This is a genomic window from Rhizobium sp. Root1203 (genome assembly GCF_001424945.1).
Taxonomy (GTDB): Bacteria; Pseudomonadota; Alphaproteobacteria; order Rhizobiales; family Rhizobiaceae; genus Rhizobium.
Map to the genome: position 1 here is coordinate 1 of NZ_LMCW01000008.1, position 56,715 is coordinate 56,715.

General features: G+C 57.9%; 53 protein-coding genes and 4 pseudogenes (1 of these 57 only partly in view). 35 read left to right on the forward strand and 22 right to left on the reverse strand.

All coding sequences use genetic code 11. From position 1 onward, the window contains the following. A partial coding sequence (gene traA, locus ASC97_RS07945) for a Ti-type conjugative transfer relaxase TraA (RefSeq protein ID WP_162246682.1) occupies positions 1-2,988 on the reverse strand: 2,988 nt, incomplete at both ends. Position 2,989: 1 nt separating this feature from the next. Next, a pseudogene (locus ASC97_RS36185) lies at positions 2,990-3,222 on the reverse strand (MobA/MobL family protein); the annotation flags it as partial. A gap of 416 nt (positions 3,223-3,638) precedes the next feature. Between ASC97_RS36185 and traC the strand changes: the two are divergent. From traC to ASC97_RS07970, 4 genes and pseudogenes are all read left to right on the forward strand, one after another. Next, positions 3,639-3,932, forward strand: coding sequence for a conjugal transfer protein TraC (gene traC, locus ASC97_RS07955; protein ID WP_057467823.1), 294 nt, complete (start codon positions 3,639-3,641; stop codon positions 3,930-3,932). 4 nt (positions 3,933-3,936) lie between these two features. Then, positions 3,937-4,152, forward strand: a complete 216-nt coding sequence (gene traD / locus ASC97_RS07960) for a conjugal transfer protein TraD (protein ID WP_057467824.1) — start codon at positions 3,937-3,939, stop codon at positions 4,150-4,152. Next, positions 4,142-6,130 carry a Ti-type conjugative transfer system protein TraG gene (gene traG, locus ASC97_RS07965; RefSeq protein WP_057467825.1) on the forward strand — a complete coding sequence of 663 codons (1,989 nt, stop codon included), beginning with the start codon at positions 4,142-4,144 and terminating at the stop codon, positions 6,128-6,130. The genes traD and traG overlap by 11 nt, the downstream gene beginning before the upstream one ends. A 291-nt stretch (positions 6,131-6,421) precedes the next feature. After that, a pseudogene (locus tag ASC97_RS07970) lies at positions 6,422-6,652 on the forward strand (WGR domain-containing protein); the annotation flags it as partial. 129 nt (positions 6,653-6,781) lie between these two features. Here the strand turns inward: ASC97_RS07970 and ASC97_RS07975 are convergent. Continuing rightward, positions 6,782-7,087 carry a DUF736 domain-containing protein gene (locus ASC97_RS07975; RefSeq protein WP_057467827.1) on the reverse strand — a complete coding sequence of 102 codons (306 nt, stop codon included), beginning with the start codon at positions 7,085-7,087 and terminating at the stop codon, positions 6,782-6,784. A gap of 706 nt (positions 7,088-7,793) precedes the next feature. On the opposite strand from ASC97_RS07975, the gene ASC97_RS07985 reads away from it, so the two are divergent. Then, complete coding sequence (locus ASC97_RS07985) at positions 7,794-10,049, forward strand: CDC48 family AAA ATPase (protein ID WP_057467829.1); 2,256 nt, start codon at positions 7,794-7,796, stop codon at positions 10,047-10,049. Between the two features lie 488 nt (positions 10,050-10,537). Continuing rightward, positions 10,538-11,383: a GlxA family transcriptional regulator gene (locus tag ASC97_RS07990; protein WP_338012515.1), complete on the forward strand. Its 846-nt coding sequence runs from the start codon at positions 10,538-10,540 to the stop codon at positions 11,381-11,383. A gap of 9 nt (positions 11,384-11,392) precedes the next feature. Here ASC97_RS07990 and ASC97_RS07995 read toward each other — a convergent pair whose 3' ends face one another. Then, positions 11,393-12,043, reverse strand: coding sequence for an HD domain-containing protein (locus tag ASC97_RS07995; RefSeq protein ID WP_057467830.1), 651 nt, complete (start codon positions 12,041-12,043; stop codon positions 11,393-11,395). A 269-nt stretch (positions 12,044-12,312) separates the two neighbouring features. Here ASC97_RS07995 and ASC97_RS08000 point away from each other — a divergent pair, with 269 nt between their 5' ends. Continuing rightward, the gene (locus ASC97_RS08000; protein WP_338012516.1) at positions 12,313-13,182 is read left to right on the forward strand and encodes an HD domain-containing protein; all 870 of its coding nucleotides are present in this window, start codon (positions 12,313-12,315) and stop codon (positions 13,180-13,182) included. Between the two features lie 100 nt (positions 13,183-13,282). Further along, entirely contained in the window at positions 13,283-14,209 is a 927-nt protein-coding gene (locus tag ASC97_RS08005) for an NADP-dependent oxidoreductase (protein ID WP_057467831.1), read from the forward strand. A 34-nt stretch (positions 14,210-14,243) separates the two neighbouring features. On the opposite strand, the gene pdxR is transcribed toward ASC97_RS08005, so the two are convergent. Next, on the reverse strand, positions 14,244-15,671 hold the full coding sequence (pdxR, locus tag ASC97_RS08010) for a MocR-like pyridoxine biosynthesis transcription factor PdxR (RefSeq protein ID WP_057467832.1): 1,428 nt from the start codon (positions 15,669-15,671) through the stop codon (positions 14,244-14,246). 88 nt (positions 15,672-15,759) lie between these two features. Between pdxR and ASC97_RS08015 the strand changes: the two genes are divergently transcribed. Together ASC97_RS08015 and ASC97_RS08020 are read left to right on the forward strand one after the other, a co-directional pair. Beyond that, on the forward strand, positions 15,760-16,179 hold the full coding sequence (locus tag ASC97_RS08015; protein ID WP_057467833.1) for a cupin domain-containing protein: 420 nt from the start codon (positions 15,760-15,762) through the stop codon (positions 16,177-16,179). A gap of 151 nt (positions 16,180-16,330) precedes the next feature. Next, positions 16,331-16,975 (forward strand): HD domain-containing protein, encoded by a 645-nt coding sequence (locus ASC97_RS08020; protein WP_057467834.1) that lies wholly within the window; start codon positions 16,331-16,333, stop codon positions 16,973-16,975. A 319-nt stretch (positions 16,976-17,294) separates the two neighbouring features. On the opposite strand, the gene ASC97_RS08025 is transcribed toward ASC97_RS08020, so the two are convergent. Beyond that, positions 17,295-18,221: a LysR family transcriptional regulator gene (locus ASC97_RS08025; protein ID WP_057467835.1), complete on the reverse strand. Its 927-nt coding sequence runs from the start codon at positions 18,219-18,221 to the stop codon at positions 17,295-17,297. 218 nt (positions 18,222-18,439) lie between these two features. Here ASC97_RS08025 and ASC97_RS08030 point away from each other — a divergent pair, with 218 nt between their 5' ends. The 4 genes from ASC97_RS08030 (at position 18,440) to ASC97_RS08045 (ending at position 23,272) form a co-directional block, all read left to right on the forward strand. Continuing rightward, on the forward strand, positions 18,440-19,174 hold the full coding sequence (locus ASC97_RS08030) for an SDR family NAD(P)-dependent oxidoreductase (RefSeq protein WP_057467990.1): 735 nt from the start codon (positions 18,440-18,442) through the stop codon (positions 19,172-19,174). A gap of 76 nt (positions 19,175-19,250) precedes the next feature. Next, positions 19,251-19,850, forward strand: coding sequence for an NADPH-dependent F420 reductase (locus ASC97_RS08035; protein ID WP_057467836.1), 600 nt, complete (start codon positions 19,251-19,253; stop codon positions 19,848-19,850). Between the two features lie 882 nt (positions 19,851-20,732). Then, complete coding sequence (locus tag ASC97_RS08040) at positions 20,733-22,175, forward strand: ATPase domain-containing protein (protein WP_057467837.1); 1,443 nt, start codon at positions 20,733-20,735, stop codon at positions 22,173-22,175. Next, positions 22,172-23,272 (forward strand): sensor histidine kinase, encoded by a 1,101-nt coding sequence (locus ASC97_RS08045; RefSeq protein ID WP_057467838.1) that lies wholly within the window; start codon positions 22,172-22,174, stop codon positions 23,270-23,272. Before ASC97_RS08040 ends, ASC97_RS08045 begins: the two co-directional genes overlap by 4 nt. A 138-nt stretch (positions 23,273-23,410) precedes the next feature. On the opposite strand, the gene ASC97_RS08050 is transcribed toward ASC97_RS08045, so the two are convergent. Then, complete coding sequence (locus tag ASC97_RS08050; RefSeq protein WP_057467839.1) at positions 23,411-25,357, reverse strand: putative bifunctional diguanylate cyclase/phosphodiesterase; 1,947 nt, start codon at positions 25,355-25,357, stop codon at positions 23,411-23,413. A 231-nt stretch (positions 25,358-25,588) separates the two neighbouring features. Here ASC97_RS08050 and ASC97_RS08055 point away from each other — a divergent pair, with 231 nt between their 5' ends. The 7 genes from ASC97_RS08055 to ASC97_RS08085 all read left to right on the forward strand — a co-directional run bounded on the left by ASC97_RS08055 (position 25,589) and on the right by ASC97_RS08085 (position 32,204). Next, positions 25,589-26,626 carry a class I SAM-dependent methyltransferase gene (locus tag ASC97_RS08055; protein WP_057467840.1) on the forward strand — a complete coding sequence of 346 codons (1,038 nt, stop codon included), beginning with the start codon at positions 25,589-25,591 and terminating at the stop codon, positions 26,624-26,626. A gap of 370 nt (positions 26,627-26,996) precedes the next feature. Further along, on the forward strand, positions 26,997-27,305 hold the full coding sequence (locus tag ASC97_RS08060) for a hypothetical protein (RefSeq protein ID WP_057467841.1): 309 nt from the start codon (positions 26,997-26,999) through the stop codon (positions 27,303-27,305). A gap of 41 nt (positions 27,306-27,346) precedes the next feature. Further along, complete coding sequence (gene ligD / locus ASC97_RS08065) at positions 27,347-29,983, forward strand: DNA ligase D (RefSeq protein ID WP_057467842.1); 2,637 nt, start codon at positions 27,347-27,349, stop codon at positions 29,981-29,983. Positions 29,984-30,010: 27 nt separating this feature from the next. Further along, a complete protein-coding gene (locus ASC97_RS08070; protein ID WP_057467843.1) occupies positions 30,011-30,925 on the forward strand; it encodes a hypothetical protein in 915 nt (304 codons plus the stop codon). 185 nt (positions 30,926-31,110) lie between these two features. Continuing rightward, the gene (locus ASC97_RS08075; protein ID WP_057467844.1) at positions 31,111-31,392 is read left to right on the forward strand and encodes a hypothetical protein; all 282 of its coding nucleotides are present in this window, start codon (positions 31,111-31,113) and stop codon (positions 31,390-31,392) included. An 87-nt stretch (positions 31,393-31,479) separates the two neighbouring features. Beyond that, entirely contained in the window at positions 31,480-31,893 is a 414-nt protein-coding gene (locus tag ASC97_RS08080; RefSeq protein WP_057467845.1) for a hypothetical protein, read from the forward strand. A 65-nt stretch (positions 31,894-31,958) separates the two neighbouring features. Next, entirely contained in the window at positions 31,959-32,204 is a 246-nt protein-coding gene (locus ASC97_RS08085; protein ID WP_057467846.1) for a hypothetical protein, read from the forward strand. A gap of 267 nt (positions 32,205-32,471) precedes the next feature. Here ASC97_RS08085 and ASC97_RS08090 read toward each other — a convergent pair whose 3' ends face one another. Together ASC97_RS08090 and ASC97_RS08095 are read right to left on the reverse strand one after the other, a co-directional pair. Continuing rightward, positions 32,472-32,693, reverse strand: a complete 222-nt coding sequence (locus ASC97_RS08090; protein ID WP_057467847.1) for a hypothetical protein — start codon at positions 32,691-32,693, stop codon at positions 32,472-32,474. Between the two features lie 148 nt (positions 32,694-32,841). Next, complete coding sequence (locus tag ASC97_RS08095; protein WP_244481409.1) at positions 32,842-32,994, reverse strand: hypothetical protein; 153 nt, start codon at positions 32,992-32,994, stop codon at positions 32,842-32,844. A 536-nt stretch (positions 32,995-33,530) separates the two neighbouring features. Between ASC97_RS08095 and ASC97_RS08100 the strand changes: the two genes are divergently transcribed. The 3 genes from ASC97_RS08100 to ASC97_RS08110 all read left to right on the forward strand — a co-directional run bounded on the left by ASC97_RS08100 (position 33,531) and on the right by ASC97_RS08110 (position 36,833). Further along, a complete protein-coding gene (locus ASC97_RS08100) occupies positions 33,531-34,031 on the forward strand; it encodes a YciE/YciF ferroxidase family protein (protein WP_057467848.1) in 501 nt (166 codons plus the stop codon). An 84-nt stretch (positions 34,032-34,115) separates the two neighbouring features. Then, entirely contained in the window at positions 34,116-36,254 is a 2,139-nt protein-coding gene (gene catE, locus ASC97_RS08105; RefSeq protein WP_057467849.1) for a catalase C, read from the forward strand. A 60-nt stretch (positions 36,255-36,314) separates the two neighbouring features. Beyond that, positions 36,315-36,833 (forward strand): hypothetical protein, encoded by a 519-nt coding sequence (locus ASC97_RS08110; protein ID WP_057467850.1) that lies wholly within the window; start codon positions 36,315-36,317, stop codon positions 36,831-36,833. Between the two features lie 130 nt (positions 36,834-36,963). Here ASC97_RS08110 and ASC97_RS08115 read toward each other — a convergent pair whose 3' ends face one another. Continuing rightward, the gene (locus ASC97_RS08115) at positions 36,964-37,533 is read right to left on the reverse strand and encodes a TetR/AcrR family transcriptional regulator (RefSeq protein WP_057467851.1); all 570 of its coding nucleotides are present in this window, start codon (positions 37,531-37,533) and stop codon (positions 36,964-36,966) included. 129 nt (positions 37,534-37,662) lie between these two features. Between ASC97_RS08115 and ASC97_RS08120 the strand changes: the two genes are divergently transcribed. Further along, positions 37,663-38,700, forward strand: a complete 1,038-nt coding sequence (locus tag ASC97_RS08120; protein ID WP_057467991.1) for an aldo/keto reductase — start codon at positions 37,663-37,665, stop codon at positions 38,698-38,700. A 429-nt stretch (positions 38,701-39,129) separates the two neighbouring features. Here ASC97_RS08120 and ASC97_RS08125 read toward each other — a convergent pair whose 3' ends face one another. Next, positions 39,130-39,900: an SOS response-associated peptidase family protein gene (locus ASC97_RS08125; protein ID WP_082529906.1), complete on the reverse strand. Its 771-nt coding sequence runs from the start codon at positions 39,898-39,900 to the stop codon at positions 39,130-39,132. Between the two features lie 753 nt (positions 39,901-40,653). Here ASC97_RS08125 and ASC97_RS08135 point away from each other — a divergent pair. After that, the gene (locus ASC97_RS08135; protein ID WP_057467854.1) at positions 40,654-40,893 is read left to right on the forward strand and encodes a DUF6894 family protein; all 240 of its coding nucleotides are present in this window, start codon (positions 40,654-40,656) and stop codon (positions 40,891-40,893) included. Between the two features lie 572 nt (positions 40,894-41,465). On the opposite strand, the pseudogene ASC97_RS08140 reads toward ASC97_RS08135, so the two are convergent. Next, positions 41,466-41,923 (reverse strand): annotated as a pseudogene (locus ASC97_RS08140) (glutathione-dependent formaldehyde dehydrogenase); the annotation flags it as partial. Positions 41,924-42,053: 130 nt separating this feature from the next. Here ASC97_RS08140 and ASC97_RS08145 point away from each other — a divergent pair. Then, entirely contained in the window at positions 42,054-42,848 is a 795-nt protein-coding gene (locus ASC97_RS08145; protein WP_057467855.1) for an alpha/beta fold hydrolase, read from the forward strand. Further along, positions 42,849-43,982 (forward strand): PAS domain-containing sensor histidine kinase, encoded by a 1,134-nt coding sequence (locus tag ASC97_RS08150; RefSeq protein WP_057467856.1) that lies wholly within the window; start codon positions 42,849-42,851, stop codon positions 43,980-43,982. A gap of 10 nt (positions 43,983-43,992) precedes the next feature. Here the strand turns inward: ASC97_RS08150 and ASC97_RS08155 are convergent, their stop codons facing one another. From ASC97_RS08155 to ASC97_RS33795, 3 genes are all read right to left on the reverse strand, one after another. Beyond that, a complete protein-coding gene (locus ASC97_RS08155) occupies positions 43,993-44,307 on the reverse strand; it encodes a hypothetical protein (protein WP_244481411.1) in 315 nt (104 codons plus the stop codon). Positions 44,308-44,439: 132 nt separating this feature from the next. Next, positions 44,440-44,832 (reverse strand): YkvA family protein, encoded by a 393-nt coding sequence (locus tag ASC97_RS08160; protein ID WP_057467992.1) that lies wholly within the window; start codon positions 44,830-44,832, stop codon positions 44,440-44,442. A 65-nt stretch (positions 44,833-44,897) separates the two neighbouring features. Next, a complete protein-coding gene (locus ASC97_RS33795) occupies positions 44,898-45,107 on the reverse strand; it encodes a hypothetical protein (RefSeq protein WP_156390317.1) in 210 nt (69 codons plus the stop codon). A gap of 372 nt (positions 45,108-45,479) precedes the next feature. Here ASC97_RS33795 and ASC97_RS08165 point away from each other — a divergent pair, with 372 nt between their 5' ends. Then, on the forward strand, positions 45,480-46,565 hold the full coding sequence (locus tag ASC97_RS08165; RefSeq protein ID WP_057467858.1) for an extracellular catalytic domain type 1 short-chain-length polyhydroxyalkanoate depolymerase: 1,086 nt from the start codon (positions 45,480-45,482) through the stop codon (positions 46,563-46,565). A gap of 75 nt (positions 46,566-46,640) precedes the next feature. On the opposite strand, the pseudogene ASC97_RS35080 reads toward ASC97_RS08165, so the two are convergent. After that, positions 46,641-46,894: pseudogene (locus ASC97_RS35080) on the reverse strand (Hint domain-containing protein); the annotation flags it as partial. 377 nt (positions 46,895-47,271) lie between these two features. Between ASC97_RS35080 and ASC97_RS08170 the strand changes: the two are divergent. Then, entirely contained in the window at positions 47,272-47,682 is a 411-nt protein-coding gene (locus ASC97_RS08170; RefSeq protein ID WP_057467859.1) for an ester cyclase, read from the forward strand. 9 nt (positions 47,683-47,691) lie between these two features. Here the strand turns inward: ASC97_RS08170 and ASC97_RS08175 are convergent, their stop codons facing one another. The 4 genes from ASC97_RS08175 to ASC97_RS33800 all read right to left on the reverse strand — a co-directional run bounded on the left by ASC97_RS08175 (position 47,692) and on the right by ASC97_RS33800 (position 50,010). Continuing rightward, entirely contained in the window at positions 47,692-48,135 is a 444-nt protein-coding gene (locus ASC97_RS08175; RefSeq protein ID WP_057467860.1) for a MarR family transcriptional regulator, read from the reverse strand. Positions 48,136-48,308: 173 nt separating this feature from the next. Next, the gene (locus tag ASC97_RS08180; RefSeq protein ID WP_057467861.1) at positions 48,309-48,737 is read right to left on the reverse strand and encodes a lysozyme inhibitor LprI family protein; all 429 of its coding nucleotides are present in this window, start codon (positions 48,735-48,737) and stop codon (positions 48,309-48,311) included. Positions 48,738-48,794: 57 nt separating this feature from the next. Further along, on the reverse strand, positions 48,795-49,397 hold the full coding sequence (locus tag ASC97_RS08185; RefSeq protein ID WP_156390318.1) for a hypothetical protein: 603 nt from the start codon (positions 49,395-49,397) through the stop codon (positions 48,795-48,797). A 139-nt stretch (positions 49,398-49,536) separates the two neighbouring features. Next, positions 49,537-50,010, reverse strand: coding sequence for a hypothetical protein (locus ASC97_RS33800; protein ID WP_057467863.1), 474 nt, complete (start codon positions 50,008-50,010; stop codon positions 49,537-49,539). A 406-nt stretch (positions 50,011-50,416) separates the two neighbouring features. Between ASC97_RS33800 and ASC97_RS33805 the strand changes: the two genes are divergently transcribed. Then, the gene (locus ASC97_RS33805) at positions 50,417-50,758 is read left to right on the forward strand and encodes a hypothetical protein (protein ID WP_156390320.1); all 342 of its coding nucleotides are present in this window, start codon (positions 50,417-50,419) and stop codon (positions 50,756-50,758) included. Between the two features lie 79 nt (positions 50,759-50,837). On the opposite strand, the gene ASC97_RS08195 is transcribed toward ASC97_RS33805, so the two are convergent. Beyond that, the gene (locus tag ASC97_RS08195) at positions 50,838-51,257 is read right to left on the reverse strand and encodes a GNAT family N-acetyltransferase (RefSeq protein ID WP_057467864.1); all 420 of its coding nucleotides are present in this window, start codon (positions 51,255-51,257) and stop codon (positions 50,838-50,840) included. A gap of 249 nt (positions 51,258-51,506) precedes the next feature. Between ASC97_RS08195 and ASC97_RS08200 the strand changes: the two genes are divergently transcribed. From ASC97_RS08200 to ASC97_RS08215, 3 genes are all read left to right on the forward strand, one after another. Next, positions 51,507-51,971 carry a hypothetical protein gene (locus ASC97_RS08200; protein WP_057467865.1) on the forward strand — a complete coding sequence of 155 codons (465 nt, stop codon included), beginning with the start codon at positions 51,507-51,509 and terminating at the stop codon, positions 51,969-51,971. 880 nt (positions 51,972-52,851) lie between these two features. Beyond that, complete coding sequence (locus ASC97_RS08210) at positions 52,852-54,357, forward strand: mechanosensitive ion channel family protein (RefSeq protein ID WP_057467867.1); 1,506 nt, start codon at positions 52,852-52,854, stop codon at positions 54,355-54,357. Positions 54,358-54,454: 97 nt separating this feature from the next. Then, the gene (locus ASC97_RS08215; RefSeq protein WP_057467868.1) at positions 54,455-55,144 is read left to right on the forward strand and encodes a hypothetical protein; all 690 of its coding nucleotides are present in this window, start codon (positions 54,455-54,457) and stop codon (positions 55,142-55,144) included. Positions 55,145-55,441: 297 nt separating this feature from the next. On the opposite strand, the gene ASC97_RS08220 is transcribed toward ASC97_RS08215, so the two are convergent. Then, positions 55,442-55,807 carry a hypothetical protein gene (locus ASC97_RS08220; RefSeq protein WP_057467869.1) on the reverse strand — a complete coding sequence of 122 codons (366 nt, stop codon included), beginning with the start codon at positions 55,805-55,807 and terminating at the stop codon, positions 55,442-55,444. 338 nt (positions 55,808-56,145) lie between these two features. Here ASC97_RS08220 and ASC97_RS08225 point away from each other — a divergent pair, with 338 nt between their 5' ends. Next, positions 56,146-56,715, forward strand: partial view of a putative bifunctional diguanylate cyclase/phosphodiesterase gene (locus ASC97_RS08225; protein ID WP_057467870.1) — the beginning only. The gene runs 1,596 nt beyond the window's last position; 570 of the gene's 2,166 nt are visible here — the first part of the coding sequence; it begins with the start codon at positions 56,146-56,148; the stop codon falls past the right edge of the window.

Below are 56,715 nucleotides of genomic sequence, written 5' to 3' on the forward strand. Positions count from 1 at the left end.
TCCGTTCTCCAAAGCGCTCGGATACCGCCTTGGCAAAGCCTTCGAGCTCGGCTTTTACCATTTTGTCCGCCCGCGCATATTCCAGCACTGCCGGATCATCGTGGCGATCGATTGCGTCGCGCACGCGTTCGAGCAYATCTCTCGCAACGGCAGACAGGGCAGGGATCTCCAACGCAGCGCGCTTTCGGAAAGCCAGTTCATCGGCGTAGTAACGCCGTTGTGCTTGGCTTCGCTGGCGCAAATAACCGCTGATGCTATCGGCGAGCGGCGCGACGTTTTGAACGGCGCGCTCCCGATCCGACTTATCGACACGGCTCGCGAAGAAACCGGTCGCGCCCTTGAGCGCCCCAAACGAACCGGGTTCTGCGGCAATCCTGGCGACCATGTCCTTCGCCGACGTCTTACCTAGAAGCACTGCGTCGATATCAACCGAGCTAAATGCGACCTCAGGCTGAGCGTAAACGTAATGGAAGCGCATCGACACCTCCTCCCATTGCTCCTTGAGCGATGGATCTGCCGCAAGCCTKTCCTCGACGGCCTGATTGATCGATTTAGGGAAGGTGGTAATTCCGGCCACCATCGGCTTTGCCGCCTTGGTTGCAAGGGGAATTGGTCTCTCGGTGATGCCGATCCTGGCRCTGAAGACGACGAGACGGTCCACGAGGTCGACGAGCTTCTGTTTCTGGCGGACGGTCCATTCGAGCCGGTCACGGGCGACTGTTCTGGCCACGTTGACGATATGAAGTCCGCGCCTCTCGGCGAAGCGAAGCGCCTGCCGATAGAAGCGGCCATCTGCATAATCGAGCGTCGTTTCCTTGGAATTCTTCCGCGACAGGATCGCAACCAGTCCGCCGGCCTTGGCGAAGGGGTGATGGCCGTAATAGACGCAGAGATCCTCGCGGTGGCGCGTCATCGCCACATAGGTCAGATGCCGGTCGAGCGAGAGGGATGCCAGCACCTTCACGCGGTCGACGGTCGCGCCCTGGCTCTTGTGGATGGTTGTGGCATAGCCATGGTCGACATGGTTGTAGAAGCGCTGCTCGACCGTGACCTGTCGTCGATGCTCGGCCTCGCCGATCTCTGCGACGATCCGGCCGGCATCTGCCTCGACCACCTTGGCGAGCATGCCATTCTTGACGCCGAGCGAGCCTTCGTTCTTAAGAAACACGATCTGGTCGCCGGCGGCGAAATGGCGATCGCCGTCGGCCGTTTTAAAGAGAGTACCGCCCTCGATGATGCCACGCTCGACCAGCACTTTTCGCGCCCGTTCGTTCAGCATCCGGACATCGCGGCGCAAATGCGCGAGAATGAGCGATGTCTTCGACGGATCATAGTCGCAGCTCCAGTCGGAGATCAGATTGGCGGCCGCTTGCGCCTTGAGCTGCGAGCCCATCATCCTGCCGTTGGCGCGATAGGTATCGACCGCCCTGCCAATATTGCCGCGGGCGAGATCGAGCGAGGCGTCCCGCATCCATTGCTCACGCTGGCGATAGATGGTCTCGAGCTCGGCATAGCCGATGCGATCGACAATGGCGCGAAACGCTGCGCCTGCTTCGATTGGCTGCAGTTGTCCAGGATCGCCGACCAGAACGAGCTTCGCACCGGCTTTCACCGTGGCTTCGACAAAAAGCGCCATTTGCCGGGACGACACCATGCCGGCCTCATCAAGAACGAAAATCATCTTGTCATCCAAGAGATCGCGCCCCTGGCTCCAGCGCAGTTCCCAGGCGGAAAGCGTGCGCGAGACGATGCCCGCTTCTCTTTCCAGGCCCTCGGCCGCCTTGCCGGCGAGAGCGCCGCCGACGACACGGTATCCGGCCGCTTCCCATGCTTGCCGGGCCGCCTTCATCATCGTGGTCTTGCCGGCACCAGCAAGGCCGACGACGGCAGCGATGCGCTCGCTTCCTGCGACATGCTCGATCGCCGTTCTCTGTTCGACGGAAAGACGATCATGGCGTACGAACGTCGCTTCAAGTGTGGCTTGCCGGACGCCATGCGAGGAACGCTGCGACAACCAGATTGCACGATTGGCCATCTCGGCTTCGAGCTGGATCAGCTCACGCACCGTGAGCTTGGCGGGCAATCGCTGGCCGGTCGCAAAGTCGATCCTCTCGCGATCGAGGCGCAGCACCTGCGGACTTTGCAGGATCCTTGCCATTAAGTTTTGGAAGAGGTCGGCATCGTCGATATAGCGGTGCAGGAGTTTGGCGACATCCTGGATGTCGAAGACGCTCTTTTCGCGGGTGATCTGATCGAGCACGATTTCCGGGTTGCGCTGGATCCGCCGCCCATTCTCCGCTCGACGTTCTTCCTGCATGCCGAGCCGCTCCAGTGAAACCTTTTCGCCCGCTCCGTCGGCTTTCCGTTCGATCGCTTTGACGCCGACGCCCAGATGAATGGTTGGCGTCAGGTCGATACCCTGCTTTTCGAAGGAACGGCCGTCGATGCGGATGTCGAGGCCCGCGAGACCAAGATGTCGGTTCAGATGGGMAAACCAGCCGTCACGCAGGCGATTGAAATCCTCAATGCCGCCGGCCCATAGCTCATAGACAATTTTGCCGGCATCATTGCGGATCGGCTTSCCGTCCGGCCCGAGCACCGCGATCTTCTTGGCGCCAAAGCCCTCTTCTGTGAGCGGCCGCAAGGTCGTCATCAGGTGCACATGCGGATTGCCCGGAGCATCGTGGAAGACCCAATCGGCGATCATTCCYCGGGACGCGATGTGCGAGGCTACGAAATCCCGCATCAGTGCGATATTCTGATCGGCGCACAGCTCGATCGGCAGGGCGATCGTGATGTCCTTGGCAAGCTGSGCATCCGATCGCCTCTCGAACAGCTCGACCTTATTCCAGAAGGCTTCCGACGCGTCGGACACCAAGCGATCGGCGATCATTGTCCGCAGCCAGTTCGGGGCATCGGTCGGAATGATGAACTCCTCATGCAGCAGGCCTTGCTTGCGCGTGTACCTCCACGCAAGCCCCTGGACCGNGCTTCCGACGCGTCGGACACCAAGCGATCGGCGATCATTGTCCGCAGCCAGTTCGGGGCATCGGTCGGAATGATGAACTCCTCATGCAGCAGGCCTTGCTTGCGCGTGTAGTCGATCGTCCGGGCTTCGCGCTGGTACTCCATCTTGGCGCAGTGCCGGTAAGCCGCCGACAGCAGGGCGCTGCGGCCGGAGCCRCGGGCGACGATGCTGACTGAAAAATGCGGCACGGCCACGGGATAAACGCCTCCTTCGATCAAATAATTTCAACGGGTTCGTCGGAGGCGCTGCTGGGCCCAAAAGCAGGGCGTCGCGACAGCGACGTATAATTGCGCCCTTCAGATCCGCTCCTTCGGAACGGCGGGATCATTTCCCAAAGCATCGCCCTTGGCGATTGTAAGATTCACAGGAGTGCGTTCCGCACTGCCGTCGGGAAAACTNCTTTCTCAGGAAGTCCTCGAAGGGCCCAAAAGCAGGGCGTCGCGTCAGCGACGTATAATTGCGCCCTTCARATCCGCTCCTTCGGAACGGCGGGATCATTTCCCAAAGCATCGCCCTTGGCGATTGTAAGATTCACAGGAGTGCGTTCCGCACTGCCGTCGGGAAAACTGGCTTCGAAAGACAAGCGTTCTCAGCCAGGGAGATTATCGAAATGAAGAAACCATCTTCAAAGATCCGAGACGAAATCGCCAAACTGCAGGAACGGCTCAAGGTCGCCGAGACAAAGGAAGCCGAGCGGCTCGGCAGACTTGCCCTCAAGGCCGGCCTCGGCGACATCGAGATCGAGGACGGGGAATTGCAGGCCGCGTTCGAGGATCTTGCGAAGCGGTTTCGCGGGGGCAAAGTCGGTTCGACCGGAAGGAAACAGGCAGCGGCTGGSGGCGCAAGCGCCGAGACCCCGCCCATCACGCCTGGTGCGGCTCAAGGCATCCGTAGCGAGGCTTGAGCGGATGCAACGGACCACGACAAAGAACGCGCGCAAGACGGACACACGGGAGAAAATCGCGCTCGGCGGTCTGATCGTGAAGGCCGGCCTCCGGTTCGAAAAACGGGCGCTTCTGCTCGGAGCCATGATCGAGCTCGCCCGGCGGCTGAACTCGGATGCAGGCGAACGAGAACGACTGACGGCGATCGGTGCGGAGGCATTCAAAAGTGATGTTGAATAGGGTCGCGCTGTTTGCCGTTCCGCTGATATTGATGATCGCTATCGCGATCGGCCTGACCGGGAGTGCCTCTTGGCTTGCCGGGTTCGGCAAGACCGAAACAGCTCGGCTCACGCTCGGACGCGTCGGTGTCGCCCTGCCTTACGTCGGCGCCGCAATCCTTGGCATGAGCTTTCTGTTTGCGTCCGCAGGATCAGCCAGCATCAAGTCTGGTGGCTGGAGCGTCGTCGCCGGCAGCGTCGCGACGATTTCCATTGCCGCTCTGCGGGAAACGACGCGACTGGTGGGTCTCGCAGGCCAGCTAGCCTCCACCAAAACCGTCATTACTTATCTTGACCCGGCGACGGCTATCGGAGCGTTCGCCGCGCTTCTCGCCGGGTGCTTTGCGCTACGCGTCGCACTCAAGGGCAATGCGGCGTTTGCGCGCCGGGAACCGAAACGCATCGGCGGCAAGCGTGCCCTGCACGGAGAGGCCGCCTGGATGACGTTGCGAGATGCGCAAAAGCTTTTTGGCCACGCCGGCGGCATCGTCATTGGCGAGTGCTACCGCGTCGATCATGACAGCGAGGCCGCGCGAGCATTTCGGGCCGATAGTCACGAGACCTGGGGGGCCGGAGGCAAGTCTCCGCTTCTTTGCTTTGACGGCTCATTCGGCTCGTCGCACGGTATCGTATTTGCGGGATCCGGTGGTTTTAAGACGACGTCGGTCACGATCCCGACAGCTCTTAAGTGGGGCGGCACGCTCGTCGTGCTCGATCCGTCGCATGAAGTGGCGCCGATGGTCGCAAGGCATCGCGAACAGGCAGGACGGCGGATCCGGACACTCGACCCGAGGCGTCCCCAAAGCGGCTTCAACGCGCTGGACTGGATCGGCCGGTTCGGCGGAACGAAGGAAGAAGACATTGCCGCGGTCGCCTCGTGGATCATGAGCGAGAGCGGGCGCGCAAGCGGCGTACGTGACGACTTCTTCCGTGCATCCGGATTGCAGCTCTTGATCGCAATCATCGCCGACGTCTGCCTGTCAGGACACACAGAGAAAGAACACCAGACGCTACGGCGGGTTCGCGCCAATCTGTCCGAGCCGGAGCCGAAACTGCGTCAACGGCTACAGGACATCTATGACAACTCGGATTCGGACTTCGTGAAGGAAAACGTTGCCGCCTTCGTCAACATGACTCCTGAGACTTTCAGCGGTGTTTACGCCAATGCGATCAAGGAGACGCATTGGCTCTCTTATCCCAACTACGCGGCTCTCGTCTCCGGCTCCAGCTTCTCGACGGACGACATCGCGTCGGGAAGGACCGACGTCTTCATCAACATTGACTTGAAGACTCTGGAGACTCACGCCGGCCTGACGCGCGTCATTGTCGGCTCTTTCCTGAACGCTATCTACAATCGCGATGGCGCCATGAATGGTCGCGCACTCTTCCTCCTCGATGAAGTTGCGAGGCTAGGGTATATGCGGATCCTGGAAACGGCGCGTGATGCCGGCCGCAAGTACGGGATCATGCTGACAATGATCTACCAGTCGCTCGGCCAGTTGCGAGAAACCTACGGCGGCCGAGACGCCTCGAGCAAATGGTTCGAAAGCGCGAGCTGGATCTCGTTTGCGGCGGTCAATGATCCGGAGACGGCCGAATATATCTCTCGCCGATGCGGAACGACTACGGTCGAGATCGAGCAGGTCAGCCGCAGCTCCCAGGCGCGGGGATCGTCGCAAACGCGCTCGAAGCAGCTTGCGGCGCGACTGCTCATTCAGCCGCATGAAGTCCTGCTCATGCGCGCGGACGAGCAGATCGTCTTCACGGCGGGCAATGCACCGCTGCGATGCGGCCGCGCAATGTGGTTTCGACGCGACGATATGAAGGCATGCGTCGGCCAGAATAGATTTCATTCAGAGGCCGGCAGCACGACGGTGGAGCTTGCTTCCGTGGATTCCGCAAACATCGATGAAGCCGCACGTGAAGAGGGGCAAGGCTGATCGTCTGACAGCTCGCAACGACGATGGTGCCGGGGCCGAGTCTCCTCATTCGGCGGCTATGGGGCACCACGGCATTGCGTCTCGCTGCAGGATCGTCACCTAAGGACGAAACCCGTCAGGTTTGGTGAGGCAGCGGCTGCGAATAAAGCCATCCGCCACAGGCGGCCCGCCCGGAAAAGCTAACCTTCCTGCATCACCGAAATGAATCGATGAGGTGGAACCGATTCAAAACTGTCGTTGGACGTTGAACCCTGAAAACGGGATGCTGACGGCATGATCGCACAACCCTAAGATCCGAGCCGCAACATGGCCCGGTTCTACGCGATGTCGATCGATCCGACACTGTTCGGCGACGCCTGCCTGACGCGAAGGTGGGGTCGTATCGGAGCGAAAGGCCAGATTAAGACCCATCTCTTCGAGCGAGAGCAGGATGCTGTAGAACTGTTCCTGGACTTGATCCGCCAGAAGCGGGGCCGCGGCTATGCCACCGTCACCCCTGATCGGCGCTCCGCCGTCCCCTAAAAATCTCCCAAGTGCTTTCAGGGCTATTGCGAGACGGATGAAACCTGGGGTTACGCTCGTTTTGGTCAGGCTTAGGCTTTCCATGGCACGGGAAGAGAGGCCCCGCCGGCAGGCGGAGCCTCGATATCCTTACTCCCGGTTTTGCCGGGACCAGATCAGCTGGTAGCCATCCTCGACTTCGGCAAGCGTCGCGTAGATCGGAGCCGGGAAGCTCGGATCGTCGAGCTTGACCGAGAGGTAGTCGCGGTCGCTCTCGCTGGAACGCTTTTGCCAAGCAGCGCCAAGCTCGACGGCACCCGCGTAAATCCGGTACTGCGGGCCCTTGTCGGTCGGATTTTCGACGCGGGCGATGCGCACCTTGACGTTGAGGGCGAGGGTACGGATGGCGCCGTTGAAGCCGTTCTCGGTGGAGCTGAAGATGCCGATGGTAGCCATTGTCGTGTTCCTTTCGGTGTTCGGGCCGCTCCATTGCGGCCTCGATGGCAGTCGCAAAGACCGGAGACGATCGGACCGCACCTCATTAGGCCGGAATGCAACGCAGGGCGGCAAGTTGTAGAATTCTCAGAGGGAGAGGAGGGTGGCGCAGCCACCCGGGGGGATAAATCTACAAACGGCCGTTGCGGGAGAACGATCGAGGCAAAGCCGCTCTCCGGTCAGACGAGTCCGCAGATGGAGCACCGGAGATTGCGATTGAAGAGGACAAACGCGTTTTTCAGCGACCAATCCTGGATCGCGGCCGGTCTTCGGCGGTCTGGTCGCACAGGCCATCTGCGTGAGTGGCGATATCACCAGCAAAAGAACCGAGGCGTCAAGCCAACAGCTGACCGTATGAAACCCGCGCTATCGTTCGCGATACAGTCATCGGCAGGAGGATCAATGCGCCAACAAAGCAAGCCTTCCTTCCAGCAGGGAATCGCCCTCCTGCGGACGCGACCCGGCACAAAGGCTTGGTGGATCTGCATGAAGGCTGCGTCGCGCCCGACAATGGCGAGTAAACTTTCAATTCTCGTAGGTGATGTCATGTACCTTTGTACAATTCGTTTTGCTACGCTTTTGTCCCATCATGCAGTTCTGGCGACCAGGGTCTTGCATTTCGATGCACAGCCCTAGCTACCGTTGGATGGTTGAAGAGGGATTGAACATGTCTGTTTCCGACGATCAGGTTTTCACATTGCAAGTCGCCAACATGAGACCTCAGGATGCGGGTGCGAGTATCGCGCGTCTTTCTACCAGTGCAATGGCAAAGCTCGGAATACGAGAAGGCGACCTTGTGGAGCTCGTTGGGAAGCGGCACACGGCCGCCGTCGCGGTAAGACCCTATCCTGACGATGACGGACTGAATATAATTCGCCTCGATGGTCTTCAGCGCGTTAACGCCGGGATATCAAGTGGCGACCACATTGAAGTTCGCAAAGCCGACGCCCGCCCGGCCATCAAGGTAATCCTTGCGCCTGCACAGAAGAACATGATGTTGCAGGGTTCCGGCGACGCTTTGCAGCGTACGTTCCTGCATAGACCGATGACGTCGGGCGACGTTGTGTCCACGTCAGTTCAGCAGCGGATACAGGACCCGCGTGTCGCCAACTTCCCGGCTTACGGCCTTCAGGAAATTCGCCTTGTTGTCGTTTCGACACAGCCCCGCGGTATTGTCCAGGTGACGGCAGAAACCACAGTCGAACTTCGTCCTCAATTCGAAGAACCCAAGGAAGCACGGCGGGCTGACGTCACATACGACGACATTGGCGGACTAGGTTCGTCGGTCGATCAGGTCAGGGAGATGGTCGAATTGCCGCTTCGCCATCCAGAGCTCTTTCAGCGACTGGGGATCGATCCTCCAAAGGGCGTCCTCCTGTACGGTCCACCGGGAACGGGCAAAACGCTTCTTGCGCGCGCGGTTGCCAACGAAACCGAGGCAAATTTCTTCCACATAGCGGGTCCCGAAATCATGGGTAGCCGCTACGGTGAATCCGAAGAGCGCTTGAGACAAGTGTTCCAGGAGGCCGCACAAAATGCACCGTCCATCATCTTTATCGATGAGATCGACTCGATCGCCCCGAAACGTGAGCAGGTAACCGGCGAGGTCGAGCGCCGTATCGTTGCGCAGCTTTTGACGTTGATGGATGGACTAGAACCACGCCAGAACATCGTAGTGATCGGTGCGACGAACAGGCGTGACGCCATCGATGAGGCGCTCAGAAGGCCGGGCCGGTTCGACCGAGAAATTGTAATAGGCGTTCCTGATCAGAGGGGCAGACGCGAAGTGCTGGCGATCCACACAAGAGGCATGCCGCTCGCCGAGGGAACCGACCTCGACGAGATTGCGAGAACGACCTACGGCTTTGTCGGCGCGGACCTTGGTGCGCTGGTGCGGGAAGCCGCCATGGATGCGCTTCGCCGAGTGTTGCCCGACATCAATCTCAGAGAAGGCATTCCGGCAGAGGTGCTGGAAAATTTGATGGTTTCCCAGGAAGACTTCGCGACGGCGATGAAGCGTATCCAGCCATCCGCGCTCCGCGAAATTATGATTCAGGCTCCGAATGTGCGGTGGGACGACGTCGGCGGTCTGGACGAGGCGCAGTCGAGGCTCAGGGAGGGCGTAGAGCTGCCCCTCCGCTCGCCGCAGTCTTTCAAACGAATGGGTATTCGACCCGCAAAGGGTTTCCTGCTGTTTGGCCCACCCGGCACAGGCAAGACTTTGCTGGCAAAGGCCGTCGCCCGCGAGGCAGAGGCGAATTTCGTTGCCACGAAGTCTTCCGATCTTCTCTCGAAGTGGTACGGGGAGTCGGAGCAGCAGGTATCGAGGCTGTTCGAGCGGGCCAGACAGGTCGCCCCGACAGTGATCTTCATCGACGAGATTGACTCTTTGGCCCCCGCCCGAGGCGGCGGACTAGGAGAGCCAGCCGTGACGGAGCGCGTCGTCAATACGTTGCTGGCGGAAATGGATGGCCTCGAAGACATGCAGGGCGTCGTCGTCATGGCTGCGACAAACCGCCCTAATCTTCTCGATCCGGCGTTGCTTAGACCTGGCCGGTTCGACGAACTTGTCTATGTTCCCGTGCCGGATTTCGGCGGCAGGCTGAAAATCCTTGGTATTCATACGAAGAAGATGCCGTTGTCCGATAACGTCGACCTGGATGATCTTGCTCAGAAGACCGCACGATTTACCGGCGCGGACCTGGAAGACCTGACGCGGCGTGCTGGTCTGATCGCGCTCAGACAATCCATCGACGCGACGACTGTGACGGACGAACATTTCGCCAAAGCTCTCGAAGAGGTAAGGCCATCGGTAACGCCAGAGATGGAGAGGGATTACGAAGAAATGCTGCGGACCCTTCGCCAGGAAAGTCCGCAACGAACACAGATTGGATTCACACCGCTGCGCCAAGCGGCCGAATAGGCTATCCGACCTCGTCCGCCGACTAAGGTGGCAACGCGAGCCGCAGGAGGCTGTCGCATCATCGCGAACTCGTCGACCGGCTACATCTTCCTCTACGACTCCGATGCAAGAACCAAGCGTCGGTCCAGTTCCCGCGCAGACCGGTCACGGAGATGCTTGTGAGGACGGCGTTGCTTTGAAGGTTTAATGCGCCGCCGGGTGGCCTATTGCTATTCGGTCTTTCGGCGAGGCGGTGCGCGCTTAAAATAGGATTGAAGATCATGCAGTGGTTGCGAATGTGGGCCGACATCAATGTTTAGAGTTGCGCATAGTCGAGATAGGCGGCAGGTCGAAGCTGGCGCAAACGAAATCCAGTTTGGTGAATGGTAGGGCGAGATGAAAACGATAGGCGTGCTGGTCTTTGAGGGCGTTCAGTCCTTGGACGTTTGCGGGCCGCTGGATGTTTTCGCTGAGACCAATGCCGTCGTTGGACCGACAAAGGTTACCACGTGACATTGATCGGGCCGGGACGAGCGCCTTTTGCAGCTTCAAACCGAATGTTGCTTGCCGCCGACGCCGACTATTCCGAAGCAATCGGTCCGTTTGACCTCTTCCTCGTCGCCGGTGGCCCTGAACTTCCAACCAGGGACACCTCACGTGAACTAATCGAATGTATCGTGCGCCTATCGAATTCAAGCGTTGTCTACGGTTCAATTTGCACCGGTGCGTTTATGCTTGGCGCCGCTGGACTACTGGACGGCCGTAGGGTCACAACCCACTGGCAGAATGCCAAACAACTCGCGGCGCGCTTCCCGGCTGCCGACGTGGACTTCGACAAGATCTTCCTGAGGGATGGTCGCCTGATCACCTCGGCCGGCGTAACCGCCGGGATCGATCTAGCGCTGGCTCTCGTGCGCGAGGACCATGGCCCCGCGATATCGCTCGCAGTTGCAAAGCGCCTGGTGGTCGTCGCGCAGCGACTTGGAGGTCAATCGCAATTCAGCCCCTATGTTGAGATGGGGACAGATGCCGCGTCGCCGATTTCGAGCATTGCAACCTATGTGATGGAAAATCTCAACCATGCCCTCTCAGTGGCAGAATTAGCGGCGACCGTTGCCATGAGCGAGAGGACGTTCGCGCGCGCTTTCGCGTCGGCAACCGGATCGACGCCTGCACAGTTCGTGGAGCGAGCGCGCGTCGACGCGGCGCGCGCTCTTCTGGAGGGAACCCACAAGCCCTTGAAGGTGATCTCGCACGAGTGCGGGTTCAAAAACCCGAAGCGCATGCGCGAGGTTTTTCTCAAGCGGCTGGGGGTACTACCCACACAGTATCGTGACCAGTTTTTGATCCGCTGATGGTAGCGCTCAGCTTTCCCACTTCGAGCTCAGTATGATGTCGACGAAGTTTTCGCGCTTGTAGGTGGGGTCCATATAGCTCAGCAGGTCCGCCTTGACGTTGCCGAACGTCGTTTGAGGCTTTTTGATCGTGCCGAGGCAGAAGGACGATAGGATGCCGTGCTTGAACCTGAGCCCACGGGGGTGACAACTGCAAATCTCCTCGCGCTCGGTGTCGGTGAAGTCATCGTAAGCGATGCCTAGCACATCCATTTCGACGCCGGCAGTGACGAGCGCGACCGTCGGGCGCTTGTGCTGCGGGATACCAGGTGTTGTGTGGAGTGCAATCGAGTCCCAGACGTCGTCGACGTCGCGTTCTGACAGGTCGTAGGCCGAGAGAAACTCGCGGGCGGCGTTTGCACCGTCAACCTCGAAACGCTCGGTGTCGCTGGCATACCGATCCATGATGCCCATGTCGTGAAACATGGCCCCGATGTAGAGAAGTTCAGGATCGTAGTCTAGATTCTTACGCTCCCCGGTTAATGCACCGAACAGGAAAACGCGACGGGAGTGGTGAAAAAGCAGCTCCGTTTCGGTGTCGCGGACAAGTTCAGTGGCAGCTTTTGCCATCGCGCTGTCAGGAATTTTTATGCCGGCAACTACCTTCGCTTCGTCAATCATAATACGACCTCAAGGATTCGAAGAGAACGGCATCTCGGTGCCGGAGCGGTCGCTTAATCGCCGCTCGGCTCAACTTGCCACTTCCAGCGGGACGTTCAATTGGTTTAGGAGGCGGGTTTCTGCCAACAAGCGCCGTAAACCTGCCACGCTACCAAAACCCCTACCAAAGGATCTGCGGCAATCGCATCCTCCAGCAATCCGTTGAAGCCTGTGGGAACGGCTGGACGCGACGCGACCGCTTTCAGTTTCGGCGGTAAGCTCAAGGAACGTTGGAAGGCAGTGATACGACCCGGCATTCTCGACTGGTTCATCATTATTCGAAATTCTTGGTCCTACTTCTTGGTCAAGCAGACAATTACATCCGGCTTGCGACAAGGAGAAATACCATGAACATCCGAACCATCGTCGTAGCCACCTGCGCCACCCTTGCAGCGTTTGCTGGCCTGACTGGACTTTCGCAAGAAGGCCAAGCGGATCCGCTCCAGACGAATGTCAACGCGAGCAGCCCTGGTGCAGATATACCCGACACCGAATTGACACGCGAGGCGACGCGCCTCGTTCGGGAGGCGGAGGGCACCTTGCTGTTTGAGCACTCTGTCCGCGTCTATCAGTGGGCCGCCCTGGCGGGCAGACGCAAGGGCCTCACCTTTGATCCCGAGCTACTGTATGTAGCGGCCTTGTTTCATGACTTTGGTCTGACCAGCAGGTACGGTCATAGTCATCTGCGTTTCGAGGTGGACGGCGCAAACGCCGCACGCGATTTCTTGCGCAGCCATGGCGTGTCTGCGGATTCCAGCGAGAATATCTGGCTTGCGATTGCGCTGCATACAACCAACGGCATTTCTGTCAATCTTTCCCCAACCGCGGCGCTGGTTGCCGAAGGCGCCAATATGGATCTTGTCGGGGCAGGCTACGATGACTTCACGAGCGCCGAGCGCAATGCCGTCGAGGCGGCTCATTCACACCCACCGCAGTTTGCGGATGCCTTCATGCAAATTCTCTACAACAGCCTTGAGCATCGGCCAGAGACGACACAAGGCACCGGGCTTGCCGATATCATGGCTTATAAAGATCCTGCCTTTCGCCGCAGGGACTTCAGCAATCTGATGCGGAACTCGAAATGGGCTGTCGGCGAGTAAGCCAACAGAGAGAAATAGCGCTTCCAGGAAAATCAAACTCACGGAGTTGATCATGACATTCGACACCACTAATCCGGATCCAGACCAAGGAGATGCGTCCATGATGGCCTGGCGCGTCCATAAATTCGGCTCGCCAGAAGCTATGAGCTTTGAGTCTGTTCCCAAGCCGGCACCCGGTCCAGGCGAGGTTCTGATCAGGGTTAGGGCCGCTGGAGTGGGTCCATGGGATGGATGGATCAGAGCAGGCAAGAGCGCCTTGCCTCAACCTCTGCCTCTGACGCTTGGTTCGGATTTGTCCGGGGACATTGTCTCCATTGGAGCGGATGTGGCCGATCTCGCCACTGGAGACGCGGTCTACGGCGTAACCAATCCAAGGTTTATCGGAGCTTATGCACAATATGCGGTGGCATCAGCGAACATGATTGCTCGCAAGCCCGCAACAATTAGCCATGTACATGCCGCCTCCGTACCCGTGATCGCCGTCACGGCTTGGCAGGGCCTCTTTGACCAGGCGCAGCTTGTTGCCGGTCAGAAGGTGCTCATCCATGGAGCCGCCGGAAATGTTGGCGCTTACGCCGTGCAGCTTGCGAGGCGTGCGGGTGTCGAGATCATTGGCACTGCTTCCAGGAAAGATTTCGCCTACCTGCGTGAACTAGGGGCAGACACTTTGGTCGATTACCGCAACGAGCGCTTCGAAGACGTTGCTCGGGATGTGGACGCTGTCCTTGATCTCGTCGGCGGTGACATGCAAAGGCGTTCGTTTCAGGTCCTGAGGCGCGGTGGAAAAATGATCTCCGCTGTCTCGCCTCCCGATCAAGATCTTGCCCGTCACCATGGGATTGAAGCGGCGTTCTTTCTTGTGAGCGTCGGAACTGAACACCTGACGAAGATCGCTGAGATGATCGAAAATGGCGCTTTGAAGACGCGGGTCGGTACGGTCCTGCCGCTTGAGGAAGCGTACGAGGCTCATCTGATGCTGGAGGGTATGCGCAGCGCGCCAGGAGGGAAGATTGTTCTTTCCGTCTAGGCCAACTGGCGGGTGAGGATTAGGCGACGCATGTTCAGGATGGAGCGGGCGGGCGTGACTCACTGATCACTTCGAGAAGCCGATCACAGGAACGGTCAAGGTTCTTCGTCGGCGTCGTCGCGACGCCGAGAAGGAGCCCCGATACGGCGTCGCCGGACGATACATACCAGGCCGAAAGCGGCGACGGTGACATTCCCAAGCTAAAAGCTGCGCGAGCAGCTGCCACGTCGGATACACCCTCCGATAATCTGAGCAGTACGGCCAATCCGGTCGCCTCGGCACGATCAACGCCAACGGTCGACCGCAGATAGTCCAGCAGCGCCTGTTGTCTGCCTGCGTAGGCGCGCTTGGTCCGGCGGAGATGGCGGATATAATGACCCTCGTGCATGAACTCTGCGGTGGCGACCTGTATCGCAGGCCCGGGGGCCGGCGCCAGGCACGCTGCCATCTCAGAGAATCGAGCGATCAGATCAGCCGGCGCGACAACGAAACCGAGCCGTATGGTCGGAGTGATTGTCTTGCTGAACGAGCCGATGTGGATGACACGCCCACCCCGGTCGAGTGATGCCAGTGCCGGCGCGGCGCGTCCCGTCAACTGAAGCTCGCTCAGATAGTCGTCTTCGATGACCCAGGCGCCAGCGTCGCTGGCCCATTCCAGGAGACGAAGACGTCGATCAAGCGACAACGTCGGCCCGAGAGGTGCCTGCTGGCCCGGCGTTACGACTGCAATCTTGGCGCCAGGATGATGAAGTAATCCGAAATCGATGTCGATGCCGTCTGCATCCACGGGAATTGGTGCGAGGGAAAGGCCGGAAAGCTCAAGGCCTTTTCTTGACCAGGGGAATCCCGGATTTTCAACCCAGGCGGTGTGGCCAGCCAGGGACAGGACGCTGAGCGCCAGTCCCAGGCCCGCGCCGAACCCGCCGGTGATGATTACCTGTGAGGGCAAGCAGTTGATACTTCGGGCGACGGCGAGGTAGGAGGCGATCTCCCGCCGGAGCTCAAATTCGCCGCGCGGATCGGGATAAAGAGGCAGTGCACCTGCCTTTGCGCGGGCTGCTTTTGTGTGGATGCGTGCGAACAACGTCGCCGGAAAGGTATCGGTTGCCGGCACTCCCATCTGGAATAGCGCCGGTCCCTGCGTCATCTCCAGATAGACCTCCAGAAATGAGCCTGCCTGTGGCAGAGGATCAGTTTTCGTGATCGGGTGAGGGCGCTGTGCAACGCGTGTTCCTAAGGCTCGCGAAGCCTCGATCAATTGTGCCGCGGCGAGTTTTGCATATGCAGTTCGAACTGTTCCGCGGGCGACACCTAGCTGGGCAGAAAGATCCTGCCATGACGGGAGGCGCGCGCCGGGCACCAAAACGCCGCTTTCGATTGCCGAGGCCATCGCTTTGCGGATCTGCTCCGACAGGGACGTTTTGACTGACCGATCAAGATTCAAGTTCAGTGCCGTGCTCATGAACCATGGTACACGATTTTGCTTCGTTCTTGGTACTTCTTTCTGACCTTAGGACTGGCCATCTCTGCCGTATCAGAAGGAGAAAATCATGAAGATCCGCATTATCCTCCCTGCGATCTGCGTCGCATTGGCGTCCACCATTGGCGGCTACGCTTCGGCCCACGACGGCCAAGCGGAAACGGTTGTGCCCAAATTCGATCAAGCGATTGCCAATTTCCCTGGCAAGTCACTGCGCGTCGTAGAAGTGGACTATGCACCGGGCGCTGCATCACCACCGCATAGCCACGCCAAGTCAGCCTTCATCTACGCCTATGTGCTCGCAGGAGAGATTGAATCCAAGGTAAATGATGGCGAGAACCACATCTACAAAGCCGGCGATAGCTGGTTTGAACCACCTGGTGCGATCCACTCCGTAAGCCGCAACGCCAGCAAGACAATGCCAGCAAGGTTACTCGCAGTCTTCGTCGTCGATGCAAACGAGACTACGCTCACAACCCCAATCAAATGAACGGGGTCTGGAAACCAACGACGCGGTGTGACGACAGCCATATTGCTCACAATGGCACCGAGTCGCTTCGCGGGACCTCCTGTCACGCAGAGCGGCCAAGCCGGCTGGGGTGTTTTGTTATCTACCGGTCTCGTAGCAAGGAGATAAGACTATGAACGCAGACGAGCTTCTCACCTTAGGAATTCCTGACAGCAAACTGGCCCGTGATGTGACGCAGTTTATCCGCGACACGGAGAGCGATCTGCTTTTCCACCACTCTGCGCGTGTCTTCTGTTGGGGAGCCATGACAGGAAACCGCAAACGCATGACCTTTGATCCCGAGCTGCTCTACACAGCTGCGATGTTCCATGACATCGGCCTGACGGCGCACTACGAGAGTAGCCAGTTGCGCTTTGAGGTGGATGGTGCAAACGCCGCGCGCGATTTCCTCAGGAGTTACGGCGTCACCACAAGCGACCTGCAATCCGTCTGGAACGCCGTTGCTCTCCACACGACGCCCGGCATACCGGAGTTCATGGGTTCCGAAATCGCACTGCTTCAGAGTGGGGCCGGCATGGATGTGGCCGGTCGCGGCTTCGATGAATTCACCGATGAAGAACGTCAGGCTGTTGTCAGAGCTTTTCCCCGTGAGGACAACTTCAAACACGGGATCATCGACGCGTTCTATCGCGGCATGAAGCACCGGCCCCATACCACCTTCGGGACCTTCAATGACGACGTCCTGGCGTTCAAGGACCCGGAGTTTCAGCGGATCGATATGTGCAGCGTCATCCTCGCTTCACCTTGGCCCAGTTGAGCTCAGGCAGGGCTGCTATTGGGAAAATGACCTCATTGGCGCCGAATGGCGTGCTGCGAAAAAGCGGAAACTCCAGTCCTCTATTCAGCGGCTTGACTGCGCTTCGACGCCAGGACCCGCGCTTGTAACAACGCGCGTTCCCTCGTCGTTTTTGTATTCGGATTGCTCCCTCTCTGACATGAGTGAACTGATCCCATCTGAGCGTCGCGAAGGTGCAGTACCCCGGGCCTGCTTTCTGATCGATCAGCACTCATGCCATGCGGCCCAGTCTCGGTGCGGATTATTCTTCGACCTCACCCATCCGGCAAACTGATCGCGTTCATCGTTGGTTGGTCAGTTTGGCCGATTGATCCTGGGGAGGTTTGTCGCCCAAAAGAACGTCCGCGTGAGCACGCAGTCTCTCTGATATGAATTCCGTGAACAGGCGGACACGCTTGGTCTTTCGCGTCTCGCCCTGTGTCAGCACCCAAAGCGTTCCATGGGGGCCGAGACGTGTGCCAGGAACTCTGACGAGCAGCGACTCAGTATCTCCAACGAAGCTGGGAATCGCCGATATCCCCAAGCCAAGGCGCATCGCCTCGAGATGTGCTGCATCTTCTGGAACCCGGAACGGGGCTCCGGTAATTTCGACGGCATCGCCACGGGCCCACTCCGGCACGCCCTCTATGTTTTTTGATATCCATCTGATGTGGCCCGAATTGCCGGCCTCCCAAGCCGCGAGCAGGTCGCGAGACATATAGACGCCTACGGAAAGGTCCGGGCCTTTCACCCCGTGAAGGTTCTGCGGCAACGAGTTGCGGTTAAAAACCACTCTCAGTGCAACGTCCGCTTCGCGATTTGTCAGGTTGACATTCTCTAAAGTGGATTGGATCTCCATTTCGATCTCGGGGTGGCGTCGAGTAAAGGCGGCAAAGTCCGGCATCAACAGGTGTGTGGCCAGGGTGGGCGCCATTGTTACTCGCAAGGGACCGCGCACAGCTTGATCACGGCCGGACACGCGGCTCACCAAGAGGTGAGAAGAAGCCTCCATCTGCTCTGCCAATTCTTGCACCTGTTCGCCAGCTTCGGTGAGGCGATAGCCCGCCGGCAGTTTTTCGAACAACTGCGAATGGAGCCGGGCCTCAAGCTGCGCGATGCGCCTCAGTACCGTTGTGTGATTCACCGCGAGCTGGGTCGCGGCAGCGCGGACAGAACCGTGTCGTGCCACTGCGAGAAAATATCGAACATCATCCCAGTCGATCGTCATTGTGTTCCCGGCAAATAGCGATGCCGATGCTGTGAGCGGTGCATCTAGAACAGATCCTATAATGCAGGCGGTGTAATTATGCACCACCCTTGTGCAACTTTCTACACTGATAGCGTTGCGCTGAGCATCCCACCTCCAAGTCGTAAACGGGGCGGGTGGGTTCGCCGTCCCAAGCAATTTCTCCAGGTTCCGCCCAACCCCAATAGAGGATGCACAACGTGACCAGACTGAATGGAAAGACCGCCGTCATCACCGGCGGCGCTACCGGCATCGGCTTCGCCGCAGCCAAGCGCTTCATCGAAGAGGGCGCCGTCGTCTTCATTTTTGGCCGCCGGCAAGAAGCGCTCGACGCTGCTGTTGCCGAGCTTGGACCCAATGCCCGCGGGGTGAAGGGCTCGGTCTCCGATCTGGCAGACCTTGATCTGCTCTACGCGGCGGTGAAGGCAGAGCGTGAAACACTCGACATCGTCTTCGCCAACGCCGGGGCGGGAAGCCAGCTCGTGCTCGGCAAGATCACCGCCGAGCACATTGACGAAACCTTCGACACCAATGTCAAAGGTACGATTTTCACGGTGCAGAAGGCGCTGCCGCTGATGGGTCAGGGCGGTTCGATCATCCTGACCGGATCGAGCGCCGGCGCGACGGGCGCCCCGGGAATGACCGCCTACAGTGCGAGCAAAGCGGCAGTTCGCAACCTCGCGAGAACCTGGGCGGAGGACCTGAAGGGAACCGGCATCCGGGTAAACGTGCTGTCGCCCGGGGCGACGGCGACCGAACTCGCGAAGGAAGCGCTAGGCGAGGAGGGCCAGAAGGTGTTCGCCTCGATGACCCCGCTCCAGCGGATGGCCGATCCGGCTGAGATCGGAGCAGTGGCCGCCTTTCTGGCGTCGTCGGACAGCAGCTTCATGACCGCCAGCGAAGTCGCCGTAGACGGCGGCCTAGCGCAACTCTGACGCACTACCTCCGGGCGGGCGCGTCTTTCGATTACTCCGAGCGCCCTCGGATGTGATAAACAAAAGGAGAATACCTATGAACTACGCAATTATCGGCTTCGGCAATATCGGCCAGGCCTTGGCCAAGGCGTTTGCCCGTAGAGGCATCGAAGTATCCGTTGCAACCACTCGCGACCCGGAAAGTTTTGCATCCGCCGCGGCCGCGATCGGCCCCACGATCATTCCCAAAAAACTGGCGGACGCGGTCAAGGCGAACATCGTCTTTTTGGCCGTCCGTTTCGAGTCGCACAAGGACGTCGCGAAGGCGCTATCCACCTGGCAGGGGAAAACTATTGTCGATGTAACCAATGCCTACGGCGTGCCCACCGAGGACCTCGGGGGACAACCTTCTTCTAAGTTCGTCGCGCAGGCCTTTACTGGTGGACGACTGGTCAAGGGCTTCAACCATTTGGTCGCCGCCGTCCTTGATCAAGATCCGGAGGTACAGGGTGGCCGAAGGGTCGTGTTCCTGGCGGGCGACGATGAAGGCGCTTTGATGGAGATTGGTGTGCTTGCGAAAAATCTCGGTTTCGCGCCGGTCAACCTCGGCGGGCTTTCGGAAGGTGGGCTGCTTGTCCAGGCGCGGGGAAATACCTGGGGGCAACTGATCTTCAAGAACTTGGTCGAGTTGGACTGACGATAGGGATCGCAATTTCGTCCGCCGCGTGGACCAACCACGCGTCCGACTAGGTCGGACGCAATCCAACGTCAAGAAAACGAACCGATATGATGATCAACGGCCGCGACCCCGTCCCGCGCATCGGGAAGCGGGCCACCCGTTACGGCGGCCGGAGTGGTGAGGACGACTGTGTTAGACGGGCCTTGCCCATAACTTCGTCATCATCAACCTCGAGGACCCTGAGCCTGTCATCGCGCACAGACGGCGATCGGCTCGTGGGCAAGCCGAAGCGCATCCGGTCCTGGCTCGCCGCGCTCCCATCACCAGACTATCCTTGCCGTTGGGGTGGATCGTGTCGGCAGTTGCAGGTTGGAAGAGGAGGGTGGGCGTTCGGCGCGATCCAATCCTGGAACTTTTCTGGAGTGGCCCGGTGCCTATCGACGCCATGCGGATATGTGGGGACCACGGATTTGGGGGGTGCGGTTGTCGGTACCGAGCTCGTGATGACGGCGCGGCGAGCCGTCATCTGCGGTCGTCGCGGGTCGCAGCCAGCGGATCTTTCGAAAGCGGACTTTTGGTCCTTTGGTGAGGGTTCGGGTGTCCACCGTCCCGGGGGGTGAAGGCCATTTCGAGGTCGGCGCCAAATCCAAGGTATGAGGGCCACCATCGCTTCGCACGTGGAGGACTGCACAGCAGTTCGATGCCGCATCAAGCCGGATACAGCTCGGATGCCGCGCGCAACTTGAATCACTTTGTCAGGTCCTTAGCTCATTCTTCCACATTAACTCCGGCGGCTCGGTGTGTTGATGTTTTGAAAAAGACAAATATAACAGCATGGTGTCTCTCGCATGGTGGTACACAGATTGTGCCCCTAGCCCAGCGTCGCAGCGGAAGGTGAATATGCCCAAACGGAAAAAGCCCTCGGTTGTCAGCACTGGAATTGCAGGACTTGACGAAATTCTGCGAGGCGGTCTCCCGGCCTCCAACCTCTATATGCTTCAGGGCGCCCCGGGGTCGGGTAAGACGACGGCGGCCCTGCAGTTCCTGCGAGCGGGTGTTGAGGCTGGAGAAAGCTGCATTTATGTAACGCTTTCGCAGACAGCAGCGGAACTAGAGGCTATCGCCGTATCTCACGGCTGGACGCTCGATGGCATCCGCGTTGAAGAACTCTCGACCTCAGGGTTGGTCAATGAGGCCGATGATCAGAGCATATTTCTTACCTCCGACCTGCGGCTCGACGAGACCCGAAAGGCCATCGAAGCTGCAATCGAGGAGCACAAGCCTCGCCGCCTTGTCTACGACTCCCTACTCGAAATCCGCCTGATCACGGGGGATTCTCCACGCTTCCGCCGCGAACTGATTGGCTTCAAGTCATTCTTGGCCAAACAGAACGTCGTTGCGCTGTTGCTGGACACGCAGACTTCAGGTCTCGACCGGAGTGGAGAAGAGGTTGAAGGCCTCGCGCACGGCGTCATCCGGTTTGACAAGTCGCTGGAAGAATATGGTGGTGTACGCCGCCGCATCGAAATCTCCAAGATGCGCGGCGTGCCGATCGCCGATGGTTATCATGATATGGCAATTCGCGAAGGTTCGGGTGTCGTCGTGTTTCCCCGCATCATGCCGAGCGCGGCATCGGAGACTTCAACGCCGCAACTGATCAAATCCGGCGTCGCCGAGCTCGACGAAATGTTTGGCGGCGGCCAGGAGGCCGGAACCACCACGCTGGTTATTGGACAATCGGGCACAGGAAAGTCGACGATGTCGTCGCTCTATGCAACTGCGGCGCTGGAACGTGGCGAAAACGTCGCGCTTTTTCTGTTCGAAGAGCGATTGGAAACCTTTTTCCGACGATCTGAAGGCCTCGGCATGGAACTGAGGCAGTTCCACAAGGACGGTAAGCTGATTCTGCGCGATTTCAATCCAAACGAAATTTCGCCGGGCGAGTTCGGGCAGATCGTCCAAGATGCCGTAACGCAGAATAAGTCGCGGGTAGTCGTGATCGACAGTTTGACCGGCTATCTCAACTCCTTGCCGTATCGGGAAAAGGCAGTTCGAGATATCCAGTCGCTCTTGAAATACCTTGCACGTTCCGGCGTACTGACCATGCTGATCGTGGCTCAGCACGGCCTCATTGGCCAAAATGTCGGCATCGATGTCGACGTCAGCTTTCTTGGCGACACAGTTCTTTTGCTTCGGATGATGGAACACGAAGGGCGCCTTCGACGAAACATCACCGTGGTTAAAAAGCGTCACGGCCCGCACGACCTCGATATCCGCGAACTGCTGATCGAGAGCGGCAAAGTCAGCGTTGTTGCCTACAATCCTCTTCCAGATCCAAAATGAACGAAATTCCGACTGAAAGCGAGCTGGACTGGGCGCTCGTCCTTGCTCCTTTTCGCAAGGACGCCGACTACATCGCCGCTTTGCTGCGTGAACAGAATGTCAATGTTATAGCAGCAAATGCAGACGAGGATCTGCTCCAGCCTCTCGCTCTGGCTCCAGGCGTTATCGTCATTACGCATGAGGCGCTCAAACCCGATGTGGTCGTAAAGATTGCCAGCCATATTGCAAACCAGCCCGACTGGTCTGAGGTGCCCGTTATTATCTTGCTGGAACGCGCAGCACCGATCTCACGAATTCGCACTCAGTTACAGTCGTCGTGGCCGGGTTCGCGTCTCTTGTTCCACACGCGTCCCATCGCAGCGCTGGAACTCGTAAACGCAATTCAATCAAATCTACTAGTACGACTGCGCCAGCGCCAGGTGCGCGATTCTATCGAGCGTGAAAGGGAACTGCGACTAGAGCTCAATCACCGCGTGAAAAATATCCTGGCGAGCGTAACGTCAATTTTTCGCATGACAAAACGGGACGCAGCGACCGTGGACGATTTGGCCAACGACTTCACAGATCGGCTGCAGGCGCTTTCGAACGTCCATACTGCCGTCTTCGAGGCCGGCGGAGAAGAGGTGTCGCTGTCTGCCGTGGTGGACGTGACCCTATCGCCTTACAACCGCGGAGGCGTCAGTCACATCGACGTCCGGGGTGAGGACGTGGTTGTGACGCGGGAGGCTGGAACAACCATAGCGCTATGCCTGCACGAGCTTATAACAAACGCTATCAAATATGGCGCGCTATCCCACCCAGAGGGCAAGGTGAACCTATCATGGGAAGTCGAAAGAACCGGCGACCCTAGCTTCTCTTTAAATTGGGTCGAGGTAGGGGGACCAACTGTACAGCAACCAACCCGTCAGGGATACGGCACCCGTTATGTGCGTTCGGCACTCGGATCGATATTTGGAAGAGTTCCGGCCATTACATTTGCTCCGATTGGTTTTCAGTGCAGCATCGGTGGCCCGCTTTCGCGGTTAACGCCACAGAAACAGTCCGTATCAGCTGGTCTCCGGTTGGCAAAAGACCAAGGCGAAACCCCAGCCTCATGAGTGAAATGAACTCTATCCGCTAGCATGCTACCCGAGTGCAGCGTCATCGAAAGGCATGTAGTGACGACGCCGCTGGCTTGCCGGACTCTCGCGTCGCCCAACCCTTTCAGGTCAAGCACTCGCGCATCTCAAAGCCAATTATGCCGCGCTCAAAAGTTCAGCGCTTACAGGCATCCCGAGATGAAATCCCTGAACGCGGTCGATGCGAAGATCTTTGAGAAGGGACATTTGCGCTGCAGTCTCCACGCCTTCGACCAGGATTGTGTTTCCGCGATTGCGTATGAGAGAAACCATGTCCTGAAGCATTGTTAGCCCGCGCTGATTGGAGCAGTCGTGCAGGAATGTTCGATCCACTTTTACCGTATGGAACTCGATTGCCCGCAGCCACGACAATCCTGCGAAGCCCGAACCGAAATCGTCCAGCCACATCTCGACACCGATTGTCCGTAGATCTGCGATGCACTTGAGCACCTCGGCCTGTATATCTAAATCCAAGCCCTCGGTAACTTCCAAGGCGAGCCGTGACCCGGAAATTCCACACTCCTTCAGAATATCTCCGACGCTTGCGGCAAAGCCGGGCGAGCGTAGCTGTACGGGAGATACATTGACGCTGACGGTCGCCATCCGATCTGTCATCAGGATATCGCGGCACGCCGTCTTGATTGCCCATCTACCCAGTTCAAGAATAGCGCCTGTCCGTTCTGCAACAGGAATAAAGACCTTCGGCGAGACGGCGGTGCCGTCCGGCAGCCTTAGGCGCATCAGTGCCTCGACAGCCCGTGCCTTGCCATTCACCACATCGAATATCGGTTGATAGACGAGGGACACGAGGTTCCGGTCGATAGCTGCGGCCAACAACGGTACTAATTTCCCCGCGTTGTCGTCCGGGCGAGGTAACAACGGATCGAATGCGCGAATGCAATTTCGGCCGTTCGCTTTCGCATTGTAGAGCGCAAGATCGGCTTCGCGAACAATCCGTTCAACCTTTTCTCCGGACTGTTCGCGCGTGAATGCGATGCCAACGCTTACAGTAACGACTGACGTGTCATCCGGGCGCTCTTCGTGTCCGATCGCAAGGTGCTCGATTTTCTTTCGAATCCTCTCTGCCAAGTTCATCGCGATTTCAGGAGATTCAAACGGCATGACGACGATGAATTCCTCACCACCATACCTGCCGATCACGCCATTGGACTGCTCGACAAGAGTTCTCAACGTGTTGGCGATGACGGTCAGGCACCGGTCTCCCTCCTGATGTCCGTAGCGATCGTTGAACCGTTTAAAGAAGTCCACGTCCAAAAGGATCACACAGAAATCGCGGCGCTCATTTTTCCAGGCGTTCCAGCATTCATCGAGCCGCCTGTCTAACGCTCGCCTATTGTCGATCCCTGTTAGGTAGTCGGTATGTGAAAGCTCCAACAGTTCCTTTCCGCGTTCCGCCGCTTCCCAGTGCCGATAGCGAGCCTCCGCCGCATTCAGCATTACCTTTCGACGCTCGACATTTAGTCGCCAATTGACGAAGGACGTGAAGATAAAGCATGAAACGTAAAACATCCCAAAGGCGATCTGGTAGGCTTGGTTCGACGGGAAGAACCGGAAGATCGAAATGAAAAACGCGCACAAAACAATGCCAGAGGTGACCACCGACAACCGAAACGGGAAGCTGAAAAATAAGTTGGCACCCATCATAAAGATCGCCCCGAATACCATGTAGTATGACATGGCGGTTGCGTCTTTTGTCCCGATTGCTGGGCAAAGCCAACCGATATAGCCGACGACCAACGCTGAGGCGCACGTTAGATCCAGCCACACCGTTTTCGCATTGGCCATTCTTAAGATCTCGAAGGAGAACAGCGCTAGCGCGGCAATGATCAACCGCGAAGCAATCGTTGCGGGAGCTACGTCGGGGATCAGCCACTGATCGGGAGCTGCGAACGCAACATAAACCGCAACGGCGATCCACAAGCCGTGCCGTGACCCTCTCCTTCGAACAGCATCATTCTCAGATTCGAGAGACCTACAGGCCTCAGCGAGTGAAAAGTTTGTGTTCAAATCACCTGATTGCACTTCGACAACGGACGATCTCATACAATGAGGCCAGACGGGCTATAATCAAAATACACGCGATAGTATGTCATGCCTTGTTGCCCTCCAGATATTACTATCGGTAACTTCGGTCCCCGCGTGTAATTCTTCGGCCTTGCTGATAAGGTTAGAATCACACTCGCGATACTAGAATTACCCTCGCCGCGTGTAGAATCTAGTCGCATTTTGTGACGACCCTGTTTATGGTTAGCCCCGCGTCAACGGGGTCTCGAAATGGTACAAAGCTTCGCATTCGATAGGGCAAGCCTGATCAAACCAGGTCAAATTCGTCGGACTGCGGAGGGGGCTGTTGCTTTTGATCCAGGCCAATTTATTCTCGCTGAAGCTGAACTCGCCCTGTCGCTTGACTTGTCACTCCGGCAGTTTCAATCAGGCGTCGAGCCAAGCGCGATAATCGAGCGTCTGACGCATGCCTTGCATCAAATACGCCGCCGTTTTCATGCGGAAGTTTGGGACGACATGGTGTTGCTCGCGCAAGCACATCCGGTTGCTGACTTCCTCCATCAAGATCCCTTGACCCGCTGGTCGTTTGAAAAGCCGCGGGGTTATTCTGGCGACGCACATCTTTTGGATTTTATCTACGGCAGTACCGGCATTGCTGAGGCGGTCGACGCATCAACCTATTTGGGTAGGGCGATTTACGAGTATACCAGGAACGCATCCTCATCCGTCGCCGTAAGGGAGCGCCGCGACATCCTGGCCCAGCGTGTGGATGAAATTGCCTCGGTTCGTGCTGGACCCATCGAGGTGCTCGCCGTGGCTTCGGGCCACCTCCGTGAGGCGGCGCTGTCGTCCGCTCTTGGAGCAGGCGCAATCGAGCGCTGGGTGGCTTTGGACCAGGACCCCGTGAGTATTGGGACGGTCGCCCGCGACTTCGCCGGAACGTCCGTCGAAGCAGTGAACGGATCGGTAAGATCGCTGCTTGGTGGAAGGCACGTGCTAAAAACGTTCGACCTCGTGTATGCGGCCGGCCTTTACGACTATTTGCCCGACACCGTTGCAGTGAAGTTGACCAGAAAATGCGTGAACATGCTCAAGCCCGGCGGCTCCTTCCTGTTTGCTAACTTTTCACAGGAAACTGACGTCGATGGCTATATGGAAACGTTCATGAACTGGCCGCTCCTGCTCCGAACCGAAGAAGAAATGTGGATGATCGCTAGTGAGAGTATTGGCGATACGGATGTCAATGTTTCTGTTTGGTTCGGGGCCAATCGCAATATCCTCTATTGCGAAATCGAAAAACTCACGTAGCGACTTCATGTAAAAGCACCTGCACAACGTCGGTGGCACTTATAGCCAGCGGCATTCTTTGCAAATGCAGGTCGAGGCTCGACGTGCCATCGAACTACGCCGGTCCACGGTCGGCGGCGACGAAAGTCGAACCACACCTGCCCCAGCAAAAAGGGGGTTTGTCGGCGATCCCACCCGGCGAGCCGTGAAGAATACCGTCAGCGACTCTAGCGATCTCGATGGGACCGGTCAGTCATTTACGGGAAACGAAAAGGGAACAGGCGGCCTGCGCTGGGATAATCAACCATTTCAATCGCGCAGTGGGCCGCTGTGCGAAACTACCGGCCGCCTGAGGCGTTCCCTGTGAACATCAGCAGCAGGAGACAACCAAATGGCCGACGACAGCACCACGACCATCCGGGCCACATTCGAAACACGGGAAGCAGCCGATCTGGCTGTCGAACATCTGGTTCAGCAATGCGGTATCTCGAGGCCTGACATCTTCATTCAGTCCGCAACCGATCGCAACACAGTGGGTTCGACGCCGTCGGGCGGCGATGCGTCCCATGATGATGGCGCTCGTCGCGACGCACCCCTCGAAGGCGAGATCGAGGTCTCGGCGGATATCGCCTCCAGTCAGATCGCCGCCGTGCAGCGCAGTCTCGGAGACTCCGGCGCGCTACGGGTATCGAGCCGCTAAGCAACCGACGCCCGCGCAAGAATAAGGTTTCAAGAGGTCCCATGGCCGACAATCTTTCAAAATACCGCGCCAAGCGCGATTTCAACAAGACGGGCGAACCAAGCGGCGAGGCTCACGTCAGATCGTCGAACCGGCAGCGGTTTGTGATCCAGAAGCACGATGCCACTCGCCTCCACTACGACCTGAGGCTCGAGCTCGACGGGGTGTTCAAATCCTGGGCGGTGACCAAAGGACCGTCGCTTGATCCACATGACAAGCGGCTGGCCGTCGAGGTCGAAGATCACCCGCTTGATTACGGCGATTTCGAAGGCACGATCCCGAAGGGTCAGTACGGTGGCGGTACGGTGATGCTGTGGGACCGTGGCTATTGGGAGCCGGAGGGCCGGAAATCACCGGAAGAGGCGCTGGAGAAGGGCGACCTCAAGTTCACGCTCGAGGGCAAGCGGCTGCACGGCAGTTTCGTACTGGTCCGGATGCGCAACGACCGCGATGGCGGCAAGCGGACCAACTGGCTGCTGATAAAACACCATGACGCTCATTCCGTCGAAGAGAATGGCGCGGCGATCCTGGAGGAGAATACGACCTCAGTCGCCTCCGGGCGCAGCATGGAGCAAATCGCCAGCGGCAAGGGGCGCAAACCGAGACCGTTCATGATGGCGCACGCGGATGTCGAGGCGGACGCGGTCTGGGACAGCAAGCATGGGTTGGCGGCCGACGAGCGCAAGAAAAAGTCCCGCAAGGATGGTGCGACCTCGACCGCCGCTGACCTGCCGGACTTCATCGATCCGCAGCTTTGCCAGACCTCTGATCGGCCGCCGGCCGGAGATGATTGGCTGCATGAGATCAAATTCGATGGCTACCGGATCCAGATGCGTGTCGCTGACGGTAATGTGACGCTGAAGACACGCAAAGGCCTCGACTGGACGAGAAAATATCCTGATATCGCTGAGGCTGCTTCAGAACTGCAAGATTGCATCATTGATGGCGAGATCTGCGCGCTCGACGAGAATGGCGCCCCGGATTTTGCGGCTCTCCAGGCGGCTCTCTCGGAGGGCAAAACACGTGATCTGGTTTATTTTGCGTTTGATCTGCTGTTCGACGGTGGCGAGGATTTGCGCTCGATGCGATTGGCCGAGCGGAAGGAGCGGCTCCAAAATCTAGTTGCGGTGGCAGGCGATAGTTCCCGCATTCGCTATGTCGAACATTTCGAATCGGGTGGCGACGCGGTGCTGCGGTCTGCCTGCAAGCTGCACCTCGAGGGTGTCGTCTCCAAGCAGATGGACGCGCCTTATCAATCAGGCCGCGCCGACACATGGGCGAAATCCAAATGCCGCGCTGGTCATGAGGTGGTGATTGGGGGTTATGCCACGACCAACCGCAAGTTCCGCTCGCTGCTGGTCGGCGTCCACCGTGGCGATCACTTCGTTTATGTCGGCCGTGTCGGAACCGGCTACGGCGCCAGGAAGGTCGGGATGCTACTTCCGAAACTGAAGGCGCTCGAGACGGCGAGATCGCCGTTCACCGGTATCGGTGCTCCGAAGAAGCAGGTCGAAGTTGTCTGGCTGAAGCCCGAGCTTGTTGCCGAAATCGAATTCGAAGGGTGGACTGCAGACGGCCTCGTCCGCCAGGCGGCCTTCAAAGGCCTGCGCGAGGACAAGCCGGCGAAAGAGGTCGGTGTTGAGAAGCCGGCATCGCCCGCCACAACGGAGACAGTTGAACCTGCCGCGACAGCAAAGAAACGGCCTATCCGCCGCAAAGGCGCCAAGGCCGAGGTGATGGGTGTGCTCATCTCCAATCCCGATAAGCCCCTTTGGCCGGATGCCGGCGATGGTGAGCCCGTCACCAAGGAAGAGCTGGCGCGCTATCATCAAGCCGTGGGCGGCTGGCTCATCGAGCACATCAAAGGCCGGCCGTGTTCGATCATTCGCGCGCCGGACGGGATCGGCGGAGAGCAATTCTTCCAGCGCCACGCGATGCCCGGCACCTCCAACCTTCTCGAACTCGTGAAAGTCTTCGGCGACAAGAAGCCGTACCTGCAAATCGATCGGATCGAAGGGCTTGCGGCGATCGCCCAGATCGGCGGCATCGAGCTGCATCCTTGGAACTGCGCGCTCGGTCAGCCGGAAGTGCCCGGCCGGCTGGTGTTCGATCTCGACCCCGGCCCGGATGTGCCATTCTCCACCGTCGTTGCGGCGGCTCGCGAGATGCGCGACCGGCTCGACGATCTCGGCCTGGTCAGCTTCTGCAAGACCACGGGCGGCAAGGGGCTGCACGTCGTCACCTCACTTGCCGTCAACAAACGGAAGCCTCTTTCCTGGGCCGAGGCGAAGGGATTTGCCCATGACGTTTGCCAGCAGATGGCGCGTGACAACCCGGACCTCTATCTCATCAAGATGACCAAGAGCCTGCGGGGTGGGAGGATCTTCCTCGATTATCTCCGAAACGATCGCACGGCGACAGCCGTGGCGCCGCTGTCACCGCGTGCGCGGCCCGGCGCTACGGTTTCGATGCCGCTCACCTGGACGCAGGTGAAGTCCGATTTGGACCCGAAGCGATTTACCATCCGAACAGTGCCCGCCCTTCTTGCAAAGACCTCCGCCTGGCATGACTATTGTGATGGCGAACGCCCCCTTGAGCAGGCGATCAAGCGTCTCGAAAAAGCAAAACGGGCGGCGTGAACTAGAGACGTACTCGGGCCACAACACATGGATGAGGAAACGAAAGACACATCTGCTGCGCCTGACCGAGTGGGTGCCACGACTGACGTGCCGCACGATCGGATGACGGTCGCGCGGTTTCGGGAAACGTTTCCTCGAGCGCGATGGAGCGACAGCCTCAATGCCTGGTTCGTGCCAGGCCGCACCGCTCGAAAGCGGATAAGCCGCTGGCTGGCGGAGATGGAGGCTGAAGCCGATAGGTTCGCTGACGAGAAGGGCAGGGACGCCTTCGCCTTTGAGCCGATTGAAAGCCACTATCTTGAAGCTACGCCCACTGCCTTGGAGATCCGGACGCCCTACTCGCGCAGCGCCATCAACGAGATCCGCGAAACTCCTTATGCGCGTTGGGACGCGGATCGCCGCCTGTGGACCGTGCCATATCGTTCGGTCGACGCGCTCCGGCAGCGATGGCCAGCGATCGAGGCGGCCGCCGGGCGAAGTGAGCCGGAAGCCCGGCGGGCGCGGCGCGAAGCCATCAAGGGCTCCAAGGAAGATGAGGCGTCCAAGGCGAGGACGAGGGAGCGCCGGCGGAAGCGATATCCGGTTCCCAGCGATGCCGGGCCGCCCTTCGAGCGCGCGATCGGCACGCATGTCGGGGTCGTCTTCGTCATCGGAACGCACGGCGAATTGGCAGACGCTGCCACGGTCAGTGCATTTTATTTCTCCCCGGCAGCTGGCGAAGAATACATCTGGGCGTCGTGGCGGTCGGGTTCACTGGAGGAACTGGTGACGACGTGGCCGGCGCGATCCTCGCCGGACCAGAGCGAACTCGAAAGAGGTTGGTGGCTGCCGACGCTGGAGGAGTTGCGAACTGCGCGGCGCGACGCCAAATCTAGGCGACGGGCCCGAGAGCGCCGGGAAGGAAAAGGCTTATCGGGTGAAAGATCAGCAGAAGGCCCGTGAGGCGCTTTGCTTGCTGCGGATTGCGCCAGGCGAATTCGTCGGTCCGTGGAAACGTCGCGGCATCCAGGGGGAGTCGAAGGTGCGAACTCAACATCTTTGACGCAAACCAGTTCCGAGCCATTGGAACTTCAAGGCACCCTTGCCTGTTATCGAGGGGTGACAGGGCATGCAAGAAGGAGATCAGTTTGAACACGGCGAACCTGCAGCTCGAGGGCCTTATAATGGCGGTTGCCGCGATTTCGGACACTCTCACCGCGAAAGGTGTGGTGACGCATCAGGAAATGTCCGCCGCGCTAGGCCAGGCGGAGCGATCGGTCGACCAGGACGACGGCCACAAACTTTCCGGCCCGAACCGCGCAGCCACGCTCTTCCCGATCCGCGTCCTGCTCCTCGCCAACGAGGCCGCTCAGCGCGGCGAGAAGTTCACTTTCTCAGACTACGCAGAAATGGTGGGGAGGCTCACTTGATGCCCGCTTGGTCCGACGCCCTCGCGAGAGGCTTGTTCTCCGTGGGCACCGCTCCACTTCTCACATAACCGATCTAGGAGGAACCAAATGCCACCCCGTAAGCCCGCTAAACCCGCTGCGCTTGATACCACAGGCGCGAAGATCGCGAGTCCCGTACCGAAAGGTGTCATCGACACTGCGACCGGAGAGGTCGGCGTCCCGAGCCAACCCCACTATGATCCTCATGAAGAACTCGGCGCCCTCCGCAAGCAGCTTGAAACGTTGCAGAAGCAGGTGACCGCTGCCGCCCAGAGCGTCAAGGGTGGCGCCCGCGAGGCAGCAAGGCAGTCCGAAGCTACTGTGAAGTTGTATCCGGTTTCGACCTTGGTCGCGGTCGCCGCCGTCGTCGGGGCTGTCGCCTTCGCTATCGCTGGCTCCCGCGCGGCGCCGGCGCGGTCGCGATACGACCGCGCTCTCGACGAGATGCGCGATCTGTACGACAAGGTACGGGACCGGATCTAGCCCATTCGCGATTGCGAACGAGGTGATTTTCTGCCACGCTTGACCTGCAAGCGAGGGGAAAACGCATGCTAGAAATGATCATCAAGAATAGCCTCAACATCGTCGATCGCACCGAACGCCTGATCGACACGACGAGACAATTACTGGGGACAGGAATCGACGAGATCGAGGCCTACCGGTTGCATGTTGAAATCGAAAAGCTGACGGACGCCGCCCTTGTAATGGACGAAGCTGCCCGGCTACTCCGACGAACCTTCGAGCTTAAGCCAGAAATTGGCCGCGGTTTCCTGCTGAATTATATAGTTCACTGACGGGTCGTTCTATCGAACTTCAGAAGGAACCTGTGCGGCGGATAGACTGCCCCCGGTCGTTCTACTGTCCTGCAGGTCTTTGCCTCTCAGCCGAGTGACGTCTGCGCACCAACTATATGACGTTCAGGTCCCCTTTCTATCGGCTGGCACGTCTTATGACGAGAACGCCAGCGTCGGCGACGACTGTTCCCACCCTTGGACACGTTATCCGCTGGTCAAGATCGAATGCGAGTATCGACTGGTAACGAGCGTAGCATCGGCGCGATTTCACGCTGAGCCGCGCTGCGGCTTCTCGATCTGCTCCTCGATCTCGGCCTTCACCTTGGCGCGAGCTTCGGCTTCGAATTTGGCGCGAATCCGTTTGGCTTCTTCGTTGGACACCTCTATGGGCTGGCCGGCGTGGTCCGGGATGCCGGGGCCAGACTGGGATAGGGAGGCATCGTTTGCGCGACCGTCGCGATCGTTGAGACCTATCGTGATTTTGGACATGGTCGTTCTCCTATTCTGACGCCGGTGGAGGCGAATTCTGTTCACCTTCGCCCGAACCGTCGGGCAGCGCTTCACTCCCGGTTTGAAAACTGCGGTGCCGGGATGCGATCCTTCGGGTCTGCCCGTCCAGCCTTGGGATCGGCATCGGTTACGCCGTCACCAGCTTCCCGGCTGTTGCCCATGGTGACAGGTGGTGCACGCTGGTCTCGATGTTGGTTTCGGGAAGCTCGTCGTCCTGAATGTCTTTGTTCAGGGACTTTGGCGGGAGCTTTGCGGATACGGGGATTGGGTTCTGTGCCATTGGCATTCTCCTTCCTAGAAGAGAACTCCTGGAAGGAGGCCCGGTTCCTTACCGGGTGGCATGAGCAGTCTCCTTCCGCCCTGCATGAAGGGCCCACTACCCACGTCCGTCCACACAACGGCAAAATAACGCGAAGAGCGTCTGCGGGCCGCTTGCGCAAGCTCTTGGCGACTTCCAATGGACACTCGATCCCGGCGGCGGTTTTGCAGCGATCGGCTATGGGAGCAATCTTTGAATCTATTGGATGCTCACTTCGCTACACCTGGAGCTGCAGGCCTATGCCTACCGAGCCTGAAGCAGATCGCATGTCAGTCCGGCGATGCCACCTGCAGTGCCAGTTAGCGGGCCGGCTTTCAAATCTCGCAAGAAAGCGAAACCAAAGTCGGAACAAGAGAAGCCGCTGTTGGTTGATAGGCCACTAAGCTCACGCCACAGGCAGGCTTGGTCGGAACCCGATCGGCGCTTCCGCGACGGAGCGTCTTCTTAAGGAACAAGCATTGGGTATGCCCTCACGTACTCGTGCATAGGAGGACAACATGGCAACGGAAAAAACACTGAACGACCTTTTTCTGGATACGCTCAAGGATATCTACTTCGCCGAAAAGCAGATCCTGAAAGCGCTTCCAAAGATGGCGCGCGCTGCGCAGTCTGAGGACGGAAAAGCAGGCTTCCTGCAGCATCGTGATGAAACCCAAGGTCAAATAGACCGCCTTGAACAGGTATTCGAGCTTCTCGGCAAGCCGGCACGCGGCAAGACCTGCGAAGCGATCCAAGGCATTATCGCCGAAGGAGAGGAGATCATGGAGGACTACAAGGGCACAGTTGCCCTCGACGCCGGGCTTATTTCGTCTGCACAGGCTGTCGAGCACTACGAGATTGCCCGCTACGGCACGTTGATCGCTTGGGCCAAGCAGCTTGGACTGAAAGAGGCGATTCCTCTCCTGCAGGCCAGTCTCGCTGAAGAGGAAGCCACGGACAAGAAACTGACCCAGCTAGCGGAAGGCCTGGCCAACGCCAAGGGCGCAAGGGCCGCGTGACCACAGCGAGCATGGAGCAGGCCGCCCTGGACTGGGCGGCCGTTTCTGTCGTTAGGTTCAAAAATCCACTCAAGGGAAAAGACAATGGCAAAGAAAACCAGGGCGGTGTCACCAGCCAATGAAGCGACGATCCACGATCAAAAGCTTCATAGGGGGGAGGGCGGCGAACTTCATCAGTTTGCCGAAGACGGACATCCAGTACTGACGACGGCGCAGGGTGGACCGGTTGCTGACGATCAGAATACACTGCGTGTCGGGGCCCGGGGCCCGGCCCTCATTGACGACTTCCATTTCCGGGAAAAAATCTTCCATTTCGATCACGAGCGAATTCCTGAGCGCGTCGTGCATGCCCGAGGATATGGCGCACATGGATTTTTCGAGACCTATGAATCCTTAGCAGCCTACACCCGCGCCGACGTCTTCCAGCGTCCGGGCGAGAAAACGCCCGTCTTCGTGCGGTTTTCAACCGTCGCAGGTAGTAAGGGTTCTTTTGACCTTGCCCGCGATGTTCGCGGCTTCGCTGTGAAGATGTACACGCAAGAGGGCAACTGGGATCTGGTCGGCAACAACATCCCCGTCTTCTTCATTCAGGACGCCATCAAGTTTCCCGACGTCATCCATTCAGTGAAGCCAGAGCCCGACCGTGAGTTTCCCCAAGCGCAATCGGCCCATGATAACTTCTGGGACTTTATCACTCTGACTCCCGAGAGCATGCACATGATCATGTGGGTCATGTCCGATCGGGCAATTCCTCGTTCCTTCCGCTTCATGGAAGGCTTCGGTGTTCATACGTTCCGCTTCGTCAACGCCAAGGACGAGTCTACGTTCGTCAAGTTCCATTGGAAGCCGAAGCTCGGTTTGCAGTCCGTCGCATGGAACGAGGCGGTAAAGATCAACGGTGCGGATCCCGACTTCCATCGACGGGATCTTTGGCAGTCGATCCAGTCCGGCAACTTCCCGGAATGGGAACTGCAGGTACAGCTATTCGACCAAGAGTTTGCGGACAGTTTCGACTTCGACGTTCTGGATCCGACGAAGCTCATTCCCGAGGAGATCCTACCTCCCCAGCCTGTCGGCCGACTCGTGCTCGACCGCATGCCCGATAATTTCTTCGCAGAAACAGAGCAGGTTGCCTTCATGACGCAGAATGTGCCGCCAGGCATCGACTTCAGCAACGATCCCCTTCTCCAGGGTCGAAACTTCTCCTACCTGGATACCCAGCTCAAGCGACTGGGTGGACCGAACTTTACGCACCTACCGATTAACGCGCCAAAGTGTCCGTTTCACACCTTCCAGCAGGACGGCCACATGGCCATGCGCAATCCTGTCGGGCGTGTGAACTATCAGCCAAATTCGCATGGCGAAGGACCGCGGGAGTCTCTGGTGCAAGGCTATCGCCACTTCCGGGCCGAGGAACAAGGGCAGAAGGTTCGCCTCCGCCCGGAGAGCTTCGCCGACCACTACAGCCAGGCGCGCCAGTTCTATGTTAGCCAGACCCCGCCCGAGCAACGGCACATCGCAGCCGCATTGACTTTCGAGCTCAGCAAGGTGGAAAGTGCCGTGATCCGCGAGCGCATGGTATCGCACCTTCTGAACATCGATGAGACGCTTGCCACCACCGTCGCCCAGAAGCTGGCCTTTCAGTCCATGCCCGAACCGGCCGATGCCGCCATGCCGACGCGCCAGGATCTCGAGCCCTCGCCGGCCCTCAGTATCATTGAGCGTGGTCCGAAGCGCTTCGAAGGTCGCAAGCTGGGCATTCTTGTCACGGACGGGGTCGACGCCCAGCTGCTCAAAGGACTGACTGCTGCTATCACCAAAGAGAAGGCGGTTTTCGAGCTGATTGCGCCGAAGGTTGGAGGAGTGAGGGCGTCCGACGGCAGTTGGGTGGCGGCGCATCATATGATCGATGGCGGACCTTCGGTACTGTTCGACGCGGTCGCACTATTGACGTCCACTGCAGCGATCGACGATCTCCTGAAAGAGGCGACTGCCCGCGATTTCGTAGCTGATGCTTTCCAGCACTGCAAGTTCATCGGTTATGATCAGTCGGCAGTGCTGCTTCTGGAAAAAGCTGGTGTTGTGGGCGCGGAGGATGAAGGGGTAGTTGCCCTTCCCGGCGAAGAAGGGATTTCAGCCTTTGTCGCGGAACTAGGAAAGCTGCGCGTATGGGGTCGTGAGCCTTCCGTCAAACTTGGAAAAGCATCCCCACCGGTGGAATAGGCAGCGGTTCGGGCGTGGCAGGATTGCCGCGCCCGTATACGGGTCGTTGGAGAGGTAGATGTGACGGCACCAGCGCAAGTATTTAACGAGGTACTTTCCGACCTCGATACGATGATGAGACCAGCTGCCGGGGATAGGACATTCAAATGGACAGCACAGTATCTGACGCACGAGCAAACGTTCTATCAGTTCAGCGGCGCTGCGGGCTTCGGCATGCTCACCGCAGTCGGTAGGTGCGCTTGGCTCAACGGTCCCTTCAACGAGCTTCCGGCGAGTTCGTTGATCCCCAAATTAGCCGAGTTTACGGCGAACCATGTCATTATGTTCTATGCCGGCTCGTCATTCCCGACTTCAGACATCTTTGAAGATGTGCAAGCCGCAATCGGAGAAGCTCCTAACATCGTTATCGTGGAGATCGCCGATTTCGATCAGGGCAGGGGCAACCCGAGCACCATCACCAATTTGGCATTTGTCGGCCTAGAAGAGGCGCCACAGAATTTCCACGCGCCGGCCGAGTGTATTTTGAAAAATGACCTTCTCCACCAGTTTTGGTGCTATGGAAGACGCTGGGTTTTATAGATCGATCGCAAACCGACACCTGGCTTCACTGGACGCGTTCTGGGGATCCGCAGCCATTGCCTTGATGCCCAACGGGTGTCGTGGCGGCCGACTTTTGCGGCCTTCGGCAGCATCGCCAGCGAACCAGATGTTACGCCAAAACGTTGTCCTGGGCCCCGGTCGCCCTGTTGCGCACACTTGCCAAGATCTCGTCCGACAAGGCGGTATCGTTCACCGCCCGGGACATGACGAGAGCGCCGACGAAGCTTGCTACATCTGCGATCGCTTGACCGCGGTCCGGCCTGAAACCACTCTCCGTGTGCCAGTTCTCCATATGGGCGATCAACCCGCGGATATGATCTGTCACCGAGCCTCGTTCTGCCTGCGGTAGTCTCGCAAGCTCTGGACCAAGAGCGGCAACGGTGCATCCCGCGCCAACGTTCGCGCGATGCTCGGGGGAAAGATAGGATTCCGCGAAATCGTCCAACGAACCATTGAGGGCATCGGCGCCCAGCATGTTCTGCATCGCATGGGCTAACGCTTGCTCTGCAAGATCACTCTTGGATTTGAAGTGACCGTAGAACCCGCCATGGGTGAGGCCGGCCCCTTTCATGACGGCATCGACACCGACAGCGTGGATGCCATTCTCACGAAACAGCTTTGCCGCCGACTCCAGAATGCGCTGCCGGTTTTCCTTCGCCTGTTCCTTGGTCGGACGCATAGGCAACTCCTTTCGAAAAATATCCTTGACAAAATATATGACGATCGTAATTTAAACGCAAGATGACGATCGTCATTTAAATTCTTGAACTCAGCGGAATCGCTTTTTAGAAGGATGAAGCACATGAGCATGCGTTATGGAATTTTCGGCCGAACCGGCCTTCGCGTATCGTCGTTGGCACTGGGCACCGGCAATTTCGGCACCGGCTGGGGCTACGGCGCAGACCGAGAGACTGCAAAGCAGATCTTCGACGGTTACCGAACCGCCGGCGGCAATTTCATCGATACGGCCGACCAATATCAGTTCGGCCAGTCGGAGACGCTGACCGGTGAATTCATCGCCAGCGAGCGCGACGATATCGTGCTCGCGACCAAGTTCTCGCTGGGCGATGCGCCGAACAGCGGCCTGCAGCGCACTGGCAACAGCCGCAAGGCGATGGTTCAGTCCGTGGAAGCCAGCCTGAAGCGTCTGAACACCGATCGTATTGATCTACTCTGGGTGCATATGCCGGATGCCGTCACCCCGATCGATGAGATCGCCCGCGGTCTTGATGACCTCGCCCGTTCTGGCAAGATCCTCTATTCCGGTCTGTCGGACTTCCCGGCCTGGCGCGTCGCCACCGCCGCCACCATTGCAGACTTGCGCGGCTGGTCGCCGATCTCGGCGCTACAGATCGAATATAGCCTCGTCGAACGCACTGTCGAGCGTGAGCTAATCCCCATGGCCAATGCCTTTGGTTTGGGCACCGTCAGCTGGTCGCCGCTTGGCGGTGGGCTGCTCACCGGAAAATATCGCAAAGGCGAGACGGGCAGGGCGCAAGGGCTCGGCGCGGTCATCCATGGCGAAAGCGACGATCGAAAGACGGCAACCGTTGACGCGGTTCTGGCGATTGCCGAGGAAACCGGACTTCCTGCTGGTCAGATCGCAATCGCCTGGGTACTAGCCAAAGGCATAACGCTGCCGATCATCGGCCCGCGTACCAAGGAGCAGCTCGACGACAATCTTTCAGCACTCGATGTTCGCCTGACCGAAGAACAGGTCGCCCGCCTCGATACCAGCAGCGCCATTCCGCTCGGCTTCCCCTACGACATCGTTACCGGCAGCCGCAGTCGTCTGGCAGGCGGCAAGGAGGATGTCATGAACTGGCCGGCCGCTGCGGTGAAGTGAAGCCCTTGACCGGCCGAGCCTTCAATCCGTCATTTCGGTCGTGAACGAAGATTCCTGTTCGTGGCGTGAATCCTCGGCTTAGCAGCCGGAGATGACGGAGTGGCTCCCGCACAGAAATTCGATGTCGCCCGCGACGATGTCGAAGCAGATCTTTTGAGGTCGGAAAGCCTTCCGGCCCGTCTTGATGGGCATCGCAGGAGAGACGACCATCTCCCGCCACGTCAGGACGAGGTGCGGCTGGCTATTGAGTCGAGCTGGTCGGGATGGTCTTTGGTCCGCTTCAGCGCGTCATACCAGAATTCACTGTTCTCAGGCGCTGCCCCGCAGGCGCAACGAACGTTCCGTCAAGCTGCTCGCTTCCGACCATACCGCGATCAAGCGCCCTGACCTTCTCGTCCGTTTTGGTATCGACCCAGTGCATCGTAACCGTCACAGCAGGCTCGGCTGAACGGGTTCTCCGTCCGTCGAGACGATGGTGGATCCGTAGGCCTCTCGAGACGTGACCATGATCGCGTCGTTTGCTGCCGGGCGCGCGAGCACCTTTGCCTCATCCCAGGGCGCGCGCATCCACACATCGGTCTCTTCTTCTGTCAGCAGCAGAACGGGCATCGCGTCCTTGTGGATCGGCGCAACGACATCGTTCGGATCGGTGGTTAAGAAGCCATATAGATCGTCGGTCGTCAGCCCATCCTTGATCTTCCGGACGCTCGTCCAGCCGGGCACGTGAATTCCTGCGAAGAACATGATCGACTTGTTCTCGTCACTGGAGAACCATGCGTTCGGGACGCGATCGCCTTCCTTCTGGCTGGCGGGGTCTGGTTCAGCGAAGGACGTGAGAGGAACCAGGCAGCGATGTTCGATGCCAAACCACTGCTTCCAATGCCCGATGTGAAGCTTGCGGACGTTGGTAGTGCCGCGATCCGGCTCCATCTTCAGTAGTAAATCCATATCGACTGGCTGCCCCTTCTTCCGAAGTTTTTCCGCGCGGGTCGCGGCGGCACTCTTCAAGACATAGAATGGAGACGGAAGGCCCCAGCGGGCGTGTATAAGTTGCTTTCGGCCATCGGGTGTGTTCCTGACAATCGGCCCCATCTGATCAGGGTTCATCTGATAGGCCGGCATTAGGTTAATCATGCTCTCGGCATCGATCGCCCATTTCCTGACCCAGTCCCTGTCATCCATGCGGTAGAGATTGCACACGCCGTTCACCTCGCCGTCATTTAGGAGACGTGCAACGTAGCCGACCGTTCGAGGGCTGCCAACAGCCGCTGTTGCCCAGATCTGCCTGCGCGCACACTGACGAAATCTATGGCTGGAAATACCGACCCCAGGCCGACGCCACGACGGACAAAAGTATATAATCCACGCCCGGACCACGGTTATAGAACCTCACCAGGCTCGGCCCGGGTAAAAAGGGCATTAGGGACGGCTAGCCTTTTACACGATCGGCTCGACTGCAGGGCCGATTAAGAAGCTTGTCCCTGCCTGCCCCTGTTTTGAATGTATCAACCTCGTGCAGAACTCGATCTTTTACTGAATCATGGGCGTCGGCGGCAACGGCAGGAGCCTTTGTGCCAGATCTCGGAAGCTATGTTCTTGCCTTGCTCGACCATTGGGGAAACCTCCTCCGACAACGAAACCTTCGCCTCGTCGGCGGCGTCTCCAAAAAACGCGTCGTCCGTTTCAGTATGCAAAAGATCGGTTGGAACCGCTTTTCTCTACGGCGGCTGAACGAGATGGCGGCTTACGGTCAGGTTAACGCGCTTGGTATTGCCTATTTTCCCGTGGTCCTGCGCTGCCGGTAGAGGTCGGCTACTTGATCAAGCCGGAGCCAGATTTGACTGGACTTGCCTGTGAAACCCATCGCGAGAGACGTCAGTGCCATCAGGCGGTGACTCGAGCATCTGGAACTCTAACGCTCTGGCAGTGTTCATAGTTTTATGGAGGCAAGCGATGACAACTTTCTACTTCAAAACGGACGAGTCAGAAACGTACTTCGGAGCAGATGAGGGGTATGATTTTCCGGACCTCATGTCAGCGATTGGAGAAGGAAAGAGACTTCTGGCCGAAATGGCATCGGATGGTATTCCCGAGGATGAGGGGAAAAGATTGTCCGTGGAAGTCAGAAATTCGCAGCAGATCCCGGTGGCGCGTCTGGCCCTTGAGTTCCATATCTCGTTCCTCGCACAGTGACGTTTCCCCGGATCTTGGGGAAACGAGAGTAGGCGACGCCGAAACTTCTGTTTCGTAACTTTGAGAAAGAGTTACGCCATCAGCCGGCGAGGGTCGCGGAGCGCCACACAATATGTAGCCGGCTACCTATATTGTCGGATAAGGTTTGTTATGGAACTTCTTTGGCGGCTTCTCGTGTAACGGCACGCGACAGCGCCGAGCCGTGCGCAATGTCACGCCCAGCCGCCATTAACGGCAACTTCGACGACGGCGAGCTCCCGCTCGACACGCGACACTGACCTGGAGACGCACCCTTGTTCACACCTCCTCACTGAACGCCGAGGCTCCTATGTTGGTGGTCTGGGGGCCGGGCGAAAGCGACTCGTCCCCCCGTGGAACACGAATGCACGTCATGATTAGCCTCGCCGCCACACGTGATGCCTCTTCGAGGACACTAGCCTAGCGGCGCCAACATAAGTCCTGCCGCTAGGCCGGTCAGATCAGGCCGTAGCTTGGAGGCGTCGCGCAAACCAGGTTTTTACATCCAGTTTGCCTACCTCGGCCGATCCGAGAGGAACCAAGGACTCGGCAAGGATGGCTTGACTGAGAGCAAAAGGGCGCTCAGTGGAGGTGAGTTTGGTCTGTATGCTTTCCATCATGCCGCCCGCACCGTGGATTTCCATTCCAACGGCCTCGATAACGGCATCTGGACCGTTTCCGCCTGTCATTTCGACGATTTTCGTCTGCAGATCCTCGTCGGTGTAGTCGAGTGTCTCTGCGCCCGACGCCTGTCGATGGCGATCACGCGTTCGGCGCCGAGAAGGAATGTGCATTTGATCGCCAAGAGGCCGACCGGGCCGCAGCCGAACACGGCGACCGTCTCACCCGGTTGGATGTCGCAGATCTCCGCCGCCATGTAGCCGGTCGGAAAGATGTCGGAGAGGAACAGCACCTGTTCATCGCTCAGACCGTCCGGAACCGTGATCGGACCGACGTCGGCGAAAGGCACGCGTAGGTACTGGGCCTGCCCTCCAGGAAAGCGGCCGTACATGGCGAGAATGCGAAAGCGTTTCTTTGCTGCACATGCCGATGAGTTCGCTTTGCCGAGAGGCCTCGCGCCATCGCGACTTCTGGCTTTTTTATCGGAAGGTGGATACGGTGCGTCCTGAATAGGGGCGTCCATGAACGTACTTCAACGAAACAACGTCATCCTCGGTGGAAGCGGAAACCAGTCGATGGTTTTTTCCCACGGGTTCGGTTGCGACCAGAACATGTGGCGGCTGGTTTCGCCGGCTTTCGAGAGCACGTTCACGACGGTCCTCTTCGATCACGTCGGTGCCGGGAAATCAGATCTTGGAGCATATGATCCTGAGAAATACTCCAACCTCTCAGGTTATGCGGACGACCTCGTCGAGATCGGCCAGGCGCTTGACCTGAAGGACGCTGTCTTCGTCGGTCACTCGGTCAGCGCGATGATCGGTGTGCTGGCATCCCTCAAGGCTCCCGGCATGTTCGAAAACCTCGTGCTGGTCGGCCCCTCGCCCCGCTATATCGATGACGAGGGATATTACGGCGGGTTCAAAAGCGGCGACATCGAAGAACTCCTGGTGTCACTCGCCGATAACCACATGGGGTGGTCGGCGGCGATGGCGCCCGCGATCATGGGCAACCCGGAGCGGCCGGAACTCGGTCAGGAGCTCACGGACAGCTTCTGCAGGACCGATCCCGAGATCGCCAAACAGTTCGCGAAGGTGACTTTCACTTCGGACAACCGGGCGGAACTCCCCCTCGTCACCGCTCGCACCCTGGTTCTTCAATGCAAGGACGACATTATCGCATCTGAGGTAGTCGGCGAATACGTCCGGGAGGCGATCCCGAACTGCAGCTACAAGCTCCTCGATGCTTCCGGTCACTGCCCCAACCTTTCGGCACCGGCCGAGGTCGTTGCGGCAATTCGCGAGTTCGTCAGACACTAGATGAGTACGACGCACGATTTTCAGGATCTTTTTGAGGATGCTCCATGCGGCTACCTGCTGCTTGACGCACGCGGGCGGATCACCAAGGCCAATCGGACCCTGCTTGCATGGCTCGACTTCAACGAGGCCGACCTTGCCGAAAAACGCCTTCTCGATCTGATGCCTATCGCCGGCCGTATGTTCTATGAGACGCATTTCGCGCCGCTCCTTCGCATGCAGGGCTACTTCCACGAAGTGGCGCTTGACCTCGTTCGGAAGGACGGAGCTCGTCTTCCGGTTCTGGCGAATGCGAACCAGAAGACTGGAAGCGATGGCGACGTTCTGGAGACCAGGATTGCCGTCATCGAAGCATCAAGCCGCCGCAAGTACGAACGCGAGCTGTTCGATGCCAACGAAGCTGGCAAGGCTGCCCGACGCGAGGTCGAAGCGCTCAATTCGGCGCTTACACGTTCAGCCCTCCTCCGTGACGAATTCATAGCCGTGCTTGGGCACGATCTGCGCAATCCATTGGCATCGGTGAAGGGCGGCGTGCGCCTCCTGGCGAAGGAGACCCTCAGTCCGAGAGGAAGTGAAGTCGTCCGATTGATCGACGGGAGCGTCGACAGGATGAGCGCACTCGTCAACGATGTCCTAGATCTGGCGAGCGGCCGCCTCGGGGGTGGCATTGCCGTGGCCCGACGAGAGGAGTTGGATCTCGAACCCGTCCTCAGGCAGGTCGTCTCCGAATTGGAGAGCGGAACTGGCAGAAAGATCCAGGTCGATATCGATCTGCCAGGGGCAGTGCTCGTCGACAGCGGTAGAATTGGGCAGCTTGCGTCCAATCTTCTCGGCAATGCGTTCATGCATGGTCATCCGGATCTTCCGGTCCGCATCAAGGCCCATGTTGAGGATGGCTGCCTTATCATCGCCGTTTTTAATGGCGGAGATCCCATTCCGCCGCAGACTATGGAGCGCCTGTTCCAGCCATTCTTCCGGGGCAGCAATCCGAACGAACGTCAGCAAGGACTGGGACTAGGTCTCCATATAGCGTCCGAGATTGCCAAGGCGCATGGAGGAACCTTGACGGTCAAATCCGATCAGGAGGTGACGGTCTTCGAATTTCGGATGCCGGGTACCCCAGAGGAAACGCCTTAGCAGCCTCTGGCTAGGCGACTGGATCTGCCTTCTTCCGCTTCAGCTTCGTGGCGGACTTGGAAGCGTTCGCAGCACGTTCGACGGCTTCCTTTTCGAGGCGTAAGGCCCTGAGCTTTGCAGTTTTGGATTCCCGGTCTAGCACGCGCTTGTCAATGATCGCGTATGCGGCTTCGGTGGTGGCGTCCAGCTTGGCAGTGCCGGAGAGTTTTGGTGCTTTGATGTCTTGATCCATGAATGCGGACATAGTGCTCAACGCAGCCACCGCAACGGGGACCATGAAGATCGTGCTATTCGAAGGGAACAACGGGGCTTTCTGACCATTCACAGGAGTTCACCTGAAAGGAACCAGTCATGCTGGACCTTCCCAAAGCCGACGCGACAACTGAGCTTTTCCGGCGGCCTCGGCTTCGCGTCCGCATTGACGTCGGCCGAAAAGCGCCAGAAGCGGACGCCCAAGTCAAAAGCTACCGAATTGTAGCCATGCAAACCAAGCGGCAACAGCAACACAGGTCAGCCAAATAGCGATAATTGCCAGCAGGCCGATCCTGCTGTTTGGCAGCTTTGTCCGCTCCTCAGCCAAAATCCTAAATTCGGACATGAGCGGTTTGGGTATCAGGCGTATGGCAAGAAGTATTCCAAGCGGCACGATTAGCAGATCATCGAGATATCCCAGAATTGGAATGAAGTCGGGGATCAGGTCGATGGGAGATAGCGCATAACCCGCAACTGCTCCGGCGACGATTTTAGCTGCAAGAGGTGTACGCTGATCACGTGCTGCGATCCAAAGAGAAACGACATCTCTCTTGATTGATCTTGCCCATGTTTTCGCAGAAGAGAGCCACTTGTCCATGTCTCGCGGCATATCAACAAACCGACAGATCCTCAATCGGTCGCCTTCGCGCCAATAGGGGCCGTTCAAAAATGTGCTGGGTCAAAAAAGCCAGGCGGCGCATCCGGCGGATCAATCAACTTGTCTTTGAAGCAACTAGCGTGAGCAAACCACACCTGCCATTTGCCGTCTGCGGTCTCAACGGTGACACGAAGTGGGTTAGGAGACTTCGCTTCAATGTCCCTGCCGCAATGGCAACATGGCCACCATTCGAAGTGCTGCCCCTTTTTCGCCATGCTACTTCCTCGTCCGGTTCGTAAGAATGACATTTCGGAAGAGGACAACCCTCTCGTCCGCAGGGCGTACGGGCTATCCGACTGGAGCCGATAGCTGTCTCGCTTTAGCGGAGCTGTCCTGGAACGAATGATCTCGCTACCTTTTTGGCCCGACGCGACACATTTGAAGGCCTGCCTTCGCCGACGCCGTAGAGGTTGGCACGCGCATTTGTTCGTCTCGTCCCGCTTAGACGGAAACCAAGCGATTTGAGATCTCGAAAGGTGAGTAAACCGGTCGACCGCCAGCCCGGAGAGAAATGGCTTGTAATTGTGCAGTGCAGCATTATCTAGTTAGTTCGGTTAGCGATTGGCTTTCCGTCAGGAGAGCCAAAGATGAGAACCATTTCCGACACCATAGAGCGCCTCGCCAGATTGCGTGCTGGTCGGTTTTCAGCAGCAAATCAACACCATACTGATGTGCTGGTCAGGCTCGAACCTTCAGGTGATAATCCTGGCAATCTGACTGGTTGGTTCACGAAGCCCGATAGTTTGAAAACCGCCCCTGCCCTTGTGGTTGTTTTGCACGGGTGCACCCAGACTGCCGCTGGCTACGATTATGGGTCCGGATGGTCGAGTTTGGCATCCGACTACGGTTTTGCTGTGCTGTTTCCCGAGCAATCGCGTGAGAACAACGCAAACCTGTGTTTCAATTGGTTCAACAAAGAGGACATAACCCGAGATCGCGGAGAGGTCCAATCCGTTCGTGCGATGATCGCCACCATGATCGCCAATCATGGCGTCGATCCAAAGCGGGTCTACGTAACGGGGCTTTCTGCTGGCGGCGCAATGGCCAACGCGCTACTCGCCACCTATCCCGAAGTATTCGCAGGCGGTGCAATTATCGCTGGCCTTCCCTACGGGGTGGCCGGTACCGTTCCCGAGGCATTTGACCGCATGCGTGGCCACGGCCTTCCCATTGCCGCCGCTCTCGTTGATATGCTCCGCGAGGCATCGCCGCACCAAGGAGTGTGGCCAACGGTCAGCGTCTGGCATGGCACAGCCGACAACACCGTTGTGGAAGGCAACGCCCGGGCGATCGTGGAGCAATGGCGTGGGGTGCACGCGGTTCCACAAAAGGCAACTCTTACTGAAATAGTGGACAGCCAGCGGCACGAGGTTTGGCGCGATACATCCGGCCGCGATGTGATCGAACTCTATTCCATTCACGGAATGGCACATGGAACGCCAGTCGATACGCAGGCCGGATACGGCCACGGGGCACCTTTTATGCTGGATGTGGGCATCTCCTCTACCGTTCACATTGCTCGCAACTGGGGGCTGACGCCATCCTTCGAGCGAAGAGCGAACGCGCCCAAACGCGAACAAGCTCCTTCGGCTGGCCGTTGGCAGCAGTCGAGGGTCGGAGGAGTTCAGAACGTCATCGAGGACGCGTTGCGCTCGGCCGGTTTGATGAAATAACCCCCGGTGAAAGGTGTCACGCTTTCTGAAAAGAGAGCACGACGCATTTTCAAGTTTTATGAAGAAGACGACCGTTCAGATCGATAGCTCTTTCACTCGGGCGCTAATCGTCGTGCAGGCACTCTCGAACGGATCATGAGACGGCAGTAAAGGCATAAGAAGAAGGGCTTTCAGATGCTGCCAGCCGCCTTCCTCACCGGGCACGGCGCATAGGATTTCATCGCCACGCGTTCCTCCCCGGCATACAGTCGTTCGAACTCCGCGAAGTTCGAGAAATTCTCTCGGTTGCTTTCCGAAGGACTGAAGGACTCTGCAGCAGCACCGTAAGCCCACGGTGAAGGCCGCCTTGTGAGGTGGCGCTGAACATCGATAGTCCTATGTCGAAGCATCGAGTTGAAGGCATCACGTCTGAGGAACGCCCTGGGCGTTCGTCTCGCGAAGAGAAAGAAGGGCTCGTCGCCCGTTTCGAACACGGAGGCAGCGTTGAGCTATTGACTAACGCAGATAGGACCCTTGCTGTCGCGAGCAGGTATGAGGAGTGAGGCTCTTGATGACTGCTCATGGCGCTCTTCAGACGAGGCTGTTGTCTCCTTCCGGCCCCAAAGCGGTCACTGCAGTAGGTACGACTTGCAACTGGATCGCTGAACGGTTACGCAAGATATATACAGTCTTACTGTACATATCTTGCTTGTGCGAAGGATCGAACATGTCTGCCGATAACAAGGAAGTGGTTCGCCGCTTCAACATCGAGGTCATTCAAAACGGGAGCGAAAGCGAATTTCGTGCCTTGATGGCTCCACACTTCATCAACCACGCTGCGCCGCAGGGAATGCCGAACGGCGCGGAAAGCATGTGGCACACCTTCCAGAATATTCTTCGCCCTGCTCTTTCAAACTTGACGGTAACTATTCATGATCAGATCGCCGAGGGTGATAAGGTCACAACCCGAAAGACGATAAGCGGCGTTCATACCGGCACCCTGCTGGGCATTCCGGGGACGGGACGGGACGTAGCCATTGGGGTTATCGATATCGTGCGAGTTCAGGACGGCAGATATGCCGAGCACTGGGGTTTGAACACCTTATCGACTCTGCCAGCTGCATTATCGAAGGCCTGATCCGATAAGCTAGCACAGCCGTTTGATAACACGGATTGCGGCTTCAAGCGTTCGTCTGTCCTTTTCGGACAGGCGTTCCTCGATCAAGTTGGCAATCTGCGATGTCCGGGCTTCGCGGGCGCGGGACAATTGCCCCCGCCCGTTTTCAGTAATGGAAAGAAGCCGGCTGCGCCCATCCGCTGGATTAGGCATTTTGCTGACCAGTCCGTCGGATTCCAGCTGACCGGCGACTAGCCGCATGCTCTGGTGCCGGACGTTGCGACGCTCTGCCAGTTCGGCGACGCTGAGCGGTCCTTCTCGATCCAGAAGCGACAGCGTTTCCGACTGCGAGGTTGTCGGTGTATTGGCTTGCGTCTTCACACCGCGAACGAATTTGCCGAGCGTAACGCGAAGATTTTCCGCAAGCACCACCGCATCGGTGTGTTTTCCGGAGCTGGCTTCTTCTCTTGGCATTTTCTATTTCCGCCCTCAAACGAATGCTGTGAACCTTCCATAGACTGCGAAGACCAAGAAGAGAAATAGCTTTGCAAGCACGATAGCTCGTGGCCGCTTTCCGGCCGAAGCGGTTGTCAGCAGTCGGCCCGAAGTGGACTTTTGGGGAGGAACGACAAGTCGAAGACGATCAGTTAATTGCCTTTAAACAGATCACCGTAGCTTTTGAGGTCGGTGATCCGCCGATCGATCAATTCAGCGCGACAGGAAACATAGTCCAGCACCGTCCGTTCCGCGCCCCATTCACCGTTGGCGTAAGCCTGGCACGAACCTTCCTTATACGTGTTCCACAGGCGCTGCTCCGCGAGAAGATCGGTTTTCGTTTGTCCCGTCGCCTGTCCGTAGACGGTTTTCCAAACCTCGTTCAACTTGTCATCCTCGCGCTTCAGCCATATCTGTCCGCAGCCGCCCCATGCCGCGTTGCTGCCGTCGGATTTGTCCATGCATGTCTGCCAGTCTTTTTCCCCTTGATCGGCATCCTTGGAAAAGGCCGGGTAAGTTGTACTGACTGTGAGTGCGAGAAGAACGGCTAAAACGGTCGATGATCGTGTCTCTGTCTTCATTTAACTGCCTCCTGGGAGCCACAAGCCCATCCGACTTTGCGCAGCGACGGGGTTGCTTTATAGCGCATGAAAATGAAGCACGGCCTCCGCAATAAGACAACGACCGTTTTTGGCGCTTTTCGGACGGGGCTCGCATTCCGGCCCATAGCAGCCATCCGCTGATCTAAGTATCATTCTGCATTGAACGCAGAGGTTGTAGAAATGTCTGCTGTCGGCCCGAAGCGGGTTTTCACCTCGATGCAAGCGCTGCCGCGGTTTTGCTCTATCGAAATGCAAGCCGTTACGCGCTGTTCGGAAAACTCCTCCGAACGCAAAGCCAAGAGCAAAGCCTGCGAGCGGCCAAATCCATCCGACCCCGGGCCCGCTAAAATAGCTGTCGATCAGATCAGCCGCAGTCATGAGGGCCGTTGAGCCACTAGCACCCGCAAACGCATAGGCGACAACGTTGCGACGGCGCGGTCCCAATGCGTGGTATAGCCCGGTTGTCAGCGCGCCTGCCGCGAATATAAGGAACAGCAGAAGATAAGACACCACATTGTCAATAATCGGCTCGAACCCGTGACCAGCCACCGCTCTCCTGACGTTGACGAATGCCAGCAACGGTAATGGTGACAGCACTAAGAGAAGAAGCATGATCACAGCGGAATTGAGAGGGCGCACGGTTCGCTTCCATTCAGTTCGGGCAATGATTGCTCTGCCCCAAATCGAGCAACCTGGTCAATGTCTCCTTTTGGCGGGCGCAAAGCCGCCGAGGGACGACTGGTAACAAACTAATGAGGTCAAACGGACTAAAAGGACTCTACCGCTTGACCATCATTATCAGCTTTCCCAGTTCTTCCCCCCGACGAAGCTCCAGGCCAAGGGAAACCCCGCCCTTGTAGAACGTCATTTTCATAGGCTGGATAGCCGCATTGAGTTGCGCGAGAGATTTGCCGCCTTCCAGCGAGCATGGGAAACGGTCACAAGATACGCTCATTTGAAAATTCGATCCACCGACGACCCGTGGCTTGATTTTAATATGTACACCTGCGGCATCGTCATTGAAGATTGAGCACCAACCTTGCGACTGGCATTCGCGATCCCCCATCTCTCCTGTGCCAGATGGCCCTACCACAGCATATCGTACCCAATAAGGGTCATTTGGCGGGGCCGCTATTGAAACCGAGCTGACAGCGCTCGAAAGCAATACGCCTACGAAAACCTCTTTCACGCTCGCTCCCATGAGGCGGGCGCAAATGCCCGGTTGAAGTCGTTGTATTATCTCCGCGATCATCTAAGTTTCAACTATGGCCAGAATTTTAGTTTTGCTTGCAGCAACCCTTACGTTTGGCGGCGTATTTTGGTTCATGCTAGCCGAGTCGGGAAGAAGACCGATTTCATGAAAGGTCCTCCGTCGTTCCACGCAAGTCAAGCCAACGTGATACTGCCGCTCATGGCGCTGGCCTTTGTTTTCGTTTTGCTGGCGAGCGCGGCCAAATCTTGGGGATGGCCGTAATCGAGAAACTGTCCGCTTGTGGTGAGGCTGTTGTCGCCTTCCGGCCCCCAAGCGGCCTTCGCTAATAAAGCGCTATTGGTTGAGGAACGACGGGTCTGTTCGCATTTTAGCTTTTTCAACAACGTGAAGTTGGGCTGATTTCCGCTACGTTGGTTGTAGACGTAGTTGGGGCGGTGGTTTCGAAATGAGCTTTGGGGCGTATCGGGTGCTGATCTGGAAGTGGCCGCTATTATCGGTCCACGTTCTTCTATGGATAGCGCTAGCGATCAAGGCATACAACAATGCTGGCCCCTATCATTTTGCAAGCTGCTGGCCAATCATTCTGCTTTATCTACCGCCGGTGAGTACCTTGTTCCTCCTGATCGGAGCCACCAGTTTGATCGTCGTGCTGGCGTCGTTATCACGTCCGACGATGCGTAGACATCCGGGCTTTTGGGTGGCCATCCATGGAATGGTCCTTACGATTGGGGTGGTGGCCTGCAATTTTTCTGCCTATGCAGCAGTCGGTCAGGTTAACTGCCTGTAAGGAGAGACTGCAATTGGCGCTCTGCGGACCAGGCTGTTGTCGCCTTCCAGCCCCCTGCGGTAAGCGTGTCGCGATTTAACTAAGCGGCAGGGTGATAGAAGATGATTTCTGGATCGCCCTCATCAAGGTTGTCGACATATCCAGTGGGTTTGAAGCCCAGTTTAGCAAACAGCATTTGCATTGGTCTGTTGGACGTATTGGTGGAGCTGAAGATTTTTGAACTGGGGTTGGTCGAAAGAAGGTACCTGATGATCTCTGTAGCAAATCCCTGATGACGAAAGTCTTTGCCGACCATCACCATCTCAATAAACGGATGGCCAAAGAAGGGGTCTGTCAGCACGCCATAAGCGGCAATCCGGCCATCTGCCTCGGCAACGTGACAGCGGGCCGAGAGGAGCCATTCGCTAATTTGATCCCGACGCTCCTGGCTTGTCTCGGCAACCGAGTCAACGGCACATAGCGCTTCATAGTCATCGGTGGTCGTCAGCCGAACTTTCATTACCATTCCTGCACATTGGTGATGATAGGCCCTAAATAAGTAGCTCTGCGATTGCTGCAATGTCCGGTTGGCGCAAAGCGGTCGGCCATCAATGGCGGGTATCGGCCCAAAGCGGCATACCCAGACTGTTGGTATGTTGACTTTCGTTCCACTACTTGCGATCGGTTTCACCGAAAGTTGCAATCCAAAGTCATCGGTGATCGCTTGAGGCGTACGTTTTCTTTTCTCCGCCTAACAGGAGGGGCCACCTTGCTGGCAATTGCGGTTCTCGCGGCATATTACTTTGCTCAACTCCCCGAGACGCCTCTTCTCAAAGCCTTGAAAAGCGCTTCCATTGGAAGTGTGGTGTACGCCGAAGGGTTATCGCCGCGACCCGCGCAAGCCGTATGTGTATTGCATCCGTATCAAGATCGTGTGTACGGAAGTGACGACCTCGCGATGCGGGTGAACACCTTCCTGGCCAAGACCAGTTACCAATCCGATGAAGGGCATTTCGCCTTTATATTCATCAGCCGCGACGAGATCACGGTCGAACGAATTAAGCGGTCTACGGAACTCGATATGCTGAGCGTATCGGAAATAAATCAAGCGAGACCCAGCGGGCTACCTGCGAACTTCATTCCCGAGGAGTGTGTAGTCGGGCCATCCAGCGCTGTCACAAAGATCACGGAGAATGTAAGAACGTTCGCGGTGTTTGGTGAGATTAAGCCGTGACGGCTGTCGGCCCTGAGCGGCCATCTGCTACCATTACGGTCTTCGGTATAGGTATTGATGCTTTTCCCTGCGATGGTTGCTTGGCGCGTTCCTCTTTGCTGTCCAGAATAATGGTCGCGCGAACCGGCCGGCTACTGCCCAGTAAGCGACACCTCCCAAAATCCCGCCCGAGGCCCAAATGGTGTCTTGGTAGGCGAAAAGCACATCGTAACGAGGTGGGGGGAACGGTCTAGTGTTGTGGCCTATAGTGTATCCCATAAGCGCCCAAGTTCCTGCATAGTAGACGACGCTCCGGTAGCCCAAGATTTCGGCAACGCTCACAATCAACAGAACGGGTCGAAAAAAATAATACAAACTCACCAAGATTAAAGGCACAGTCAATCCAGGAAGTTGGATGGATCGAGAAACCCCGTCTTCGCGTAAGAGCACTGTGATTATCCCTTCCGCCAATCCGAATGAGATCACTCCCGCAAGATAGCCCATCAAAATCATAAAGACGCGTATCAGGAGATGCCCGAAGGTTTCTAACGCGGACTTGCAGTCGATAACCATGGCAACTCCATAAATCCATCACGGATCGAGGCTACGCAAACAGAAGCAGAATGTTCTTTCGATTGCTTTCCGATCTTCTTTTGAATTTTAGCAATACCACTGCACCGTTGCCTCACCAACGACCGGTTCTCTAACCTGGTCGAGGACACGCATGGCAAAAGCCACCTTTCGCGACCTCCGCGGAGGCTCAGACTCATCGCGGTGGGGACGAGATAGGCATACGTATAGGCTCCTCTCGACCGAAGTCGAGCGTACAGACTATTGGACCCGTTGGGCCTGGTAGTGGGTCATGGTAGCGTGTCCTGAATAGGTCAAACCCGGAGATTTCATGGTCGGCTTTTCTGTTATCGTTGGAGACCCGATCGCGCAGTTCGCAGCACTGGTGGCCCTTGCGCTGATAGCGCGCCTTCTAGCACGCGGGCACTCGGGGACTCGCTTCTCTGCCAACGTGGCGTTCTTCGCCCTCCTCACCGTCCTTCTCGTCGCCAACAACCTTGCGCCCTGGAACGGCGACACGACCGCGCAGGACTTGACGCACCGCATATTCATCGGACTTGCGAAGGCAACTTGGTGGATCGGCGGTGCGATGACGCTGGTGAGCGCGGTACGCCTCTTCCTGATTTTCGAGCAGAAGCCAAGAGAGGGGCGGCTGATCCAAGATCTACTCGTCGGCCTGATCTATTCGGGCGCGGCGCTTGCGGTCATCGCATTCGTATTCAGGCTGCCGGTCGGCACCTTGATCGCCACCTCGGGCGTCTTCGCGATCGTTCTCGGCCTTGCACTCCAGAGTACTTTGAACGACGTCTTTTCGGGCATCGCCCTCAACCTGGGAAGACCTTACACCGTGGGGGACTGGATAGTCCTGGAAGACGGCATGCAAGGCCGGGTCGTCGAGACGAACTGGCGTTCTACACACCTGCTCAGCAACACAAACGACCTCATCATCGTCCCGAACAGCGCTTTGGCCAAGGCACGCCTGACGAACCTGACCGGCTCGGACGAGATACATGGTGCCACTATCACCGTTCGGATCCTGCCTACACGTCCGCCGGCTGTCGTCGAAGAGGTCATGAAAACTGTTCTTTTGAGCGCCAACTGCATACTCAAATCCCCTCCTCCATCAGCTTCCATAATTGGTCTCGATGCGTCAGCGATCGAAGTCGAGTTGGCATTCAAGGTGTCAGACCTTTCGCGAACGTCAGCCGCCAAGAACGAGATTTATGATCTGGTATTCAGACATGCGAAGGCTGCAGGTCTCCAACTAGGCGCGCCTCGGGGCGGGCCGTCCGACGCCGCCCAGAGTTTGGAAGGCGTCAAGCATCCCGGAACAGCTTGGCGACTGCTGAACTCGATTGCACTGTTCTCCACGCTCACGGAAGACGAGATGGAAAGCCTTGCCGCCAGCATGAAGCGTCTCACATTCAAAATAGACATGGTGATCGCACCGCAGAATGCCTCGATGACGTCATTGATGATCGTGCGCAGCGGCGTCGTCGTGGTGGAGAAGCAAACGGAAGAGAGTTGCGAGGAAATCACGCGCCTTGCACCGGGTGACTTGTTTGGTGAGCGGGGTGTTTTGATGGGAGCGCCGGAGACCGCCAGAATGCGGGCGCTCACATTCGTGGTCGTCTACGAAATTTCGAAAGATCATCTTGCTACCGTGATGCGCGATCGGCCATCGCTCTTTGAAGAGCTCGGCGAACTTCTTGCGAAGAGAATGCAATCCGAGGAGCATCTGGGCGTCCTCAATGACAAGGCGGCGTCCAGTCATCCCACCTCTCTAGCGGCACGCATCCACCACCTTTTCGAGGTGCCGCACACCCACAAAAAATGAATGTGCCGAGCCTCGTGATCAACACGTACGCCGACGAGCCGGAACATTCCGCTTTTCCGTCCGTTCGATCTCCATACGAACATCGGAGGAGGATTCCATGACCAATCTCTATAACGACGGCGCTCCCAACATTACCGGCGTCGGCGCTAAAAGTGTGATGACGGCATTCTTCGATTCCAGAAGCAATGCCGAGACGGCCATCGACAAGCTCAAAGCAGCGGGCGTGACCGACGTGCGCCTCATGCCGGGCTATGAGGCCGACGGAGAAAGACCGGCAACTGCGGAAGGACCGAGCTTCTGGTCGAGGCTAGGAGATTGGTTCTTCCCGGACGAAGACCGCGACGTCTACGCCGAAGGCCTTCGCCGGGGCGGCTTCCTCGTCTCCGTCTCGGTCGACAGCGCCACCTACAACATAGCTCACGACATCCTCGCTGACGAAGGTGCTATCGATCTGGACGAACGTGCGGACACGTGGCGCACGGAAGGCTGGGACGCCGACCGCGACCAGCAGGCAATCGCTTCCCGTGACGATGTGTTTCAGGCGGATGCGGCGGCAAGCGCCGCGACCAGCGTCGGTCGCTACACCCGCAGCACCAAGTCTACGTCGACACGTGTCCGCGCCTACGAACTGGCCGAAGACCTCCCGGACGATGTGCTCGACGACGTCCTTCCCACGGGCCATCAGCGAGACATTTCCGAAGGTGATCGCCCTGCACATGATCGCGCGACGCAGAGCCAATCGATCGACGACCTGCGTCAGAGCCAGAGCCTACCGGGTAGCCGGTGACCAGCATGCAGAGGGAGAGGAGTCGTCTCCCCTCCCTCCTTCGGCTCCCGTCAGAAGACAGAGACCTCCCAGCCGAGCCGTCCAGCGGGGGTTCGCGGGACTGTCTTGGCGATGCCATTTCCCTCCACCACACGCGGGGAGGCGATGTTTTCGAACCCGTTTCAACCCATAGCCCGTTTAACACGAGGAAGAGAGAGGCTGTGACGGAAGGCTCGAACCTACGATGATGAACAGTCAGGCACCTTAGCCATCCCCTTAGCTGTGGCCCTGTCAACGCCCTCGTCACTACTCCGGTTGTCAGCGAACCTTTTCGGTACCGCTCGGCGTCGTAACCATTGTCGGCCCGCCGCCGTTGCCGCTGGGAGTAGGATCACGATCCGTCGCCTCAGGAGGTCGGCTGCTCCCGTCGGCTGGATTGTTATCGAATGTGCCTTCGCCTTTCGGCTGTGCACTCATCGGGTCCTGCTTTGTGGAGGCTGTTGACTGCTGATCCTTATCGATGCTTTCCCCCCATAACTCCGAAATACCCCAAGCGATCATGGTCAGCACGAGCGCGCTTGCGAGAATGACGAGTACGGGCCGACCTCGGCTGCCCTGCCTTGCCTCCATTGCTGTTTCCGTCACTCGCGTGCGCGGCGGTTGATCATTCGAACCCATTGTCATGTCAGCTCCTGTCCTTGGTTGCGCTTGTTCAACCACTGGGCGGTCCACAAGTTCCCAATGCGAGACAAAATGCGAGCCGACCTTTCTGGCAGGATCCGCAAACGCGAGAAGTGCGTAAGCAACGACAAACAGCTCGAAGGTGCGGATTAACGGACGTCAATGATGGGACCAAGCAAACCACCACTCATCTCGGAGACCCCGGCAGCCACGCAGCGGAAACCTGCAGCCTCCAATGCTGATCTATAAATGTTCGTCGGCCAGATTAAGTATTTGCATGTTTGGATGGTTTTAACCGAGGTGTCGTAGGTGTGGGGAAATACTGTCCCGGAATGTGTCAAATGTCCCTGAAACCCAACCTCCTCATTAAAGTCTTAGCCTCCATCGCGTCCTTTGGCATCATTGTCGGCGCTATTTACGCCACGATGACATGGGCGGCCGGTCAGGCTGACGAGACCGCAATCCAGCGGCAAGACAGCCTGGTTCGCTTGGTTGTCAGTAAGATGCAGGAGAGAATTGCCCACGATCAGGAAAGTGCGACGGTCTGGGACGACGCGGTTAGAAAGGTGCGCGAAGGTGATCGAGAGTGGATCGACGCAAACCTTGGCAGTTGGATGCACACATACTTTGGGCACGACGCTGCATTCGTCATCGGTCCAGCCAACGACCTCATTTATGGCTATTCGGACGTCGATACGGACCCGGAGAAGGCATACTCCACCGTTTCACTAAAGGTTCGAGAGCTCATTGAAGACCTTCGAGAACGGTTGGCCACTGGCGACACCTCCGGCCTTTCGCGCACAATGCTGAGCATCGGTGAAACTGATATCGTGAGCATCAATGGTAGCCCCGCCATAGTCAGCATCAAGCCCATTGTTTCGGACAGCGGCGAGATCCAGGACGTTGCCGGG

Bases quoted from the DNA above. Each gene is read 5' to 3' on its own strand.
- traD (WP_057467824.1), top strand. From the start codon at position 3,937: ATGCAACGGACCACGACAAAGAACGCGCGCAAGACGGACACACGGGAG.
- traG (WP_057467825.1), top strand. From the start codon at position 4,142: ATGTTGAATAGGGTCGCGCTGTTTGCCGTTCCGCTGATATTGATGATC.
- ASC97_RS07975 (WP_057467827.1), bottom strand. From the start codon at position 7,087: ATGGCTACCATCGGCATCTTCAGCTCCACCGAGAACGGCTTCAACGGC.
- ASC97_RS07985 (WP_057467829.1), top strand. From the start codon at position 7,794: ATGTCTGTTTCCGACGATCAGGTTTTCACATTGCAAGTCGCCAACATG.
- ASC97_RS07995 (WP_057467830.1), bottom strand. From the start codon at position 12,043: ATGATTGACGAAGCGAAGGTAGTTGCCGGCATAAAAATTCCTGACAGC.
- ASC97_RS08005 (WP_057467831.1), top strand. From the start codon at position 13,283: ATGATGGCCTGGCGCGTCCATAAATTCGGCTCGCCAGAAGCTATGAGC.
- pdxR (WP_057467832.1), bottom strand. From the start codon at position 15,671: ATGAGCACGGCACTGAACTTGAATCTTGATCGGTCAGTCAAAACGTCC.
- ASC97_RS08015 (WP_057467833.1), top strand. From the start codon at position 15,760: ATGAAGATCCGCATTATCCTCCCTGCGATCTGCGTCGCATTGGCGTCC.
- ASC97_RS08020 (WP_057467834.1), top strand. From the start codon at position 16,331: ATGAACGCAGACGAGCTTCTCACCTTAGGAATTCCTGACAGCAAACTG.
- ASC97_RS08025 (WP_057467835.1), bottom strand. From the start codon at position 18,221: ATGACGATCGACTGGGATGATGTTCGATATTTTCTCGCAGTGGCACGA.
- ASC97_RS08035 (WP_057467836.1), top strand. From the start codon at position 19,251: ATGAACTACGCAATTATCGGCTTCGGCAATATCGGCCAGGCCTTGGCC.
- ASC97_RS08040 (WP_057467837.1), top strand. From the start codon at position 20,733: ATGCCCAAACGGAAAAAGCCCTCGGTTGTCAGCACTGGAATTGCAGGA.
- ASC97_RS08045 (WP_057467838.1), top strand. From the start codon at position 22,172: ATGAACGAAATTCCGACTGAAAGCGAGCTGGACTGGGCGCTCGTCCTT.
- ASC97_RS08050 (WP_057467839.1), bottom strand. From the start codon at position 25,357: ATGAGATCGTCCGTTGTCGAAGTGCAATCAGGTGATTTGAACACAAAC.
- ASC97_RS08055 (WP_057467840.1), top strand. From the start codon at position 25,589: ATGGTACAAAGCTTCGCATTCGATAGGGCAAGCCTGATCAAACCAGGT.
- ASC97_RS08060 (WP_057467841.1), top strand. From the start codon at position 26,997: ATGGCCGACGACAGCACCACGACCATCCGGGCCACATTCGAAACACGG.
- ligD (WP_057467842.1), top strand. From the start codon at position 27,347: ATGGCCGACAATCTTTCAAAATACCGCGCCAAGCGCGATTTCAACAAG.
- ASC97_RS08070 (WP_057467843.1), top strand. From the start codon at position 30,011: ATGGATGAGGAAACGAAAGACACATCTGCTGCGCCTGACCGAGTGGGT.
- ASC97_RS08080 (WP_057467845.1), top strand. From the start codon at position 31,480: ATGCCACCCCGTAAGCCCGCTAAACCCGCTGCGCTTGATACCACAGGC.
- ASC97_RS08085 (WP_057467846.1), top strand. From the start codon at position 31,959: ATGCTAGAAATGATCATCAAGAATAGCCTCAACATCGTCGATCGCACC.
- ASC97_RS08090 (WP_057467847.1), bottom strand. From the start codon at position 32,693: ATGTCCAAAATCACGATAGGTCTCAACGATCGCGACGGTCGCGCAAAC.
- ASC97_RS08095 (WP_244481409.1), bottom strand. From the start codon at position 32,994: ATGGCACAGAACCCAATCCCCGTATCCGCAAAGCTCCCGCCAAAGTCC.
- ASC97_RS08100 (WP_057467848.1), top strand. From the start codon at position 33,531: ATGGCAACGGAAAAAACACTGAACGACCTTTTTCTGGATACGCTCAAG.
- catE (WP_057467849.1), top strand. From the start codon at position 34,116: ATGGCAAAGAAAACCAGGGCGGTGTCACCAGCCAATGAAGCGACGATC.
- ASC97_RS08115 (WP_057467851.1), bottom strand. From the start codon at position 37,533: ATGCGTCCGACCAAGGAACAGGCGAAGGAAAACCGGCAGCGCATTCTG.
- ASC97_RS08120 (WP_057467991.1), top strand. From the start codon at position 37,663: ATGCGTTATGGAATTTTCGGCCGAACCGGCCTTCGCGTATCGTCGTTG.
- ASC97_RS08135 (WP_057467854.1), top strand. From the start codon at position 40,654: ATGACAACTTTCTACTTCAAAACGGACGAGTCAGAAACGTACTTCGGA.
- ASC97_RS08145 (WP_057467855.1), top strand. From the start codon at position 42,054: ATGAACGTACTTCAACGAAACAACGTCATCCTCGGTGGAAGCGGAAAC.
- ASC97_RS08150 (WP_057467856.1), top strand. From the start codon at position 42,849: ATGAGTACGACGCACGATTTTCAGGATCTTTTTGAGGATGCTCCATGC.
- ASC97_RS08160 (WP_057467992.1), bottom strand. From the start codon at position 44,832: ATGGACAAGTGGCTCTCTTCTGCGAAAACATGGGCAAGATCAATCAAG.
- ASC97_RS33795 (WP_156390317.1), bottom strand. From the start codon at position 45,107: ATGGCGAAAAAGGGGCAGCACTTCGAATGGTGGCCATGTTGCCATTGC.
- ASC97_RS08165 (WP_057467858.1), top strand. From the start codon at position 45,480: ATGAGAACCATTTCCGACACCATAGAGCGCCTCGCCAGATTGCGTGCT.
- ASC97_RS08170 (WP_057467859.1), top strand. From the start codon at position 47,272: ATGTCTGCCGATAACAAGGAAGTGGTTCGCCGCTTCAACATCGAGGTC.
- ASC97_RS08175 (WP_057467860.1), bottom strand. From the start codon at position 48,135: ATGCCAAGAGAAGAAGCCAGCTCCGGAAAACACACCGATGCGGTGGTG.
- ASC97_RS08180 (WP_057467861.1), bottom strand. From the start codon at position 48,737: ATGAAGACAGAGACACGATCATCGACCGTTTTAGCCGTTCTTCTCGCA.
- ASC97_RS33800 (WP_057467863.1), bottom strand. From the start codon at position 50,010: ATGATCGCGGAGATAATACAACGACTTCAACCGGGCATTTGCGCCCGC.
- ASC97_RS33805 (WP_156390320.1), top strand. From the start codon at position 50,417: ATGAGCTTTGGGGCGTATCGGGTGCTGATCTGGAAGTGGCCGCTATTA.
- ASC97_RS08195 (WP_057467864.1), bottom strand. From the start codon at position 51,257: ATGAAAGTTCGGCTGACGACCACCGATGACTATGAAGCGCTATGTGCC.
- ASC97_RS08210 (WP_057467867.1), top strand. From the start codon at position 52,852: ATGGTCGGCTTTTCTGTTATCGTTGGAGACCCGATCGCGCAGTTCGCA.
- ASC97_RS08215 (WP_057467868.1), top strand. From the start codon at position 54,455: ATGACCAATCTCTATAACGACGGCGCTCCCAACATTACCGGCGTCGGC.
- ASC97_RS08220 (WP_057467869.1), bottom strand. From the start codon at position 55,807: ATGACAATGGGTTCGAATGATCAACCGCCGCGCACGCGAGTGACGGAA.